Source organism: Streptomyces sulphureus DSM 40104 (genome assembly GCF_000381025.1).
GTDB lineage: Bacteria > Actinomycetota > Actinomycetes > Streptomycetales > Streptomycetaceae > Streptomyces > Streptomyces sulphureus.
On sequence record NZ_KB905830.1, the window covers coordinates 1 to 57,092 of the forward strand.

Consider the following 57,092-nt stretch of genomic DNA (forward strand, 5'->3'; position numbering starts at 1 on the left):
CTGCAAAAACCCCAACACCTCCGCACCCGAACGCGAATCCAAATTCCCCGTCGGCTCATCCCCGAAAATAATCTCCGGCCGCGACGCCAACGCCCGCGCCACCGCCACCCGCTGCTGCTGCCCACCCGAAAGCTGCCCCGGACGATGACGCAACCGATCCCCCAACCCCACCGTCGCTACCACCTGCTCCACCCACGCCCGATCAGGCTTCCGCCCCGCAATATCCATCGGCAACGTGATGTTCTCCCACGCCGACAACGTCGGCAGCAGATTGAACGCCTGAAAAACAAACCCCACCCGATCCCGACGCAACCGCGTCAACCACTTCTCCCGCAACCCCGTAATCTCCGTCTCACCGAGGTGAATCCGCCCCTCGGTGACGCTGTCGAGGCCCGCGAGGCAGTGCATCAACGTCGACTTCCCGGAGCCGGAAGGCCCCATGATCGCGGTGAACTCCCCCCGGACGATGTCGACATCGACGTGGTCGAGGGCGAGGACGCTCGTCTCGCCCGACCCGTACGCCTTGACCACCTGGCGCGCGGACGCCGCCACTTTCTCGGCGCCCCCGTGGCCCGTCACGGCAGTAGTCATTCCAGTTCTCTCCTCGGTTCGACAGAAAGCCCGGGACTCCCGCCCCGAGACCGCGCCTCGGCGCCCACCGCGACCCGGTCCCGGTACGCCCCCGACAGCTCTTCGATGCTGCTGCACCCCCGGCCTCGGCCGCGATGGTGCGCGTCCGTGTATCCGACCGGGGGCAGGCCCCACCACACGTGTGCGGCCCGCCCCACAGAAGCTACGGGCCCTCGACGCCCCCGGCGTCCTGCCGCGGCACGAGACGCGTCCCCGGGGACGTCGGGGGAAGCGGGCCGCCGCGGCGGTGCCCGAACGCAGCGAGGGCCGGACGCGCCGACGCGCATCCGGCCCTCGAGGGGGAGTTACCGGGTCAATCGCCCCTGCGTACCGTCTGCTGGGCGGGGATGGAGACGGACTGCGCGGGGACCTTCTCGCGGTCGGGCTCCTGCTCCCCGGGAAGTGGCGAGGTCTCGTCCTTGGGGGGGACCTCGGCGGTACGGCCCGTAAGGGTCGACAGACTCGACCGGACGTGCGCCATGTGCTGGCGCATCTCGTCGGACTGCTCCTGGTGTTCGCGCAGGATCCGCTCCGTCTCGCGCTCGACGCCTTCCTCCCGCAGCCGCGCCTGCGCCAACAACTCCTCGGCCTGCGCCTGCGCGTCCTCGACCCGGTGCCTCGCCGCCTCCTCGGCCTCGGCGTGCGCCCGCTTGGCGTCGGCGAGGAGGTGCTCGGCCCGCTCGTCCAACTCGCTCACCCTGGCGTCGACTTCGGCCTTCTCGCGGGCGAGGTCGTGGTCGGCCGACTCCGACTCGGCCGTGTGCTCGCGCTCCTGCTCCGCGAGCAGCTCGGAGCAGCGCCGCGCCGCCTCGCGCAGGGCCTCGGCGGCCTCGCCCCGCACCGACTCGGCCTCGGCCTCGGCCTCGGCCACCCTCCGCTCGCCCTCGGCCTCGGCCTCCTCCAGGCGCTGCTGCGCGGCGCGCTCCGCCTCCGCTCTGATGCGTTCCGCCTCGACGCGGGCCGCCTCCCCCACCGAGCGGGCCTCCTCCTCGGCCTCCTCGGCGGTGCGCGCGGCGCCGGACTCCGCGGCGGAGCGCACCTCCTCGGCCTCCGTCTCGGCGAGGCCCAACAGGTCCTGGGCGCGGGCTCCGAGGGTGGCGTAGGTCTGCGGCGGCAGCGAGGCGACGACGCCCTGGAGCCGCTCGGCCTCGGCCTCGGCCTCCTCGGCCTCCGCTTCGAGCGCGTCCGCGCGGCGGTGCGCGGCCTCGCGCTCCTCGGTCAGGTCGGCGACCCGGCCGTCGACTTCCTCGGGCCGGTACCCGCGGCGGACCACGACAAAGCCGTGCGGCGACGACGCACTCATAGCGAGCCCCTATCTCAATTCTCCAACGCAACGAGCAGCACAGGGCCGCGAGCCCCTAGGCGGACCCGCGACCCCCGCAAGACCCCCTCGGCGAAGCGGCCATACCGCCATACTCCACCCGCAGCCGTACCCCAGGATGCGCTACTTCACGTGCCGAGCAGTAATCGGCACAACCCGTCGCAACCGACCCGAAACCCCACACGCCCCAGTGACCCCGCGGACCGTGCCGACCCCGACCACGCGGCGGTGAGCGGGGGTTCGGAACCGCGCACGCCGCCGCACAGGCCCCTGGAACCGTCAGCCAAGACCACGGCGATGCCACTCGTGTGAGGGAATCGACACAAAGTCCGCCACGAACTACCCCCTCTCGGACGGGCAACGGGACCCCACCGGCGCCGAACGAGACCGCACACCGGAAAGCGACAACGCACGCCGAACAGCCGAGCGCCACACCGCCGACACCGCAACTACCCCGCGCCACACGAGAGTTCAGCACCCGCGGAACGTACGACTCAGAACAGCCCGTCCCACATCTGCTCCAGCAGCACCGACCACCAGTTCTCGGGCGAGGCGAGCGCCGCCGCGTCGAAAGCGGCCAACTGGAGCTGGAAGTCGACCGTCCAGCGGCCGGCCTGCTCCTGGGTGAGCCCGTAGCGGAGCCGCCACATCCGGCCGAGCAGGGCGAGCGAGCGCACGAACTCCGGCAGCCCCGTGTTGACGAACTGCGGCTGCGCCGGCTGCCCACCGGGCCCCGCCTCCAGCGGCACGGCGACGATATTGGCCGTGCCGTACTGCACGCACAACTGACGGCCGAAGTCGGTCCCCATCACCAGGTAGGAGCCCGCGTCGGACGACGGCTGCACGCCGCGCTCCTGGGCCAGCTCCGCGAGCGTCGGCACCGGGCGGCCGGGCTGCGCCTGCCCCCAGAAGAAGGGCCCCATCTCGATGGGGATGCCCGCCCACACCAGGGTCTGCGCCACCACGTCGGGCACACCCTGCCGGGAGACGGCACGCTGGTCGAAACGGAAGACGCCCTGCGGCCCGAACGCCTGGAGGAGCTCCTGGCCGATGCCGTCGGGCGGCAGCGGCGGCGCCGGCTGCACCTGCGGCGGAAGCGGGACGCGGTGCGGAGCCGGGCGCGCGGGGCCGTCGGCCACCTGGTGCAACTCCCCCTGGTGCGCGAGAAGTTGACGCATGCCGTCCTGCCGCGACGCATGGTCGCGGCCGTACGCGGCGGTATGGCTCACCCGCACCTGCGGCCACGTCTCGCGCACCATACGGGCGCAGTAGCCGCCCGGCAGCTCGCACGACTCCAGCTCGGTGTGGAGCTCCACCACCTGCTGCGGCGGGACGTTCATGCCGTGGAGCTCGTGGAGGAGCTGCCACTCGGGGTGCGGGGTGCCGGGCGCCGACCGCCGGATGAGCTGCTGCTCCGAGCCGTCGGCCGCGCGGTAGCGGAGCACCGCCATGTAACCGGGGCCGACCGTCGGTTGGCCGGACGGCTGCTGGGGATAGCCGTACGCGGGAGCCGGGCCGCCCGGCGCGGGCGCACCCGGAGCCGGCGGCGGGGTACCCGAAACCGGAGCCGGGGGCGGGGTGCCGGGGGCCGGCGGCGGCGGGCCGGGCGCGTTGGGCGGAGGACCCGGGGCCGCAGGGGTCGAGGGCTGACCGCCGGCGAGCATCGTCGAAGCCTGGTGGACGTCGCCTCCCGAGGAACCCGCGCCCGGAGCCCCGGGCGTCCCCGGCGGCGGCGGGATCGGGGCGCCGCCCTGCGAGCTGTCCGAGAGGACCGTCGCCGCGTGGTGCACACCGCCGCCCTGCGAGTCCGAACCGGAGGCTGAGCCCCCGCCCTCCGCGCCCGCCTGCGCGACGTCGTCGGAGGAGACGAGCTGCGTCGGCACATAACCGGCGCCTGGACGCGCACCCGGAGTACCGGGCGCGCCCGGAGGCGGCGGCACCGTGGGACCGCCGCGCGAGGACCGCGACGAGACCGGACCGCCGGGCGCCCGGCTGGTGTCGGCGTCGGCGATGTCGCCGGCGCCCGACGAGCCCGCGTCCGGGGGCGGCGGCACCTGCAGGGCCGCGCCCTCGGACAGGACCGTCGCCGCGTGGTGGAGCCCCGCCGAACCGCCTTGCGACGGCGAGGAGTCGGCCTCCTCGACGGGCGGACCCGCCGCCACCCCCGGCAACGAGCTGCCCTCCGGCATCAGTTCGGTGCGCGCCTCGGAATGCGATCCCGACGAGGCGCTCTCCTCCTCGTCGTCGCCGGAGAGCGGCGGCGCGAAGACGGTCGCGGGCGGCTGCTGCGCAACTCCGCCCGAGCCGCTGGTGTCCGCCGCGTCCCACGGACTCGGAGCCGAATCGGACGCAGCCGGGGCCGAGGGCTCCGCCGCCGGCTCCTCGGCCGAGCGGCGGTCGGGGATGCCCAACTGGTCGGCCGCCTGCTGGAGCCACTCGGGCGGCGTCAACAGGAACGACGTCGCCTCCAGGTCCAGCCGCTCCGGGGCGGGCGCAGGAGCGGGCGCCGGTGAACCGCCGTACTCCTCCTCGAAGTTGCGCACGACCTCGTCGACGGGGAGGCCGGGCCAGAGCGTCGCGTCACCGCTGTCCTTCGCGATCACCAGCCGCGGGCCCGCCGCCTCCGGCGAGTCGGGGCCCGCCCAGGCGACGAAGCCGAGCGCGAACTCCCGCACCTGCGCCTCGCGCCGCTGGTCCGACGGCACTTCCGCGCCGTTGATCCAGCGCTCGGCGCGCTCCTGTGCCTGCGCCAAGGTCACCATCGCGCCCTCACCTCTCCACCTCGACGGCGAGCGCGAAGCCGCCGTCGACCATCAGGTTCGCCACCGTCTCCAACTCCGGCGGATTCCCGGCGAGCCTCCGGAGGAACTCGTCGAAGTCGGCGCCGCAGGGCCGGAGCAGCCGCTCCACGCGCTCCTGTACGGAGAGGCCGTCCGCGTCCCCCGCGTCGTCGTACGCGCAGAACCAGACGGAACCCACCGCCTCGCCCCTCACCTTCACCGCGAGCAACCCGCCCTGGACGAAGGCGACGCCGAGGTAGTCCTTGGTGAGGTGGTCGCGCAGACACTTGTTGACGTAGACGAGGTCGTCGACGGAGGCACGATCGCTCTCCGCACGCAGCGTGAAGAACGGCTGATCGAAGAGGAGACCCAACTCGGCGTCGAGCGCCACCCCGCGCGGCGCGCAGCCGCCGGCCGCCTTGAGGAACGAGCGGTACGCCTCGGGAAGCCGATACCCCAACCGCTCCTCCGCCTCCCGCACCCGCGCCTCGGGAACGGCCACCTCGCGCGGCGCCTCGAAGTGCACGGGCTTGGTCTCCTGGAGCGGGCGCGTGCCCGTCTTCGCATGGTCGACGGCCGCCGTGGCGAGGCCGCCGTGGTGCCGCAGCAACGCCTTCACCTCGACGGGCACCAACTCCATCCGGCGGCCACCGGCGACGTGGTGCCACGTCCAGCCGTGCGGCGTCGCCACGGGCGGCAGGCTCCCCCACAGCTCGTGACCCGAAGCGTGGAGCGCGGCGTTGGCCGACACGTAGTCCGTGAGGCGGAGTTCGTCGCCCCCGAAGCCCTCGGGAGGCTCCGCGATCTCGGCGGCTGCACGCGCGTACCCGGAGAAGTCCGGGAAGCCGTAGCGGTCGACCGGCACCCCGGCGGTATGGCGGGCCGCCCTGACCGGGTCAGGGAAGTTCACCACTTGCCCGGCGTACGCACGGTTCGGTGGCGCGGCATGCTGCCCGAGCCGACCTGTCGTCATCGCGCTGGCCCCCTGCTGCGTCTGGCTGGTACGGGACAGCCTATGCGGTACGGCGACACGCAGTCACCGGGCCCGGGGGGCCGGAGGCGGGGCCCCGGACCGTGCGCGTCCCCACGAAGCAAGCCGCGTACGACCGTTGACCAACCCACCACCGCACGACCGACGCGCACGCCGACCGCATCACCCCTTCTCCGCCGCCTCCAACTTCCGGTGCTGCTCCCTCACCACCGCCCCCTCCATCGGCTTCGCCTTCCCACCCTCCAACGCCATCGACGCGAACGTCGCCGTGCTCCCCGCAGTGCGCACCACCGTGACCGACATCGCAGACCCCGCCTTGCTCGACTTCGGACGCATCGTGAACTGCACCGCGTCCACGCCGACATCGGCCGAGTCGCCCGCCTCGATCGTCACCTGCTCCTCCTTGGCGCCGCCCTGGCTCCCGACGAAGCCGTCGCACTTCCCGACCGCCGTACGCAGACCGCCGAAGGTCTTCGCCGCACCGTCCTGCTCCTCGTACGAGGAGAGAACCACCTGCTGGAACGCGCCACCCGTACCCACCCCGCTCTCGGCCAGCGCGGCACTCGCGTACGCGGCACGCGCATGCGCCGGCTCGGGGCTGAACAGATCGACGATCGGCTGGCACTCCCTGCGGTTCACCTGCACGGCATCGGTATCGAGCGGGCCGCCGTCCTTCTGATACCGCACCCGGTAGTCGCCCGCCTCCCCGCTCTTCAGCAGCGCCGACTTCAACTCCTTGCCGGTGAGCGGCTTCCCGGACGCCTCACCGCCGCCGGACCTCCCGTCGTCACCGCCCTCTTGCGAGGACCCGCCGGAGGACGACCCCGACCCGTCGTCGTCCCCGCTCGAACAGGCAGCGAGGGGAAGCGCAACGGCCGGCACGAGCACGGCCACGACCGCCGCACGCCTCAGAGTGGTGGTGCGCATCTGCTGAACTCCCGTCTTCCGAGGGGCCGCGCGCAGGCGAAGAAGAACGCCTCAGCCCTGGCCGGTCCACCCCGTCGGTCCTTCCGGCCCACGATGTTGACCTGCCCACGCCCGTCCCACCACCCCCGCACCGGCCCCGAGCGGAAAACCGTCACAGAACCGCGACAAGCCGGGTCACCACCCCGCACGAAGCCGCACACGGCATACTTGGCGCCGGTCCCCGAACGCGGGGGACGCACGGGAGGAACGCACCACCATGCACACCGCACCACCACCGCAGACCAACGAGGCCGAGCACACCCCGCCCCACCCCGCCCCACAGGACCAGGCGGACGCACCCGCGCTCCGCCACCGCCGCGACGCCCTCCTCCCCGCCGTCGCCGCCGCGCTCCACGTCGACGGAACCACCCTCACCTGCACCGGCGCCAAGGGCGACCAACCGCCCCCGCTCCACCCGCTCGTCAGCCGGTTCCTCGACGAACTCGCCCCCGCACAGCGCACCCGCCACACCGGCCGCTGCGCCGAATCCGTCCTCCTCTCCCGCTTCCTCCACGCGACCGAGGAGGCACGCGAGGCAAAACGCACCCGCCGCAGCGGACGCAAGCCACGCCAGACGAAGCCGCTCAGCCACGGCGAAGCCCGCAAGGCCCTGCGCCGCGCCCGCCTCACCACCCGCCGCATCCGCGAGGACGGCGACCCCCTCCACGGCAGCTACGCGCCACCCTGCCGCTCCTGCACCGCCCTCCTCGGCCACTTCGGCATCGCCGTCGTCGCCCCCGAAACCGGCACCGGAGCCGACGCACCGACGGAGCCCGCACCGTGACCCCCGCAGCGGAACGCTTCCCCGCACCCGTCGCCGCCGCGCTCGCCGACTCCGGTTGGCAGCCCGGACGTTGGGAGATCCGCCACGCCGAGGAGTGGGCCGACACCCTCCGCGCCCACACCTCGCCCGGCGGCCACCGGCACGCCGTCCTCCCCGCCGCCGTCGAAGTCTGGGCGGAATTCGGCCCGTTGCACATCGCGCCGACCACGCAGGGCCGCGACCTCGCCCCCACCGCCGTCACCGTCGACCCGCTGCCCTGCCTCCACGCCGCACGCACCCTCAGCGACCTCGGCCGCGCACTCGGAACCGAGGTCTGCCCCGTCGGCACCGAGACGGAAGGGGAGGCGCTGCTCGTCGTCGACGTCGCAGGCCACACCTACGGCGTGGACGCCTCGGGCGACTGGTACCTCGGCCCCCGCTTCGACGACGCCCTCACCGCACTCCTCCTCGGCCACCGCCCCGCCCGCCTCACCGCCACCCTCTGACCCCGGCCGCCCCGCCACAGCTCCGGCCAACGGCCGCTAGCCTGCGAGGAGTCGTCCGTAGTCGAACCCCGGGAGCCGGCATGCTCACCCCGCGCCGCGCCGACCTGCCGACCGTCCGCTGCGACCTCTGCCCCGACCACCCCCTCCTCCCCACCCACGAAGAACGCCACAACCACCAGCTCTGCGCCCGCTGCCAACAGCGCCTCCTCGCCGTCCCGCACCCCGAGGACCACCTGTGCGCGCCCTGCCGCCGCGAGTGCCCCGACTGCCACGCGCCCACCCCCGAAGGCGCCGCATGCCGCACCTGCCGCGGACGCTGCCGCACCTGCCGCGCCCCGCTCCCCCCGCGCCCCGCACCCGCCGACGAACTCGTCACCGTCGCACCCGAGGGCCGGAGCGACCGCCGCAAGTGGGCCAAGACCTACTTCCCCCGCTCCTCGACCCGCGAGCAGTGCGACGCCTGCCGCGCACCCCGAGACGCAGCCCGCACCGTCCTCGCCGCCCTCCCCGAACCGCTCCTCCGCGCCTGCGGCGGCGCCCTGCCGCCCGCCGCGCTCGACGTCCTCCACGCCGAACTGCGCACCCGCACCCCCGCAGAACTGATCAACCGCATCGGCCGCCGCTGGTGGACGAGTTGGGCGCACCGCCCGCTCCGCACCGAAGAACCCGGCGAAGAACGCCGCCCCGACACCGTCCTCACCTGGCTCCTCGCCCCCACCCCCTGCAACGGCCGCTGCGAGGACGGCTGGCACCGCGCCGACCCGAGCAGGCCGGACGAGGACGACCGCCCCTGTCCCGTCTGCCGCGGCGGCCGCCTCCTACGCGCGACGCCCGAACACCACGACGAGGAACACGACGAGCCCTCCGAGGGCGACCCGCGCAAGGTCGCCGACCGCCCCCTCTCCGAAGCGCTCGCCGACGCACCCCCCTTCCGCGAGTGCGAAGGCCGCGACGGCGCCTGCGGCCTCCCCGTCGCCGACCCCTACCCCTACTGCCCCGCCTGCCTGGGTTGGCCGCGCTGCTCCTGCGGACGCCGCTTCGACCCGGAGCGCGCCGACGGCTGCCGCGCATGCAGCCGGGGGTGAAAACCACGCCCGCCGCGGCCCGCCGACGAGCGGGCGCCGCTCAGCGCCCGTGCGGAATGATCGCCGACACCCGGAAGCCCCCCGCATCCGTCGGCCCGGAGACGAAGCCACCCCCGAGCGCCACCACGCGCTCCTTCATCCCCACGAGCCCGTTGCCGCCGCTCGGCAGCCCCGCATCCGCCGCCCCCTCCGCCGGCGCCGGGTCGTTCTCCACCTGAAGAGCCACCTCGTCCTCGCGGTGCGCAAGCCGCACCCGCGTCTGCGCACCCGCCGCGTGCTTGTGCACGTTGGTGAGCGCCTCCTGCACGACACGGAACGCCGTCTGCTCCACGGCAGCCGGATAGACCCGCGCCTCCCCCTCGATCGACAGCTCCACCGCGATCCCGGCCGCCCGCGACTGCCCGACGAGTGCGTCCAACTCGGCGAGCAACGGCACCGTTCCGGCGTCCGCCACGTCGCGCACCGCCGTCGCCGCGCCACCCGCGCCGACGTCCGCGACGGCCTGCACCGGCACCGGGACGTCCTCGCACGACGCCTCCGCCGCGCCCGGCCCCCTCGCCGTCGCCACGAACTCCGCGAGCCGCGAGGGCACTTCCGCCTTCTCCTCGACCGCCTCTCCCGAGCGCAGCACGCCGAGCATGGTCCGCAACTCGTCGAGGGCCTGCCGCCCCATGTCACCGACGAGCGCCGCGTTCTTCGCCGCCTTCTCCGGGTCCTTCAGCGCCACCGCCTTGAGCGCCGCCGCGTGCACCACCATGAGGCTCACACGGTGCGCCACGACGTCGTGCATCTCCCGCGCGATCCGCGTCCGCTCCTCGCTCCGCGCCCACTCGGCGCGCTCCTCCGCACGGTCGGCGAGGAGCGACAACTCCCGCTCCAGACCGTCCGCGCGCTCCCGCAGCGAGACGACGAGCCGCCGACGGGCGCCGACGTAGAGGCCGAGGAGAAGCGGCGGCGCCGTCACGCCGACCGACATCAGCACGGCGACGAGCGGCATGAACCAGGCGTCCGGATTGAAGTCGGCCTCCCGGCCGATGGAGCGGTCCATCTGGATCAGCGTGATCAGCAGCGTCCCCGCCGCACCCATCCCCGCGAGCAGCGCGATGATCCGCCGCGGGACGGCGGACGCAGCGAGCGTGTAGAGGCCGACGACGCCGAGCACGAAGCCGGTCTGCGCCGGCAGCACCGCGATCCCCACCAGCACCACGACGATCGGCCACCGCCTGCGCACCAGCAGCACCGCCCCCGCGAGCGCCCCCAACGCCACGGAGAGGGCGACGGGCACCCCCGTCTCGCGCGCGAAACCGACGCCGCGCACCGCACTCTCCAGCGCGGAGGCGACCGCGAGGAGCACGTCGAGCGCGGCGCTGCGCGGTCGTTGCCACCAGTACGTCCACCGCCACCACGGCGGTCCCCTGCGCTCCTGCTCCCCGGGCCCTGCGCGGACGCGGCTCTCCCCCGACTCGGTCATAGCGCCCAGCGTACGACCGCCGGTCACGCCTTCCCCCGGAGAGCCCAGGAACGTCCCGTTCCGCACGCCTCTATCCCAGGACAGCCGACTTCGGGCACGGAACAGCGCGATCCCACCCGAACCGCTGAAGCGGGCCGGTGAGCGCACCCCCGGCGCGACGACGCTGGACCCATGACGTCACCCACCGAACCCGCCTCCGCGCGCGACGACACCGGCGGCCTGCGCACGGGGGCCACCACCTACGAGCACCTGCGCGCCGAGGCCGTCCGCCTGCGCCGCGCCGGGCTGAGCCGCCGCCGCATCCGCGACGAACTAGGCGTACACAACAACGACCTCCTCAACCGCCTCCTCACCGGCGAGCCCCCTCCCGAGTGGACCCGCCGCCCGCGCGCCAAGGACGAACTCCGCGCCCGCGCACGCCGATTGCGCACCGAGGGCTGGACGTACGACCGCATCCAACTCGAACTCGGCGTCTCGAAGAGCTCCATATCCCTGTGGGTCCGCGACCTGCCCCGCCCCGCCCCGTCCCGCACCCCGTCGGAACAGGCACACCTCGCCTCCCGGAAGCGCTGGGAGTTCGAGTCGGCCCGCCGCGAGGAGGAGCGCCGCCGCACCACACGGGAGGCGACCGCCGAGATCGGCGAGTTGACCGACCGGGAGCTCTTCCTCGTCGGGGTGGGGCTGTACTGGGCCGAGGGGTCGAAGAGCAAACCGTACGCACGGAGGGAGAAGGTCACCTTCGTCAACAGCGACCCCGAGATGATCAGTCTGTATCTCTCCTGGCTGCACCTGCTCGGTGTGCCCCAAAGGCATCTCCGGTTCTGCGTCATGATCCACGAGTCCGCCGACGTGGCAGCGGCCGAGGACTACTGGGCCGAACTCGTGGGCGCGGACCGCTCCGCCTTCCACAAGACGTCCCTCAAGAAGCACAACCCGAAGACGGTGCGCCGGAACACCGCGGAGGGGTACCGGGGCTGCCTGGTGATCAAAGTGCTCCAGGGAGCTGATCTGTACCGTCGCATCGAGGGCTGGTGGTGGGGCATAGTATGGGGTGCCCGAGGCGCCGAGAAGGCAAATCGGACATAGGGGCAATCCCGGGTCGACTAAGGGCAAGTCCACAGGTTTTGGTCCTGTTGATGAGGGTTCGAATCCTTCCCCGGGAGCTCATGCGCACTACTGAACGGGCCGGCGTCTACGACGCCGGCCCGTCGCGCGTCCGTCCCCCACTCCCCGCGCCACTCGCATCCGCTCCCCGACCCCCCGGTATCCTGCGGCATGTCATCCCACCCGAAGCCGAAGGGCACCCCCGTGAGCGCCAATCGCCCGGCAGCCGTCGTCGTTCTCGCAGCGGGTGAGGGCACCCGCATGAAGTCGGCCACCCCCAAGGTCCTGCACTCCCTGTGCGGCACGTCCCTCGTCGGCCACGTGGTCGGCGCCTCCCGCAGCCTCGATCCGGGCCACCTCGTCGTGGTCGTCGGCCACGCGCGCGAGCAAGTCGCCGCGCACCTCGCCGAGATCGACGAGCAGGCCCACACGGCGGTCCAGGAGCAGCAGAACGGCACGGGGCACGCGGTGCGGGTCGCGCTGGAGGAGCTGGCGCAGCACGGCGTCCTCGTCGAGGGCACGACGATCGTGACGTGCGGAGACACCCCGCTGCTCACCGGCGCGACGCTGCGGCACCTCTCCGAGGTGCACGAGTCCGAGGGCAACGCGGTCACCGTGCTCAGCGCCGAGGTCCCCGACGCAACCGGGTACGGCCGCCTCGTACGCGCCGCGGACGGCGCGGTGTTGGAGATCGTCGAGCACAAGGACGCGACGGCCGGGCAGCGGGCGATCCGCGAGATCAACTCCGGTGTCTTCGCTTTCGACGGCCGCCTCCTCGCCGACGCGCTCGGCAAGGTGCGCCGCGACAACAGCCAGGGCGAGGAGTACCTGACCGACGTCCTCGGCATCCTGCGGGAGGCGGGGCACCGCGTGGGCGCCGCCGTCGCGGCCGACCACAGGGAGATCGCCGGCATCAACAACCGCGTGCAGTTGGCGCAGGCCCGCCGGACGCTCAACGAGCGCCTTCTGGAGGAGGCGATGCTCGCCGGCGTCACCGTCGTCGACCCGGCGACGACGTGGATGGACACCGCGGTGACGTACGAGCCGGACGCGGTCGTGCAGCCGGGGACGCAGCTCGAGGGCGCCACCCATCTCGGCGCCGGCAGCGAGGTCGGCCCGCACGCGCGGCTGACCGACACCGTCGTCGGCGCCGGAGCGCGGGTGGACAACACCGTGGCCGAGGGGGCGGAGATCGGGGCGGGCGCGAAGGTCGGTCCGTACACCTACCTGCGGCCGGGGACGAAGCTCTCGGCCGAGGTGAAGGCGGGAAGCTTCGTCGAGATGAAGAATGCGGAGCTCGGCGAGGGGACGAAGGTGCCGCACCTCTCCTACGTCGGCGACGCGGTGATCGGCGAGCAGACCAACATCGGTGCCGCGAGCGTCTTCGTCAACTACGACGGTGTGGACAAGCACCGGACGACGATCGGCTCGCACTGCAGGACCGGTGCGGACAACATGTTTGTGGCACCTGTCACGGTCGGGGACGGTGCCTACACGGCCGCCGGTTCCGTCGTGACCAAGGACGTGCCGCCGGGCTCGCTCGCCGTCGCCCGCGGTCAGCAGCGCAACATCGCTGGTTGGGTGGCCAGGAAGCGTCCGGGGAGCGCCGCGGCGCGCGCCGCGGAGGCGGCTGCGGACGGTTCGGGCAGGACGTCGGGCGAGGGGGGCTCGGAGTCCTGACCGGGTGCTCGGCCGCTCGGGGCCGGGCGTACGGTTGGAGGGCCCACGCGATGCATGAGCAGCCTGGAGCGGACCAGGGCATACGCACGGTGCGTGCGGGTAGACGCAGGCACCGGGCGCGCTGTGTGCACTGTTCCCGGTCGATGTCCGGTTGACGTCCGTGAGCGAGGTAGGCGAGGCGACCCGTCCTCCGCCTGATTGGGCGCGCGTAGCCGGTGAGCCGCCACGAGGTGCGGCAGCGCGCGTACGCAGGTACTCAGGTACGCAGTACGCAGGGAACAAGGAGACACTTCGTGACCGGGTTCAAAACGACCGGCGAGAAGAAGCTGATGCTCTTCTCCGGCCGCGCTCACCCTGAGCTGGCGGAGGAAGTAGCGGAGCAGTTGGGCATCGGCGTGGTCCCGACCAAAGCTTTCGACTTCGCGAACGGCGAGATCTACATCCGCTTCCAGGAGTCGGCCAGGGGCGCCGACTGCTTTCTGATGCAGAGCCACACGGCGCCGATCAACAAGTGGATCATGGAGCAGTTGATCATGATCGACGCGTTGAAGCGGGCGTCGGCGCGGTCGATCACCGTGATCGTCCCCTTCTACGGGTACGCGCGGCAGGACAAGAAGCACCGCGGCCGCGAGCCGATCTCGGCGCGGCTCATGGCGGACCTCTTCCGCAAGGCGGGCGCCGACCGCATCCTCACCGTGGACCTCCACACCGATCAGATCCAGGGCTTCTTCGACGGTCCGGTCGACCACCTCTTCGCGCTGCCGCTCCTCGCCGACTACGTCGCGAGCAAGGTCGGCGGCGACAAGCTGACGGTCGTCTCCCCCGACGCGGGCCGGGTGCGGGTCGCCGACCGCTGGGCCGACCGCCTCGGGGCGCCGCTCGCCATCGTCCACAAGCGCCGCGATCCGGACGTCGCCAACAAGGTCACCGTGCACGAGGTGGTCGGTAACGTGAAGGGCCGCGTCTGTGTCCTCGTCGACGACATGATCGACACCGGCGGTACGATCTGCGCCGCTGCCGAGGCGCTCTTCGCCAACGGCGCGGAGGACGTCATCGTCACCGCCACGCACGGCGTCCTCTCGGGTCCGGCGGCCGACCGGCTGAAGAACTCGAAGGTGAGCGAGTTCGTCTTCACCAACACCCTGCCGACGCCTGGGGAGTTGGACCTCGACAAGATCACCGTGCTCTCGATGGCGCCGACGATCGCACGCGCGGTCCGCGAGGTCTTCGAGGACGGCTCGGTGACCAGCCTCTTCGAGGAGCAGGCGTAGCGGACGCCGGCGTGATCGATTTTTCGGCGGCCTCCTTCTCCGAGTAGACTCCCCTCGTCGCTCGGCGAGGGAGGCCGTGCCGCGTTCCGGGGCAGCCCGGAGGCCGGCTCATCCGTTATCGACGCGCGCTCTTCGTAGCAGGTCTGTCGTGGACGGACCGAGTGACGCCCGCGGGGTCGCCCGGCCCGGCGGAGCGGCGCCCCGGCGCCATCACACCGACGACTGCGAGGAGCGCAGCATGGCCGACGTCACACTGACCGCCACCGTCCGCAACGAGTTCGGCAAGGGCGCGGCCCGTCGCCTGCGCCGCGAGGAGAAGGTCCCCGCGGTGCTCTACGGCCACGGCGCGGACCCGGTCCACGTCGCCATCCCGAGCTACGACATGATGATGGCGCTGAAGAACTCCAACGTTCTGATCGACTTGGACATCGAGGGCAAGAGCGTCCTCTGCATCCCGAAGGCCGTGCAGCGCGAGGCGATCCGTGCGTTCCTCATCCACGTCGACCTGCTCACCGTGAAGCGCGGCGAGAAGGTCAACGTCGACGTGCCGCTGCACATCGAGGGCGAACTCGGCCCGGGCCAGCACATCCTGGAGCACGTCTACAACACGCTCCCGATCGAGGCCGAGGCGACGCAGATCCCCGAGACGATCACCGTCTCCGTCGAGGGCCTCGTTGCGGGTGACTCGATCGAGGCGAAGGACATCACGCTGCCGAAGGGCGTCTCCCTGACGATCGAGGGCGACGAGACGGTCCTCTCCGTCCTCGCGGCGCAGGCCGAGGAGCCGGCTCCGGAGTCCGCGGAGGGCGAGGGCTCGGTCGCCGAGTAACTCCCTTTCGCCCAGCGGCCGGTCCCCTCGCCGGGGCCGGCCGCGCGGGTGCGGTACCGCCGCGCCCTGGCCGTACCGCCCGCGACCCGAGGACCCCGTATGCCGCCGACTCCGAGCAGCGCCCCCGACAACGCGCCCTGGCTGGTCGTCGGCCTCGGCAACCCGGGCCCCGGGTATGCGGGCAACCGGCACAACGTCGGCTTTATGATCGCCGATCTGCTCGGGGAGCGGATCGGCGGCAGGTTCCGTACGCACAAGGCGCGCGCGCACGTGTTGGAGGGGCGGCTCGGGGCGCCCGGCTCCGGACCGCGGGTGGTGCTGGCGAAGCCGATGTCGTACATGAACCTCTCGGGCGGCCCGGTCACCGCGCTGCGCGACTTCTACAAGCTGCCGCTCGACCGCATCGTCGCGCTCCACGACGAGCTGGACATCGACTACGGCACACTCCGCCTCAAGCGCGGCGGCGGCGACAACGGCCACAACGGACTGAAGTCGCTCACCAAGTCCCTCGGCCCCGACTACTACCGCGTCCGCTTCGGTATCGGCCGCCCGCCCGGCCGGATGCAGGTCGCCGATTACGTGCTGAAGGACTTCTCCGGGGCCGAGCGCAAGGAGCTGGGCTACCACGTGGACCGCGCGGCCGACGCCGTCGAGTCCCTGGTCACGGCGGGGCTTGAGCGGACACAGAGCACATTCCACGGTTGAACGGATAGACCTCGCACCGCAGTTGACCGGTGGCGGGTTTCTCGCCAGTATCCGCCTCATGCGCTCCGGTGCCCCCTACAAACGCAGCCGTAGGCGCCGTCTCGGTGAGAACGTCTACGGCATGCTGCTGCTCGCCAAGACGCTGCTGATGGTGCTCGTCGCCACGGTGCTGCTGGTGGCGGGCGTCTGGGCGTCCTGGGGCAACGCCTACCCGGCGCTGGCGGGCGAGGAGCGCGGCACCGTCCGCGTCACCGGCTGCGGCGACGACGCGTGCACGGGCCGCTTCTCCGCCGACACCGGCTCGGCGCCCGTCAAGGTGACGCTGGGGCAAGCCGTCTCGGGCTCGCCCGGCGAGACGCTCGACGCGGCGCTCCGCCCGGGCGAGCGGCATGCGGTGCGCGCGGACGCCGGCGGAATCCTGTACTCCTGGGCGCCGTTGGGCGGTGCGCTGTTGCTGGCGTCGATCGTGGTCGTCGGCGGGCTGCGGATGCGGCGGCTCGGTGTCGGGCTGGGGCTGCTGGGCGCTGCGCTGCTCGCCGGTGCGTGGGCGCTGCTGACGTTCTAGCGCCGTGCGGGCCCGGCGGCTGCCGGGCCCGCACGGGTGCGGCGGGGTCAGCCGGTGTTGCGCAGGCCCGCGGCGACGCCGTTGACGGTGAGCAGCAGTGCGCGCCCGAGCGTCTCGTCGGGTTCCTCCTCGCGCTCGGCCGCCTGCCGCTGGCGGTGGAGGAGGGAGACCTGGAGGTAGGAGATCGGGTCGAGGTAGGCGTCGCGGATGCGGAGTGTCTGCTTCAACACCGGGTTGGCGGCGAGGAGTTCGTTCTCTCCTGTTATGCGCAGCACTTCTTCGACGGTGCGCCGGTGCTCCTCGGTGATCGTGGTGAAGACGTGCCGCAGTTCGGGCGGGACGAGGGTGTCGACGTAGTGGCCGGCGATCCGCAGGTCGGTCTTGGCGAGCGTCATCTCCACGTTGGAGAGGAAGTTCTGGAAGAAGTGCCAGTGGGCGTACGCCTCTTCGAGGATGCTGTCGAGGCCGGCCTCGCGCGCGGCCTTGAGCCCGCTGCCGACGCCGTACCAGCCGGGGACGATCTGCCGGGACTGCGTCCAGCCGAAGACCCAGGGGATCGCCCGGAGCCCGTCGAGTCCGGCGCCGCTGTCGGGGCGGCGGGAGGGGCGGGAGCCGAGGTGGAGTTCGGCGAGTTGGTCGACGGGGGTGGAGGCGAAGAAGTACGCGGGGAGGTCGGGGTCTTCGACGAGTCGGCGGTAGGCGGCGTGTGCCGCGTCGGAGACGGTGTCCATCGCGGCGTCCCAGCGGGCGAGCGCCTCGTCCGACTGGCGGGGTGCCGTGTGGAGCGCGGACGCCTGGAGCGTTGCGGAGACGGTGAGTTCGAGGTTTTCACGGGCGAGCGCGGGGACGAGGTACTTGTCCGAGATGACTTCGCCCTGCTCGGTGACCTTGATCTCGCCTTCGAGGGTGCCCCAGGGCTGCGCGAGGATCGCATCGTGCGTGGGCCCGCCGCCTCGGCCGACGGTGCCGCCGCGGCCGTGGAAGAGCCGGAGGCGGACTCCGTGGCGGTGTGCGACGTCGCGGAGGCGGCGTTGGGCGCGGTGGATCTCCCACTGGCTGGTGGTGATGCCGCCGAACTTCGAGGAGTCGCTGTAGCCGAGCATCACCTCCTGGAGGTCGCCGCGGAGGGAGACGAGGCGGCGGTAGCTGGGGTCGGAGAGCATCGCGTCGAGGAGTTCGTCGGCGATCCGCAGCTCGTCCGTGGTCTCCAGCAGCGGGACGATGCCGATCTTCGCCCAGCCGGAGTGGAGGTCGATGAGTCCGGCCTCGCGGGCGAGGACGGCGACGGCGAAGACGTCGTCGGCGCCCTGGCACATGGAGATGATGTACGACTCGATCACCTCGGGCCCGAAGGTCTCCAGCGCCTTGCGCACGGTCTCGAAGACGCCGAGCGTCTTGGCGCCGGCCGCGTCGAGCGGTGCCGGGCTCGGGGAGAGGGGGCGGCGGGAGCGGAGTTCCCTGGTGAGGAGGCGCTGCCGGTAGTCGCGGGGCATGTCGGCGTACCGCCAGGACTCCTCGCCGAGGCGGTCGAAGAGCTGGCCGAGCGCGTGGTGGTGTGCGTCGGCGTGCTCGCGGACGTCCATGGTGGCGAGGTGGAGTCCGAACGCGGCGGTGGTGCGCAGGGCGCGCTCCAACCGTCCGTCGGCGACGAGGCCGCCGCGGTGGCGGCGGAGGGAGTCCTGGATGAGGGCGAGGTCTTCGAGGAGGCCGCCGGTGCCGAGGTAGTCGCGTCCGGGGGCGTGGGGCGTGCCCTCGGCGAGGCGTTCGCGGGTGTTGAGGAGCTTCTGCCGGATGCAGGTGACCTTGAGGCGGTAGGGCTCCTCGGCGTTGAGCCGCTTGTAGCGGGGGCTGATCTCGGGGAGGCGGACGAGGTCCTCCTCGAGGGAGGCGAGGAGTTCGTCGGTGGCGCCGCTGTTGCGTACGGAGTTGGAGAGGGCGCCGCGGAGCTCGTCGATGTGCGCGAGCGCGTCGGTGATGCCGTGCTCGTGCTGGAGGAGGAGGACGTCCCAGGTGACCTGCGGGGTGACGTTGGGGTTGCCGTCGCGGTCGCCGCCGATCCAGGTGCCGAAGGTGAGGGGGCGGGTGCCGGGGGGCAGCGGGGCGCCGGCGCGGTCGAGTTCGGCGGCGAGGTCCTCCAGGACGTCGCCTACGGCGCCGCTGTGGAGCTCGTCGAGGTAGTAGATGGCGTTGCGGGACTCGTCGGCCGGTTCGGGCCTGGCGACGCGGAGTTCGTCGGTCTGCCAGACGAGGTCGACGTTCTCGGCGAGGCGCAGGTCGGTGCGGCGGCGCTCGCTCGGGTCGGTGTTCTCCAGCAGCTCGGCGATGCGGCGGAGCTTGGTGAGGACGGAGCGGCGGGCCGCCTCGGTGGGGTGCGCGGTGAAGACGGGGCGTACCTGGAGGTTGGCCGCGGTCTCGGCGAGGTGCTCCGGGTCGGCGTCCTTGAGGCGGTCGGCGGTGCGGGCGAGTTGGCCGCCGACGGCTGCGCGGTGGGCGCGGAGTTCGCGTCCGCGGTGGACCTGTTCGGTGACGTTGGCGAGGTGGAAGTAGGTGGAGAAGGCGCGGACGAGCTTCGTCGCCGTCTCCAGGTCGGTTTCGCCGAGGAGGGCGGCTGCGGCCTCGCCGTCGCTGCGCGTCAAGGCGCGTACGCGCTCCACCAGATCGAGTAGTTCGCCGCCTTCCTGGCGGACGAGCGTCTCGCCGAGGAGGTCGCCGAGGCGGCGGATGTCGGCGCGGAGTTCGGCGCCGGCTTCGGCGGGGGCGGCCGGCTCTTCCGTGCGGGCCAGGTCGGCGGGTGGCTGGTTGCTGTCGGCACTGCTCACAGGTGCGGCTCCTTGCAGCGTTGCTTCTGGCAGGTGCCGGACCGCGCTGTCCGACGCCTCCACAGAATAGGCCGCCGGCGCTCGGCGCAACGGGCGCGTCCGGTGCGTCCCACTTCGCGGACGCCTCTCCGCGTCCGGCCCGGCGCACCACCTTCGGGCCCTCGTCTTCCGCGGGGAAGGGCTGCCATACTTACGACGCCGTAGGTTACGGAACCGTAGCCAATCGCCCAGCTTCCACGAGGGACGTTCATGACCAGTAGCCCCGACGTACTCGATTCGCCCGAGAAAGCACCCGAACCGACCACCGAGGAGACCGGCACCCTCGGCGGCGAACAGCGGCGGTCGATGGAGCAGGTGGCGCTGCTCCTCTTCATCACGTTGCCGTTCGTGGCGCTGGTGGCCGCGGTCCCGCTGCTGTGGGGCTGGGGCGTGAGCTGGCTCGACCTCGGCCTGCTCGTCGGCATGTACTTCCTGGGCTGCCACGGCATCACCATCGGCTTCCACCGCCACTTCACCCACGGCGCGTTCAAGGCGAAGCGCCCGCTGAAGATCGCGTTGGCGATCATGGGGTCGATGGCGGTGGAGGGCCCGCTGGTGCGCTGGGTCGCCGACCACCGCAAGCACCACAAGTACTCGGACGCGGACGGCGATCCGCACTCCCCGTGGCGGTACGGCGAGACGATCCCCGCGCTGCTCAAGGGCTTGTGGTGGGCGCACATCGGCTGGATGTTCAACGAGGAGCAGACCCCGCAGCACAAGTACGCGCCCGACCTCGTCAGGGACCCCGGGATGCGCCGCATCTCGCGGCAGTTCGTGCTGTGGACGACGGTCTCCCTGCTGATCCCGCCGCTCGTCGGCGGCCTCGCGACCTGGTCGTGGCAGGGCGCGTTGACGGCGTTCTTCTGGGGCTCGCTGGTCCGCGTCGCGCTGCTCCACCACGTCACGTGGTCGATCAACTCGATCTGCCACGCCGTCGGCAAGCGCCCCTTCCGCTCCCGTGACAGGTCGGGGAACGTCTGGTGGCTGGCGGTCCTCTCGTGCGGCGAGTCCTGGCACAACCTCCACCACGCCGACCCGACGTGTGCGCGGCACGGTGTCGAGCGCGGCCAACTCGACTCCAGCGCCCGGTTGATCCGCTGGTTCGAGCTCGCCGGCTGGGCGTACGACGTCCGCTGGCCCCGCAAGAACCGCATCGACTCGCGCCGGCAGGAGGAGACCGGCTCCCGCCGGGGGAAGGAGCCGGCGCAGGCGGCATGATGGTGACTGTGCCGACCGACACGCCTTCCCCCACGGGCGGGGACACAGCAGCAGACGCCGAGGGGGACGAGGTGTCCCCCGCCGAGACGGGCGAGGCGGGGTTCCGCGACGGGCCCCGTCCCCGCAAGCAGAAGAAGCGGGCCCGCCGCAGGATGACGGGCAAGGAGCGTCGCGAGCAGCTCCTCGACATCGGGCGCACCCTCTTCGCCGAGCGCGGCTTCGAGGGGACGTCGGTGGAGGAGATCGCGCACAAGGCGGGCGTCTCCAAGCCGGTCGTCTACGAGCACTTCGGCGGCAAGGAGGGGCTCTACGCGGTCGTCGTCGACCGGGAGATGCGGCGGCTGCTCGGCATGGTGACCGGCGCGCTCACCGGAGGCCACCCCCGTGAGCTGCTGGAGCAGGCGGCCTTCGCGCTGCTCGACTACATCGACCACTACACCGACGGGTTCCGCATCCTCGTGCGGGACTCGCCCGTGGCGCAGTCGACGGGCACCTTCGCCTCGCTGATCAGCGACATCGCGACGCAGGTCGAGGACATCCTCGGCCGTGAGTTCAAGTCGCGCGGCTTCGATCCGAAGCTCTCGCCGCTCTACGCCCAGGCGCTCGTCGGCATGGTCGCGCTGACGGGCCAGTGGTGGCTCAACGTCCGCAAGCCGAAGAAGTCCGAGGTCGCCGCGCATCTCGTCAACCTCGCCTGGCACGGCCTTGAGAGCCTGGAGCAGAAGCCGCGGCTGATAGGCCACAGACGGAGCTGAACTCCCGCGGCGCGACGGCCCGTTCCGGACCACACGAAGGTGTGACACGTCCCGGGACGGGCCTTCGCCGTCCGCGCCGACCTACGATGATGTCCTCGACCGTACCCGGGAGGCCCGCGATGTCCGCAGCACCCGTCGAGTTCCCGCCCGACGACGGCACCTCCGAGCGCCCGCCCTCGCTCACCGAGGCCGCCGACGCCATCGCCGAGGCACACCCCGGGTACCGCGCCGAGATCGTCGGAGGCATCCTCACCGCGACACCGCCCCCGGACGTCCCCCATTCCAGGGTCCTGAGCCGGCTCATGCGGCCCTTCTTCGCCGCTGGACTCGACGACGAGGGAGGTGAGACCGAGGTGCATCAGGGCATCGGCGTCTGGCTGCCCGGGGAGCCCACGGACTACGCCATCCCTGACCTCGCCGTGGTGGACTCCGACATCGACGAGCACGTCGCCGCACGCAACTGCGCCGACCCGGGGGTGTTTCGCCTCGTCCTGGAAGTGACCTCCGAGAACCACAACAACGACCTGCGGCTCAAGGCACTGGCCTACGCACGCGCCGGCATCCCCGTCCACGCGATCGTCAACCGCAGGCACGGCCGCCTCCACATCCTCACCGAACCGGCCGACGGCGAGTACCAGAGCCACCGCCTCCACGCCCCCGGAGAGCAGGCCGTACTCCCCGAGTCCATCGGCGCAAAGGTCTCCCTCGACGTCGCGCAGATCCTCGACGCCGGGAAGAACAAGCGGAGTTGAGGGCTAGGCGGCCTTCCGGAGGTACGTCGTGAACTCCGCCCAGGCAGCGTCCGGCACAACCAACACCCTGGACTGCGCTCCCCACTTGCTGTCCCGCACCGGCACACACCCACGGGACCCGAGGGCCGCCTCGACGCATTCGCCGCCGGCGGCGTTGCTGTAGCTGCTTCTGTGCCACATGGAGCAAGGACGGTCGCGGACGCTTCTCACAGCCGGAATCTCTCCATCGTTCGCCGAATCAACGCGGCGGACTCCGTCAAAGAGAGGGAGTTCGCGCGCAACACATCGTAGATAAGTCGGCGTCCCCGCACCTCTCCCTCTTCCTCATAGAGGCGTCCGACTTCGACGCCCTCCTCCCACGCCAGATGTCGACCGGACGGCAGTTCCAGCAGTGTCAGCGAACCTCCGAGCAGGTAGTGCCCACCCATCGAGAATGGCGCCACCTGAATGTTGACGCGCTCATGAGCCGAGTAGGCGAGAAGACAGGCCAGTTGTTCGGCCATCACCGCAGCTCCCCCTACCGGCCGGCTAATCACTGCCTCATCCAGTACCACCCAGAGCCGCGGTACGTCCGTGCCGCGCATCCGCTGCTGACGTGCGAGTCGAGCCGCGACGCGTTCCTCCACCACCTCGTCGTTCGCCTCGGCTGCCGTGCGAAAGATCGCCCGCGCGTACGCCTCCGTCTGTAGTACGCCGGGTACGAGTTGGACGGCGGAGTGCGCGACCCCCACCGCTTCCCGTTCGAAATCCATGTACCGCCGGTACTGGTCCGGGTGGGCCTCGCGGCGGGCGAGGTCGTAGAGGCGGACGAAGTGGCCGTCCGTGCCGAACGCGGCGTCGAGTTGGGAGGAGAGGCCGGGCGGGGGCATGATCTCGGCCGTCTCGATCCGCGCGAGGGTGCTCTTGCCCGCACTGACGACGCCGGAGAGCTGGGCGAGGGAGAGGCCGGCCTCCTCTCGGCAGCGGCGGAGTTCGGCGCCGTAGAAGTGGCGGGCCGAGCGGAAGGGGGTGAGTGGCTGCGGCTGGAACCTCATGAATGCTCGTCTCGTCCCGGATGCGAGCTGGGACGGGCGGTGCCGTCCCAGGGGCGACGCCGGGACGGGAGCGTTCGCTTGGGTGGGTTGACCGCCACCGAACCGGCGGGAAAAACCTAGCCAACGAGAGGGACGCTATGCACGGTAATGCTGAAATCGCCCCTGTTTATTCGCCGTTGACCTTCGCGCGGCCGGAGTCGGCCCGTTGAGCGCCCCGAACCGCTCGACCATGCGGTTGCTGCCGTGGACCCGTGAGGACGGAGCACCCTGCTACGTCGTCGGGGACGGGGACGGTGCGGTCTCACGGATGGCGGACGAGGTGGAGGCCGTGCAGTTGGCCATGAGCGCCCAACTCGTGGAGCACGCCGAGCACTTGCTGGCAGATCCCGAGGCCGGGCGGGAGGAGGCGCGGTATCTCGCAGGATGCCTGTGCAGCGCCCTCACCGACGTGCTCCGCGTCGCGGAGGCGCGAGGCGGCAGGCTCGGCGACTGCCGGGAGTGAAACGGACAGGGCCGGCAGCCCGTCACCGCTTCACCGCGACGACGAAGATCCGCCGGAACGGGTACGGCGTCCCGTACGGGCGGGCGGGGTACGCCTCGCGGAGCGCTGCCGCGTACTCGTCGAGGAAGGCGTCTCGGGCCCCGGGGTCGTCGGCGAGGAGGTCGAGAACGGGGCGGAGGGTGGTGCCCTCGACCCAGTCGAGGACGGGGTCCTCGCCGTGGAGGAGCTGCTGGTACGTCGTCTCCCAGGCGTCGACGGTGCAGCCGAGGCGGGTGAGGGCGTCGAGGTAGCCGCCGGGGTCGAGGACGGGGGTTTCGGTGTCCTCGCCCAACCTGCCTTTCCAGCGAGGGGAGTTGCGCAGTCGGGACAGGAGCGTGTGGCTCGGTGCGCCGAAGTTGCCGGGGACCTGGAAGGCGAGGACGCCGCCGGTCGGCAGCGGGTCGAGCCAGGAGGCGAAGGCGGCGGCATGGCCGGGGACCCAGTGGAGGGCAGCGTTGGAGAAGAGGAGGTCGAACGGCTCGGCGGGGTGCCACCTGGAAAGGTCGGCGCGCGCGAAGTCGAGGGTGCCGCCGCCATGGGTGCGGCCGGCGTGGGTGCGTGCGGCGGCGAGCATCTCGGGGGAGCTGTCGTAGCCGGTGACGTGGGCGCGGGGCCAGCGTGCGACGAGCGGCGCCGTCGGGCCGCCGGGTCCGCAGCCGAGGTCGGCGATCCGCGGATGCGGGGCCCCGGGGAGGTCGGGGACCCTGGCGAGAAGGTCGTGGACGGGACGGAGGCGGTGGTCGGTGTGGCGGAGGTACTGCCGGGGGTCCCAGCGAGGGCCTGCGTCCGAGGGGGCTTCCATGGGGGCAGCATGCGAGCCAAAGTGTCTCGACGTCAAGAGACTTCACGTCGACACAACAACTAGACTGCTCCCATGAAGGACGAGGTCGACCGTTTGGTGGCAGCCTGGCGCCGGGAGCGCCCGGACCTCGACGTGGAACCGCTCGAGGTACTCAGCCGCGTCAGCAGGCTCGCACGCCACCTGGACCGTGCACGCCGCACGGCCTTCACCGAGCACGGGCTGGAGCCGTGGGAGTTCGACGTGCTCACCGCGCTGCGGCGGGCCGGCGCCCCCTACCAGCTCTCGCCCGGACAGCTTCTCACCCAGACCCTCGTCACCTCCGGGACGATGACCAACCGCATCGACCGCCTCGCCAAAAAGGGCCTCGTCGAGCGCCTCCCCGACCCGTCGGACCGCCGTGGCGTCCTCGTGCGGCTCACCGTCGAGGGACGCGACCGCGGGGACAGCGCGCTCGCCGGGCTCCTCGCCCAGGAGCGGGCGATCCTCGTCGAGCTCAGCACCGAGCAGCGCAGGCAACTCGGCAACCTCCTGCGGGAGTTGACGGCCCCCTTCGACAACACCCCGCCGCCGGGCGCCGTCTGACCACCGCCACCTGCTCGAACACAGACCCGCGCGCCCCGCGGTGGTACCGGCCTTCCGCCGGCCTCTAACATCCGTCCATGCACGCACGGTTCGCAGGACGCACGGTCATCGTCACCGGGGGCGGCGCAGGGATCGGTGCCGCCACCGCACACCGCCTCGCCGACGAGGGCGCAGCCGTCGTCCTCCTCGACACCGACGAGGAGCACGGCCGCCGCACCGCGCGGCAGATGACGGCGTCCGGGGCCCGCGCCGCCTTCGTCCTCGGCGACGTCACCGACGAGCCCGCGTGGACACGGGCCGTCGCCACCGCGCGCTCCGGCTTCGGCCCCGTCGACGGCCTCGTCTCCAACGCCGGCGACATGCGCCCGGGCGACGCCGGCTCCCTCTCGCTCGGCGACTGGGAGGCCCAGCTCGGCACCAACCTCACCGGCGCCTTCCTCGGCCTCCGGGCCTGCCTCGACGACCTGCGCGAGCGCCGCGGCGCCGTGGTGCTCACCTCGTCGGTGCAGGCGCACGTCGGCCTCCCAGGGCGGCCCGCGTACGCGGCGAGCAAGGCGGGGCTCACCGGGCTCGGGCGTCAACTCGCCGTGGAGTACGGGCCGTCGGTGCGCGTCAACACGGTGCTTCCGGGGCCCGTCGGCACGGGCGCCTGGGAGGGCTCGACGGAGGCCGAGCGGCGGAACACCGCGGATGCGACGGTCGCCGGTAGGTTCGGCAGGCCGGAAGAGGTCGCGGCCGCCATCGCGTTCCTCCTCTCCGACGACGCGTCGTTCATCACCGGCACGAGCCTGCCCGTCGACGGCGGGTGGAGCGTGTACAAGCGGTCGAGCTGAGCTGCACGGGCAAGTTCCGTGCCGACGACAGGAGTTGGGACGCACACGAGTGCGCCTCGTCGGCGTCCCGTTGAGGGGCGGTCGTCCGTCTCGCCCGCAGGACTTCCCCAATCGAACTGCAACGCAGGCCACTTGGGCGAAAGGCCGCGACATCCCGACCCACGGCCCGCACGCGACGGACCCCGCCGTCCGGCACTCCTGGACGGGTCCTCGCGCGTCCGGCCGTGCAGAGGACCCGGTCGCGGCCGAGGTGCGGGCTGGAAGCCCGGCGTGCCCGGCCGCATGGCAGTGGCCGCCCAGCGCTCCGTCTTCAGCCCCGCGCGCAGCCGCTCACCCCGTCCGCCCGTACCAAGTCCCCCGCCGCACACGGCGGTTCAGCCCCCGCCCTCATCCGGCGGCGCTCGGCTCCAGTTCCGCGGGGCCCACGCCCGCGCGCCGGGCCAGGGCGACGGCGGCGAGGGTCGAGTGGACGCCGAGCTTGCCGAGGACGTTCTGCATGTGGGTGCGGACGGTGTGCGGGGAGAGGTAGAGGCGTTCGGCGACGGCCTTGCGGCCGAGGCCCGCGACCATGCACCGCAGCACCTCCCGCTCGCGCGGCGTCAGCGACTCCACCAACTGCTCGCTCTCGGTACGGTGTTTGCGGGAGGCGGTGAGCTCCTTGAGGACGCCGGTGAGAAGCGCGGGCGGGAGGTGCGTCTCGTCCTTGAGGACCCCGCGGATCACCTGGAGCAGGCGGCTGAGGGAGCAGTCCTTCGCCACCCATCCGCCGGCGCCCGCCTGGAGCGCCGCCGCGGCGTGCCGCGGATCGTCCCGCTCGGCGAGGACGACCGTACGCAGCCGGGGATGGTCGCCGCGCACACGCGCCACGAGCGGGATACCGCCACCGGCGGGCTGCTCCCCCGGCGCACGCTGCGGCGGCGGAGCCGGCTCGACGGACGGTGCGCTCGCCTGCGCCGGTGCGCCGGCGAGCGGCGCAACGGCGGCCTGGCGGCCTCCCCGCGCCGCCGCGGCCGTCAACTGGCGGCTCTTCAGGCGCCGTTGGTGCGGCTGACGCTGCGGGTGCGGCGGGTGTCCCGGAGTCGGCGGGTGGGGTGTCTGGTGCACCACCCCTGCGGCGGCCTCGCCCGCGGGGTGGCCGTCTAACGGTGGAGCCAGCGGCGCCGCGAGGTCGGCGTCGACGAGCATGACGTCGAAGCCGCGGCCCTCCGTGGCCGCGCGCTCCAACTGGCGCAGCGCGGCGGGGCCGCTGCCGGCCGCCGAGACTTCGACGTCCTGCTCCGCCGCGAGCGCGGCGCCCAACGACTCGGCGAAGATACGGTGGTCGTCGACCACCAGGACACGGATACGTTGCATCGCCACCCCCAGGCAGTGCGGGTACGGCGCCCGATGCACGGAGCGCGCATCCCACGGCCGCCGCCGTGTCTGCTGGCTACCCCGGCACCGGGCGTCGTACCCGGCTGTCTCGCCCCCTGATCGACGTCGGCCCCCACCGACGCCGTCTACCAGTCTCAGCGTACGGATGCCCGCACCCGACGGAAGGCGATTGGCACAACTCCTTTGCCGGCGCGGCCGATCGGAGCGGTCCGCAGGGCGCCGGCGCAACGCCCTCCGTCCCGCACCCGGAACGCACAACGGCCCGGTGCGCTGGGGCGACTCCCGCCGCACCGGGCTCTGCGCCTACGGGGTGAGCCGGCGTGCGCCCGCGCTCGGTACCGCCTCGAAGACCTCCGGTTCGGCGTAACCCGCCTCGGCGAACGCCAGCACCAGCGCCTCGCGGACGTCGTCCACGAGTACCTCGTCGAGGAGGACGATCGCCGAGCCGCCGAAGCCCCCGCCGGTCATCCGCGCACCGAGCGCGCCCCGGTCGACGGCGACCTCGACGACGAGGTCCAACTCCGGGCAGGAGACGGCGAAGTCGTCCCGCAGCGACCGGTGCCCGGCGGTGAGCACGGGCCCGACCGCCCGCGTCTCCCCCGCGTCGAGGAGTGCGATCACCTGCCGGACCCGGTCGTTCTCGGTGACGACGTGGTGCACGTACCGGCGGACGACGGGGTCCTCGATGCGGCCCAGCGCCTCGTCGAGCCCGTCGAGCGGCACGTCGCGGAGCGCGCGGACGCCGAGCGCCGCGGCTCCCGCCTCGCAGCCGCGGCGGCGCTCGGCGTAGGCACCGTCGCCGAGTTCGTGTGTGACCCGGGTGTCGACGACGAGGAGCCGCAGCCCTTCCAGAGCGAGGTCGAAGGGGACCTGGCGGCGCTGGAGGTCGCGGGTGTCGAGGTAGAGGGCGTGGCCCTCGGTGCAGCAGGCGGCGGCCATCTGGTCGAGGATGCCGCTGGGCACGCCGACGAACTCGTTCTCCGCACGACGGCACACCTCGGCGAGGCTCGGGCGGTCGAGGCCGAGCCCGTAGAGGTCGTCGAGCGCGAGCCCCGTGGAGACCTCCAGGGCCGCCGAGGACGAGAGCCCCGCGCCGGTCGGCACCGTGGACTCGAAGTGCAGGTCCGCACCGCCGACTCGGTGCCCGGCGGTCCGCAGCGACCACGCGACGCCCGCCGGGTACGCCGCCCAGCCGCCGGCGAACCCCTCGGCGACGGGGGCGAGTCCGTCGAGCGTCAACTCGACGACGCCGCCCGGCTGGTCGGAGGAGTGCACCCGCAGCACCCCGTCGTCCCGCCGCGCCGCCTCCACACGGCACAGGTGCGGCAGCGCGAGGGGCATGACGAACCCCTCGTTGTAGTCGGTGTGTTCGCCGATCAGGTTGACGCGTCCGGGAGCTCCCCAGGCGCCCTCCGGCTCGCGCTCGTAGATCTCGCGGAACCGGAAGGCCCCGCCCGCCGTGGTGGCGCTCATCGTGCCGCCTCCGTCCGCTGCGCGAACTGCCAGGCGTCGCCGACGATTTCGACGAGGTCGGCCCGGCGCGGCGTCCAGCCGAGCACGCTCCGCGCCCGGTCGGCCGAGGCGACGAGGACGGCCGGGTCCCCCGCCCGCCGCGGTGCCGGAGTCACCGGCACCTCGCGCCCCGTCACCTGGCGTACGGTCTCGATCACCTCGCGGACGGAGAAGCCGTTGCCGTTGCCGAGGTTGCAGACGAGGTGGCCGCCGGGGGCGACCGCGTCGAGCGCGCGCAGGTGGGCCTCGGCGAGGTCGGTGACGTGGATGTAGTCGCGGACGCAGGTGCCGTCGGGCGTCGGGTAGTCGTCGCCGAAGACGGAGACGCTCTCCCTGCGGCCCTGCGCGGCCTGGAGGACGAGCGGGATCAGGTGCGACTCGGGGTCGTGCCGCTCGCCGTACGCGCGGCCGTCGGGCGCGACGTGGGCACCGGCGACGTTGAAGTAGCGCAGCGACGCGGCGGCGAGGCCGTGCGCCGCGCACTCGCCCGTGAGCATGTGGTCGACGGCGAGCTTGGTGGCGCCGTAGGGGTTGGTCGGCTGCGTCGGGTCGGTCTCGGTGACGGGGGAGCGCTCCGGCTCGCCGTAGACCGCGGCCGTCGAGGAGAAGACGAGGCGCCGCACGCCGGCCTCCCGCATCGCCGCGAGCAGCTTCACCGTGCCGCTGAGGTTGTTCCGCCAGTACTTCTCGGGGCGTTGGACGGACTCGCCGACCTGCGAGTGCGCAGCGAAGTGCAGCACCGCGTCGTAGCTGCCGTCGACCCACTCGGCCGCCTGCTGGATACGCCCCTCGACGAACTCGGCGCCCTCGGGGACCGCTTCGCGGAACCCGGTGCTGAGGTCGTCGAGGACGGTGACCTCGTGCCCCTCCTCCAGCAGCCGCGCAGCGACGACGCTGCCCACGTACCCGGCGCCGCCGGTCACCAGGTACCTGCCGGGACTCCGCTCGCCCGCCTGGGATCTCGTCGTACTCAACTAGCTTGCCACCTCTCGCAGTCGCCGAGCCGCGGCCTCCGGCGGCACGTCGTTGACGAACACGTTCATACCGGACTCGGACCCGGCGAGGAACTTCAGCTTTCCCTCACTCCGCCGGATGGTGAAGAGTTCCAGGTGGAGCGCGAACTCCTCCCGCCCGAACGCCTCCCCCGAGTGCGTCGTGCGCCCGATGCGGGGCGCCTGGTGCCAGCCGGAGATGTACGGGGTGGGCGGTTCGCCGTCGCCGAAGATCCGGTCGAAGCGGCGGAGCAGTTCGAGGTAGACGGAGGGGAACTCCTCGCGTGCCTCCTCGCCGAGCGCCGGCAGGTCGGGCACGCGCGGCTTGGGGTAGAGGTGGACCTCGTAGGGCCAGTGCGCCGCGTGCGGTACGAACGCCACCCAGTGCTCGGCGTCGATCACCACCCGGTCGCCGAGGGCGAGTTCGCTTGCGACGACCTCGTCGAAGAGGTTGCTGCCGCCGGTGCGCGAGCTGAACTTCCGGGCGGCCGCGAGCATGCGGGCCGTGCGCGGGGTGGTGAAGGGGTAGGCGTAGATCTGGCCGTGGGGGTGACCGAGCGTCACACCGATCTCCGGGCCGCGGTTCTCGAAGCAGAAGACCTGCTCGACGCCGGGGAGTCGGGAGAGTTCGGCGGTCCGGTCGGTCCAGGCGTCCAGGACGAGGCGGGCGCGCTCCTCGCTGAGGTCGGCGAAGGACGCGTAGTGGTCGGAGGTGAAGCAGACGACCTCGCAGCGTCCCGCGCCGGGGCGGTGGGCGAGGAGGCCGAGCGGTCCGTCCTCCGTCTCGGGGCCAGGGCGGCCGGCGAAGGAGGGGAAGCGGTTCTCGAACACGGCGACGTCGTAGTCGTGTTCGGGGATCTCGCTCGGGCGGCCCTCGCTGCTCGGGCAGAGCGGGCACTGGTCGGCCGGCGGGTGGTAGGTGCGCGCGTTGCGGTGCGCGGTGATGCCCACCCACTCCTCGAGGAGTGGGTCGTAGCGGATCTGCGGTTCGGGCTCCACCCGGGGGAGGTCGCGTCGGTCGACGGCGTCGCGTGACGCGTCCTCGTGGTCGGCGCCGTCGTAGTAGATGATCTGCCGGCCGTCGGCAAGGTGGCGTTGGGTCTTCTTCACCGTGCGGGCTCCTCGCTCGTTGACCCCAAACAGAATCGCACACATTGCCTCGCCAGCTCACACGAAGGTCAGTGCCGCGTGGTCCCTAGCCTACAAAAGACTCATTCCGGACAATCGATGCGGCGTTGGCTCCGGTAGCATCACGATCCAACAAAACCATGCAACAGAAGACTTCAGAAAGGGAAGTTCAGCAGGTACTTTCGCGTCCGTTCCGATCGCGCAATGAAGCGAGTAACCCCATGCACTTCCTGGCCGAAGAGCTTCGGCTCCCCACCAACGGACTCGATTACACACTTCTCGGCATCTACTTCGTCGTGGTGCTCGGGATCGGCTTCGCTGCCCGGCGAAGTGTCAAGACGAGTCTCGACTTCTTCCTCTCCGGGAGGTCGCTCCCCGCCTGGATCACCGGCCTCGCCTTCGTCGCCGCCAACCTGGGCGCCACCGAGATCCTCGGCATGGCGGCCAACGGCGCCCAGTACGGCGTCTACACGGTGCACTGGTACTGGATCGGCGCGATCCCGGCGATGGTCTTCCTCGGCCTCGTGATGATGCCGTTCTACTACGGGTCCAAGGTGCGCTCGGTCCCGGAGTTCCTGCTCCACCGGTTCGGCCCCTCCTCGCACCTGCTGAGCTCGATCATCTTCGCGGTCTCCGCCGTGCTGATCGCGGGCGTCAACCTCTACGCGCTCGCCATCGTGCTGGAGGCGCTGCTCGGTTGGCCGCAGTGGGTGGCGATCGTCGTCGCCGGGTTCTTCGTCCTCGCCTACATCACGCTCGGCGGGCTCTCCTCGGCGATCTACACCGAGGTGCTCCAGTTCTTCGTCATCCTCGCGGCGCTGATCCCGCTCACCGTCCTCGGGCTCAAGCGCGTCGGCGGCTGGGACGGCCTCTCCGACTCGCTCACCTCCTCGCACGGCGGCTCGTTCATGACCGCGTGGGAAGGGACGGGGATCGGGACCGACAACCCGCTGGGCGCCAACTGGCTGACGATCGTGCTCGGTCTCGGCTTCGTGATGAGCTTCGGCTACTGGACCACCAACTTCGCCGAGGTGCAGCGCGCGCTCTCCGCGAAGAACCTTTCCGCGGCGAAGCGGACCCCGCTCATCGCCGCCTTCCCGAAGATCCTGATCCCGGCCGTCGTCGTCATCCCGGGGCTCATCGCGCTCGTCATGGAGCCCGCGCTCGGCAAGCCCGGCAGCGGCCTCGACTACAACCACGCCATCCCGGTGCTCATGCGGGACCTGCTCCCCAACGGCGTCCTGGGGATCGCCGTCACCGGGCTGCTCGCCGCGTTCATGGCGGGCATGGCGGCGAACATCTCCTCGTTCAACACCGTCTTCACCAACGACATCTACGCTGCCTACCTGAAGAAGGGGCGCCCGGACGAGCACTACGTGTTCACCGCGCGCGTGGTCACCGTCGTCGGCGTGCTGATCGGGATGGGCACGGCGTTCATCGCCTCCACCTTCAGCAACATCATGAACTACCTCCAGACGCTCTTCTCCTTCTTCAACGTCCCGCTCTTCGTCGTCTTCATCGTCGGGATGTTCTGGAAGCGGACGACGCCGGCGGCCGGCTTCTGGGGGCTGCTCTCCGGGACCGTCGCAGCGATGATCAACTACTTCTGGTTCTACCAGGCCGGGTTGATCGACATCCCGACCGAACAGGGCGCCAACTTCGTCTCGTCGATCGTGGCGTTCGTCGTCGGCGGCATCGTGATGCTGATCGTCACGCTCGTCACCAAACCGAAGCCGGCGGCCCAACTCCAGGGCCTCGTCTACGGAACCGTCTCGCCCGGGCTCCAGGAGCCGCCGGCCGAAGGGGACGACGCCTGGTACCGGAAGCCGGCGCTCCTAGGCTGGGGCGCGATCATCCTCGCAGCCGTCTGCTACATCCCGTTCTCCCTCTGACGCCGCAAGGACGCTGAACACCCATGAGCGAGCAGCACAACCGCCCCGACGACGAGAACCCGCCGGCCGCCGAGGAGATGGCCCGCGAGGTCGACGAGCTGGAGCGCCGCTCCAACACCGCGGCCCGCCTCTTCGACGTGCGGCGGATCATCGGCGGCCTCTTCGTCGTCTACGGGGTCATCGTGACCATCGCCGGAATCCTCGCCACCGAAGAGGACCTGAAGAAGGCGCAGGACGTCAACATCAACCTCTGGACGGGGCTCGCGATGCTGGCACTCGGCATCTTCTTCCTCGTCTGGCTGCGGGTCAGCCCCACCGTCCCGCCGCCCCCGGCCGAGGAGCTCGTCCGCGAACAGGGGATCGACCCGCACGACGGCGGCCCCGACAGCGGCCGCACCGACGGCGGGGAGTCACCGGGCACCCGCGACTGACGCAGCCGTGCGCGGCCGTCCGCACCGGCGGGCGGCCGCGCACGGCTCAGCCGGCGTCGGGCGGGGCGGACCCCGAAGCGCGCTCGAGGAGCCCCGTCCGCGCGGCGAGCGCCGCCGCCTCCAGCCGCGAGCCCACGCCCAACTTCATGAGTACACGCTGCACATGGGTGCGTGCCGTGCTCGGCGCTATCCCCATGCCGGCCGCGATCAGCCGCGTGTCCTCCCCCTCCGCGACCCGGACCAGCACTTCCACCTCACGGGGCGTCAGCATCTTGAGGAGGCGGGCACCCTCGTCGTCGGGCTCGGCGACCGGGTTGAGGAGCTCGGCGAAGGACTGCTGGAGCAACTGCGGGGCCACGGCCGCCTCCCCGGTGCGCGCCTTCACCATGGCGCGCTCGACGCCCTCGATGCGCTCGTCGTGCCGGACGTAACCGGAGGCGCCCGCGGCGAAAGCGGCAGCTATGCCCCGCGGGTTGGGAACGGGACCGAGGACCACGACGGCGATCTGCGGCTTCTCCCTCTTGATCCGCACCACCGGATCGAACGTGCCGGGCTCGGCGGGGGTGGCCGTGCCGAGCAGGCACACCTCCGGAGCCCGGCTGATCACCAGCTCCGCCGCCCCGGCACCCGGCGCCGCCGCGGCCAGCACACGATGGCCTCTCAGCTTCAGCGCCGAGGCGAGGGCCTCGGCGAGCAGGCGGTGGTCGTCGACCACCATGAGCCGCACGCTCATGAGCTTCCCCCCACACGTCAGGAGAGGCCGACACCCCCCAGGCCCAGCCCCTCTCCTGCCCCCGGAAGCTACACGCTCGCTGCCCGATCCGCGCCCCGTACGAGACGAAATCCCCCTCGAACAGGCCGCGCTGAGCGGGTAGTTACGCCGCCGGCCCGCCGCAGCGGGTGCGACGGGCCGGAGGTGGAAGGGGTACGGGTCAGTCGGCGGCGAAGCCGACGGCGAGCTTGCGCTTGTCCCTGTCGTAGTCGCGCCGCTCCGAGATCAGCTTCTCCAGCAGGAAGAGGCGGTTGTTCTCGTAGAGGATCGGTGTGCGCGCCGAGTAGGGGGCGATGGAGATGGCCTGCTCGCCCTTGCCGACGTCGGAGACCGGCATCTTGAGCTGCACCGTCTCCTTGCCCTGCGCGGCGTCGAGCTTCACGATCTCGCCGCCGACCGAGTACGCGGGGAGCTTGTACGCGATGACGTCGTCGCCCTCCGTCTTGATCGGTACGATCGTGCGCTTCTCGCCGGCCGGTGCCTTCCACTTGGCCTTGCCCGTGGCCCAGTCGAAGGCCATCACCTCGTTGGTGCGGCCGGTGTCGCTGGAGCCGGCGTGCTCCGTGGTCGAGAGGTAGAAGGCGTCCTTGCCGACCGCCATCGTGTGGCAGGAGTTGACCTCGGTCGAGCACGGCTTGTTGTAGCGCTTGCCGATGGTGACCTTCGCCTTGAGCTTCCCGTTGTCGTCGACCGTCATGACGTCGGTCGGCAGCGAGGTCCCCGCGCCGACGACGAGCGTCAGCGGCTTCGACGACGCGATCCGCGCCGTTTGGACGCCCTTGGGCGCCTTGAACTTCATCGTCGCCTTGCCGGTCTTCGGGTCGAGCTTCTGCACCGTGATCTGCGAGGAGGAGAAGCTGCCGCACTCGACGACGACGGCGAGCTCCTCACCGCCCACATAGCCGGTGTCCCGGCAGTTGCTCGGCTTGCCCGACCACAGCTCGTTCCCCGAGGAGATCGAGTACGCAACGGAGCCGCCGATCCACGCGGCGGCGACGGTGTCGCCGCTTATCGCGACGTTCTCGGCGCTCGTCGTCGTCGAGCCCGGCAGGTCCTTGTCCCAGACGAGCTTGCCCGCGTGGAGGTCGATCACCACCATGCGCGTGCACTTGGCGCTGCTGGAGACGGTCTCCTGGACGATCGCGGCGACCTTGCCGTCGGACGTCTTCTCGTTCGACGCCGCGCAGACGCCGCCCTTGAGGTCGATCCGCCACTTCTCCTCGCCGCCGGGCAGGCTGAAGCCGATCAGCTCGTTGACGGAGCTCTTCGCGAAGACCTTGTCCGTGGCCCAGCCGCCGACCACCGAGGTGACCGTCTTCACCTTGGGTGCGTCGAGGCTGACGATCTCCTTCGCGTTGACGTTCGCCTTTTTGTCGCCCTCGGCCGAGGCGCCCTGCGACGAGCTCTTGTCGTCACCCTTCGACTCGTCCGAGCCGTCGTCGTCCCTCGTCACGAAGAAGACGGCGACTCCGGCGATCAGGACGACCGCGACGGCGGAGGCGATGATGGCGATCAACTTGCTGTTGCCACCGCCGCCAGGCTTGCCTCCCGGAGGCGGCGTCGGGTAGCCGAGGGCTCCGGGCGGGGTCTGCTGCGGGTAGCCGTAACCGCCCTGCGGGTAGCCGTAACCGCCGGGCGGCGGGGTCTGTTGCGGGTAGTTGTAGCCGGCGGGCGGCGGGGTCTGCTGCGGGTAGCCGTAGCCGGCGGGCGGCGGGGTCTGCTGCGGGTAGCCGTAGCCGCCCGGGGGCGGCTGGTGCGGGGCGCCGAAACCGCTTGCGGTCGGCGGGGCTTGGGGGCCGCCGGGCGGTGCCTGGGGCGGCGGTCCCGGAGGGGGTGTCGGGGCGCCGGCGGGCGGCGGTGCCTGGGGCGGTCGGGGCGGCTGGTTGGAGGACGGCTCCTCGGAGTCCGGGCCCTGCGGGGCGCCGAACCCCCCGGAGGGCGGCTGGTTGGGCGGTGGGGGCGGCTGCGACATGGCAATCCCTCGTGAACATGCTGGCCGAATGCCCGGCCCCTCTCACCCCCGTGTGGACACCCCCGCACGTACAACCCCCGTACGAAAAGCGCCCTGGGCCGAGCGAATCGGACACACAGCCGGCCAGTGGTCGACTTCTGAGCGGACATTCTTTCTACCACCGGATGCCCGAAAGCCAAGGGGCGGTTCCCACCGGGGCGAAGGGGACAGGCGCCGCTCGGCCGGGAGTTCGGCTTCGCCAGTCCCCAACTGCCCGTATTCGGCGCTCACTTCACGGGCAACGACACCATCCCCTCCCGACCGGGCGGCGCCTCGAAGCCCACGGCGAGGGTGGACTTGGGATGGTCCGGGTCGTCGTCCCCCAGCGTCGTCTCCTGGAGGAAGAGCCGGCCGTCGGCGAAGACGAGCGGCACGTTCTCGCCGGTGCTGTAGATCTCCGCGGACGGCTCGCCCTCCGGTGCCGGCGTCCTCAACAGGCGCCGCTGGCCGCCGTTCTCGGGATCGACGAGGAGCACCTCGGCGCCCGTCCCCCAGCCCGGGCTCCGGTAGGCGAGGACGCCGCCGCCGACCCTGGCGAAGGGGGTGAGCAGGCCGCGGCCGTTCGCCGAGGACTTCCACACCGCGCGACCCGTCCTGCGGTCGAAGGCCATCACCTCGTTGGTCGGGGGGTCCTTCGGGCCCGCGCCGTTGTGCTCCTGGGTGGCGAGGTAGATCCGGTCCTCGTCCACGGCCATCGAGTAGCACGAGTCCACTTCGCCGCCGCAGGGCCGCCGGTACCGCGAACTCAGCGGAATCCGCGATTCCACCTCGCCGTTGCCGCCCACCGTCAGCACGTCGGAGACGAACTCCTCGCCCGCGCCCACCACGAGCGTCAGCGGGTCGGCCGAGGCGATGCGCACGGTGCGGACGTTCTTCGGCACCTCGAACTCCCAGAACGGCTCCCCCGTACGCGGCTCCACGCGCTTCACGTACGACTTCATCTTCGGCGGATTGCCGCACTCGACGACCGCCGTCAGCCCCTCGCCGCCCACGAATCCGCGGTCGCGGCACCACGTCTCGTCCCTGTGCCACAGCCGCTTGCCCGTGGCGACGTCGAACCCGGCCGAGTGACCCGTCCACGCGGCACCGACCGTACGTCCGCCGAGGGCGACGCTCGCGTAGCTCCCGGGGCCGCCCGGGAGCTTCCACCGCCACACGACCGTGCCGGTCGTGAGGTCGAGCAGCGCGACGGAGGTGCACTCGGCGTCGTGGTCCTCCCCGGCGCGGACCACGACGGCCACTCTGTGGTCCGCCGTCTGCCCGCTGGAGGCGGCGCAGACGCCGCCGCCGAGGTCGATCGTCCACCGCGTCTTCCCGTCCGGGAGGCCGACGCCGCGGACTCCGTCGAGGGTGGTCTTGGCGAAGACCTCACCCGTCGCCCAGCCGCCCGGGACCGTTGTCGGCGCGTCCGCGCCGGGGGCCTCCAGGTCGAGGATCTGCCGCGCCTCGCCCTTCCGCGGCTCGTGGAACCCGTCGGGCCCGCCCCGCCGGTCGTCGGACGTCACGACGAGCACACCGAGGAGCACGACGAGCGCCACCACCACCGAAGCGGCGACCAGGACGACGACGTGGGCGGGCCTCGTCCCCTTACCGTGCGGCGGCGAGGCCACCGGACCCGTGCCGCCCCCGGGGTACGCCGTCCCTCGCAGCCGTGCCACTACCCTTTCCCCCTCCCGCGCGCGGACCGGGTAACCGTACCTGCGCAACTCGCCTGAGGAGATGGGGGTGTTGGGGCTCACGGGCGCCGGAGGCACGCCTCGGGAGCGGGCGCTCCGTCGCCCGGGGAAGCGGAGAGCTGCTTCCGGGCGGGCTGACTGCGCTGCCCCTCGCCGGGCACGGAGGGCGGCCTGCGCAGGAGGACGTGCTGTCGCGTGGCCGGTCGTACACGACGGACGAGCGCGAGCGCCCCCCGAAGCAGCCAGCAGGCGCTCCTCACCGCAGCCGCTTCGAGCCGAGCACGCGGACCGCCGGCGCGCGGGCACGGCGCAGGGCACCGCCTCGCCGAACTCCCCGTCTGCGGCGCCCCGTCGGGCCGGCTGCTACCCCTCCTCGCCCAGCTCCAGCCACCGCGTCTCCAACTCCTCGCGGCGGGCGGAGAGTTCGCGAAGACGTGCGTCGAGGTCCGCTACGCGGGCGAAGTCCGTCGCGTGGGTGGCCATCTCCGTGTGGAGGGTGGACTCCTCGTCGCCGATCTTGTCCAACTGGCGCTCGATGCGCTGCATCTCCTTCTGCGCGGTGCGGGAGATGCCGGGGGACTTCGCCGGCTTCGGCTCGGGCTGCTTGGCGGCGGCGGGCGCCGAGTTGGCTGCCGCGGCCTCCTGGGCCGCGCGGCGCTCCAGATACTCGTCGACGCCGCCGGGGAGCATCCGCAACGTGCCGTCGCCGAGGAGGGCGAGGACGCGGGAGGTGGTGCGCTCGATGAAGTACCGGTCGTGGGAGACGACGATCAGCGAGCCGGGCCAGCCGTCGAGGACGTCCTCGAGCTGGGTGAGGGTCTCGATGTCGAGGTCGTTGGTCGGCTCGTCGAGGAAGAGGACGTTGGGCTCGTCCATGAGCAGGCGCAGCACCTGGAGGCGGCGGCGCTCCCCGCCGGAGAGGTCGCCCACCGGCGTCCACTGCTTGTCCCGTCCGAAGCCGAAGCGCTCGCAGAGCTGCGAGGCGGTCATCTCGCGGCCCTTGCCGAGGTCGACGCGGGAGCGCACCTGCTCGACCGCTTCCAACACCCGCAGGCCGCCGTCGAGTTCGGTGACCTCCTGGGAGAGGTAGGCGAGCTTCACCGTCCTGCCGACCTTCACCCGCCCGCCGACGAGCAGCGGCGAGGGGACCTCGCCGCCGGTCTGCGCCGTCTCCGCGAGCGCCCGCAGCAGCGTCGTCTTGCCGGCGCCGTTGACGCCGACGAGGCCGATCCGGTCGCCGGGGCCGAGCTGCCACGTGAGGTGCTTGAGCAGCACCTTCGGCCCGGCCTGGAGGGTGGCGTCCTCCAGGTCGAAGACGGTCTTGCCGAGGCGGGAGTTGGCGAACCGCATCAGCTCCGCGTCGTCGCGCGGCGGCGGCTCGTTGGCGATGAGCGCGTTGGCGGCCTCGATGCGGAAGCGCGGCTTGCTCGTGCGCGCGGGGGCGCCGCGGCGGAGCCAGGCGAGCTCCTTGCGCATGAGGTTCTGCCGCTTCGACTCCTCCTGGGCCGCGATCCGCTCGCGCTCTGCGCGCGCGAAGACGTAGTCGGAGTAGCCGCCCTCGTACTCGTGGACGGCGCCGCGCTGCACGTCCCACATGCGGGTGGCGACCTGGTCGAGGAACCAGCGGTCGTGGGTGACGCAGACGAGCGAGGAGCGGCGGGCACGCAGGTGGCGGGCGAGCCAGGCGATGCCCTCGACGTCGAGGTGGTTGGTGGGCTCGTCGAGGACGACGAGGTCCTGTTCGGCGATGAGGAGTTGGGCGAGGGCGATACGGCGGCGCTCGCCTCCGGAGAGGGGGCCGATCACCGTGTCGAGGCCGCGGGGGAAGCCGGGGAGGTCGAGCCCGCCGAAGAGCCCGGTGAGGACGTCGCGGATCTTGGCGTCGCCGGCCCACTCGTGGTCGGCGAGGTCGCCGACGACCTCGTGGCGGACGGTCGCCTCCGGGTCGAGCGAGTCGTGCTGCGTCAGGACGCCGAGGCGCAGGCCGCCGTTGTGCGTGACGCGGCCGCTGTCGGCCGTCTCCAGCTTGCTGAGGATCTGCACCAGCGTCGTCTTGCCGTCGCCGTTCCGCCCGACGACGCCGATCCGGTCGCCCTCGCTGACGCCGAGCGAGACGCCGTCAAGCAGGGTACGGGTGCCGTACACCTTGCTGACGGTTTCCAGATTGACGAGGTTGACAGCCATTGCACTCCATCGGCAGCGGATCGCGGGTCGGACGGCCAGCCTTCCAGCGTAGTAGTCCGGAACGACCGGCGGGGACGCCGACCGCCGCGCTGTGAGCACGCACCGTCGCGTGACCGCGGCGGTGCGTGACCGTCAACTGCCGTGGAGCATCAGCGCTATGCCGCCGACCATCGCCGCCGAGGCTGCTATTCGCGGGGCGCCGAACCGCTCCTTGAAGAAGACCGCGCCCATCGCGGCGCCCGCGATGATCGAGGATTCCCGGAGCGCGGCGACGGGGGCGAGCGGCGCCCGGGTCTGCGCCCAGAGCACGAGCCCGTACGCGACGACGGAGAGTCCGCCCCCGAGCAGCCCGCGCGCCGCGACGGGCCGTAGCTGCCCCCAGAGCCGCCCCCGGCGCACGGCGAGCGCGTACGCGGGGATGGCGAGCCCCTCCAGCAGCATCAGCCAGCCGATGTACCCGAGCGCGCTGCCCGAGGCGCGGACGCCGACGCCGTCGACGACCGTGTACGAGGCGATCGCCAAGCCCGTGCCGACGGCGGCCGTCAGCGCGGGCCAGTCGGGTCGCGCGGCCCGTATCCCCCAGAGCGCGAGGGCGAGCAGCGAAGCGGTCGCCAGCAGGACGCCGCCCAACTGCCAGGCGTCGGGCAGCTCGTGGACGAAGACGGCGGCGAGCACCGTCACGACGAGCGGCGCCGTTCCGCGCGCGACGGGGTAGACCTGCCCGAAGTCGCCGAGTCCGAACGACCGCATGAGCAGCACCTGGTAGAGGACGTGGAGCACGGCGGAGGCGAGGAGCGGAGGCCACGCGCCGGCCGCCGGCACGGGCGCCACGGCGACGAGGACCGCGCCGCAGACGGCGCCGCCCGCACCGACGAGCGTGAAGGCGACGAGCTGGTCCCTGATCGCGTGGGCCATCGCCGACCACGAGGCGTGCGCGAGCGCCGCCGTGAGAACGGCGGCGACGACGAGCGGCGTCACGCGGACTGCTCGGTCGGCCGAGCCTCCCCCGCGGCGTGCGCCCCCTCGCGGACGTCGGCGAGCCGGCCGCCCGCGTACTCGACGAGAGCACGGGGGGCGAGGGGGAAGACCGTGTGCGGGGTGCCTGCAGCGGCCCATACCGTCCCGTGGTCGAGGAGCCCGCGGTCGGCGAGGACGCGCATCGCGGTGGCGTGGCCGAAGGGCGGCACGCCGCCGATGGCGAAGCCGGTGGCGCGGCGGACCGTTTCGGCCGAGGCGCGGCCGACGCTCTCGCTGCCCAACTCCGCCCGCACCAGCTCGACATCGACGCGCCCGGCGCCGCCCATCAGGACCAGCACGGGGTCGCCGTCGGCCTCGAAGACGAGGGACTTGACGATCTGGTCGAGGGCGCAGCCGATGGCCTCCGCGGCCTCTGTGGCCGTGCGGGTGGCCGCGGGGAAGCCGCGGACCTCCACGTCCGCGAGTCCGAGCTGCTCCAGCGCCGCGGTGAACCTGGGGTGGGCGGTGGTGGGTTGCGTCATGCAGGCGACCGTACCCCTGCGCGCCCCGGGCCCGCGACGCGCCTTCCCGCCGGGTACGGCAGCGGCGCCGCACCCCGGGCCAACTCCCGGGGTACGGCGCCGTGTTGGCACCTGTCGGCTCAGCCTGCGGACTCCAGGACCTTCCGGACGACGGGTCCCGCGTTGTCGCCGCCGTGCCCGGAGGCCGGTACGACAGCGGCGGCGGCGAGGTCGCCGCGGAAGGCGGTGAACCAGGCGTTGGGCTTCTTCTGGCCGTCGACCTCGGCCGAGCCCGTCTTGCCTCCGATGTCGCCGCCGAGTCCGGAGAGGGCCTCCGCTGCGGTGCCGCTCGTCGCGGTGAGCTTCATCAGCGAGCGGATGTCCTTCGCCGTCTGGGGCTTCATCGTGGTGGAGGCCTTGGCGAGGGTGCGGTTGTCGAGGGAGGGGTCGACGAGCACGGGCTGCTTGAAGTTGCCGCTCTCGACCGTCGCCGCGACGGAGGCCATCGTCAGCGGGTTCATCCGCACGGCGCCCTGGCCGATGAGCGACGCCGCCATCTGCGCGTCGGCCTGCACGGGGACGCTGCCGTCGAAGGTGCCGGTGCCGACCTTCCAGTCGAGGCCGAGGCCGAAGACGTCCTTCGCCGTCTTGGTGAGGTCGTCGTTCTTGAGCTTCTTGGCCTGGGTGATGAAGGCGGTGTTGCAGGAGCGGGCGAAGCTCTGCGCGAAGGTGCCGCCGTCGATCTTGAACTTGTCGAGGTTCTGGAACTTGAAGCCGCCGTGCTTGGCGTACTTGGGGCACGGGTGCGGCTTGCCCGGAGCCGTGATCCCCTTCTCCAGCAGCATCGTCGCGGTGACCACCTTCATGGTGGAGCCGGGCGCGAGCGAGCCGCGGACCGACGAGTTGAAGCCCTCCGCCGGGGAGTCGGCTGCGGCGAGGATTTCGCCCGTGCTCGGCTGCACGGCGACGACGGACGCCTTCGGCTTGCCCTTGACGGCGGCCTCGGCCGCGCTCTGGGCGCCGAGGTCGATCGTGGTCTTCAGCGTGCCCGGGGTGCCCTTGCTGAGGACGGCGAGCGGGCGGCCCTTGTTGTCGCCCTGGGAGCTCTTCTTCGCGTCGACGATGCGCGTTTCGACGCCAGGGGTGCCGTCGGTCTTGTCGCCGTAGCGCTGGCGGAGGTCGTCGAGGATGTTGCCGAGCGTGGGGTGCTGCTGCTTGGTGATCGGCTTGCCGTTGCGGTCGACGGCCTTGATCGGCGGTGCGCCCGAGGCGTCGGTGCGCAGCTCCTGGCCCTTCTTCAGCTTCGGGTGGAGCACCGAGGGCTTCCACGCCACGACGGCCTCGCCCGTCTCGGTGTTGCGGACGACCTCCAGCTCCGACTCGTAGTTGAGGCTGGAGCGCTGGTTCTTGTAGGCGAGTTGGGCCGTGACGCGGAAGGGGACCTTCGCGCCCTGCGCGGTGCGCGGTGTGACCGCGACGCTGCTGTAGCGGGCCTTCGAGGTGAGCTGGGAGAGCGCCTTGCCCGCCGCCGAAGCGTCGTCGGTGCGCTGTGCGGCCTTGTTGAGGCGGCCGTTCGACCAGTCGCCGAGGAACGCCTTGGCGGTGTCCCGCACTTCGGCGACGCTCGGCGGTCCCGTCTCGACCGACTCGGGCGCCTTGCCGTCCTCCGAGCTGACCTTGCCCTGGGTCTCGGTGGTCTCCTCGCCGTCGCCCCCGACCAAGGCGTAGACACCGAAGCCGGTCAGCCCGACGACCGCGGCGGCGACACCGCCGATCACGGCCATTTTCTGACTGTCACGCATCTGACTCTCTGCCCCTCCACCCCGCCTCAGCCGACGTGACCGAGGACTGTGCGAGGCACCTTAGAACACGACGGTGACAACTCGTGTCCCGGTATGCCCCATCAGCCCCGTATCCGGGAGATGCGGAGAGCGGGATTCACCGATTTCAGCGGTTCGGACCGGAGTTCGGAACCACAAAAGGCTCCGCTCCGACACTCCCACGGGAGACGTACTGCCGACCGCCCGCGGTTCCCACACACAGCGGTCGATTGCACCGATTGAGGCGGCAACTCCCGTGTACCCGCCATCGATTGGGCGAGACCCGATTCTAGATGTCGCCTTTGACCTTCTTCATGGTCAAGTTGGATTCGACGCGCAAAATGCCGGGGAGACCGGTGAGCTTGTTGATGACGAAGGCTTCGTAGGCGGCGTGGTCTTCGACAGCCACGCGCAGCACGTACTCGGGGCGGCCGAACATCCGCCGGCACTCGACGACTTCGTCGTAAGAAGCCAGCGCCTCTTCCAGGCTCAGGATGCTGTCCTTGTCGGTGGAGTAGACCTCGATGTCGACCAGGACATCCAGTCCACGACCTTCCGCCTCGGGATCGACGACGGCGCGGTAGCCGGTGATGACGCCTTCGTCCTCCAACCTCTTGAGACGCCGCAGGCAGGGCGGTGGTGTCAGACCGACGCGCTTGGCCAGCTCGACGTTGCTCAACCGGCCGTCCTGACGCAGGTGGAACAAAATTTCTCGGTCGACCTCATCCAGTCTCTTCCTGTTACTCACACAGGCATCGTACTGCCATTATCAGCAACCAAATAAGGCGGCATTCGTCCTATCGTTTCCCGCATGGAAACGCCCACGGCTGTCCCGGGCAGCCCTCCCCGGTCTGCCTCCGCACCGCCCCGCACACGGACCGAGGTCCTGGCCGCCCTCAAGGACTCCGCGTCCGTGGGGCTGGGCCTGATGCCGATGGGCCTGGCCTTCGGCCTCCTGGTCACCCACACCGGACTGCCGTGGTGGTCGGCCCCGATGTTCTCCGCCGTCCTGTACACCGGCGCCTTCGAGTTCCTCCTCGTGCCCCTGGTCGCCACGGGCGCCCCGCTGGTGACGGTCGGCCTGACGGCCTTGCTGGTGAACGGCCGGCACGCCTTCTATGCGCTCTCCTTCCCCCTGCACCGGGTACACGGACGCCTCGCGAAGGTCTACAGCACGTTCGCACTGAGCGACGAGGCGTACGCGATGACCACGGGCAGCCGGGCCGACTCCTGGACCAGCGCGCGCATCGTCTCCCTCCAGGCGTTCATGCACTTCTACTGCGTCGGCGGCGCGGCCACGGGCGCCCTGCTGGGCTCCCTGCTCCCCGCCGGCGTCACCGGGCTGGAATTCGCCATGTCCGCACTACTGGTCGTGCTGGCGCTGGACGCCGTCCGGGACCGGCGCGAGGATCTGCCGACACCGCTGTCGGCGCTCCTCGCCGCACTGATCGCCCGTCTGGTCTTCCCCGATCAGATGCTGTTGGGCGCCTTCGTCCTGTTCACCGCCGCGCTCCTCGCCCGCCACCTGGCCGGACGCACGAGGCACCGTCATGTCTGAGGCGCCCTACCTGCTCGCCGTGGCCACCGTCTCGGCTGCCGTCACGTGGGCTCTGCGCGCCCTCCCCTTCACCGCCCTGACCCCGCTGCGAGCCAACAGGACACTCCAGTACCTCAACACCCGGATGCCGGCCGGCGTCATGGTCATCCTGGCTCTCTACACGCTGCGCGACCTGCCCCTCACCCACCTGCGCGCGGCCGCGCCCCTGGCTGCTCTCGCGGTGACCGTCGGGCTGCACCTGTGGCGCCGCAACGCGCTGCTCAGCGTCTTCGCCGGCACCGCCGTCAACGTGGCCCTGACGAGCATCGTGTTCGCCGCTTGACGTGCCACAGGGCCCGCGCCCGCGACTGCCGGGACATCCAGGGGAGTTGCGCCTACCACCGGTTCAGATCCACGTACTCAGCCACATCCGGTGCCGCCACTCCTCCATCGGCAGCGCCTCGCCCGTGAAGATCGGCCAGAACGCGACGAAGTTCCACAGGATCAGCAGACCCACCACTCCGACGGCCACCACCCCGGCCGTACGCCGTCGATCGTCCACCCCCGGCGGCCCCGCGAGCGCACCCGCCGCCATCGCCAACCCCAGGCAGAGGAAGGGCAGGAAGACCACCGCGTAGAAGAGGAAGATCGTCCGCTCCTGGTAGAAGAACCACGGCAGGTACCCCGCCACCACGCCGCACAGGATCGCGCCGCCGCGCCAGTCCCGCCGGAAGAGCCAGCGGTAGGCGACGTAGAGGAGGGCGAGGCACGCCGCCCACCACAGGACCGGCGTCCCCAGCGCGAGGACCTCGCGGGCGCAGCCCTCGGCCGCGTCGGCGGGGCAGCCGTCCTTGCCCGCCTTCGGGGACTCGTAGAAGTACGAGACGGGGCGCCCGAGGACGAGCCAACTCCACGGGTTGGACTGGTAGGTGTGCTCCGAGGTCAGGTTGACGTGGAACTGGTAGACCTCGTTCTCGTAGTGCCACAGGCTGCGCAGCGGCCCCGGCAGCCACGCCCACGGACCGCCCGCGCCCTGCTCCGCCGCCCAGTCGCGGAAGTAGCCGCCGCGCGTGGCGAACCATCCGCTCCAGGACGCGACATAGGTGCCGAGCGCGACGACGGGCAGCGAGACGAACGCGGGCAGCGCGTCCTTGGTGAGCATCGCCCGGAACGGACGCGCGGCCCCCGCCGTGCGCCGCGAGCCGACGTCCCACAGGACGGTGAGGATGCCGAAGGCGGCCAGCACGTAGAGGCCGTTCCACTTGGTGGCGAAGGCGAGCCCGAGGCAGAGCCCGGCCGCCAACCGCCAGGGCCGCAGGCCGAGTCGGAGACGCGCCGCCGTGCCGTGGTCGAGGAGCGCCGTGCCGCCGTCGTCGCGTGGGAGGCCGTCGGCGAGGCGGGATCTGCTGCGGTCGCGGTCGACGAGGAGGCAGCCGAACGCCGCGAGCACCCAGAACATCACCACCAGGTCGAGGAGGGCCGTACGGCTCATCACGAAGTGGAGCCCGTCGACGGCCATCAGGGCGCCGGCGAGGCAGCCGAGCGCGGTGGAGCGGAAGAGCCGGCGGCCGATCCGGCAGAGCATCAGCACCGACAGGGTGCCGAGGAGCGCGACCATGAACCGCCAGCCGAACGGGTTGAGCCCGAAGGCCCATTCGCCGAGCGCGATCACCCATTTCCCCACCGGCGGGTGGACGACGTAGGAGCCCTCGTCGGAGAGCGGGATGTGCTGATCGTCGGCGAGGATCTGCTCGTTGGCCTTGTCGGGCCAGGTGCCCTCGTACCCCTGCTGGAGCAGGGACCAGGCGTCCTTCGCGTAGTACGTCTCGTCGAATATCACCGCGTGCGGCGACCCGAGGTTCCAGAACCGCAGCACCCCGGCGACGAGGGCGGCGAGCAGCGGGCCGCCCCACGCCGACCAGCGGGCGAGACGGAGCGCGACGAGGGGCGGGAGACCGAGCGCCCGGCCGAGCGCGCCGTCCGGTTTCGGGAACGGCGGCACCAGGCGGCGGACGACGCCGGTGCGTGCACGGGGGGCGTAGCCGAAGCGGCGCAACCGCGCCGTCCAGGCCGGCCGGGCGTCCTCGGGCTGCTCCTCGCGGTCCACGTCCGCCACCGTGTCACTGGTCGTCACGCGGGCCATCGTAAGGAAGCATCCCGGCGGGCCGCTGTGCGTCCCCTTCGACGAGTCGGCGGCGCCGCACGAGCGGCCCCACTCCGGCGCCGTCGGCGGCCGGGGCTGCTGCGAGGATGGGCGGGTGACTGGAACGCTCGTACTCGCCGGCGCGCCGATCGGCGACCCGGCCGACGCCCCGCCCCGGCTCGCCGACGAACTCGCGGCGGCCGACGTCGTCGCCGCCGAGGACACCCGGCGGCTGCGGCGGCTCGCGCAGGCGCTCGACGTGCAGCCGGGCGGGCGGCTCGTCTCCTACTTCGAGGGCAACGAGGCCGCGCGGACACCGGAGTTGGCGGACGAGTTGGAGGGCGGGGCGCGGGTCCTCGTCGTCACCGACGCGGGGATGCCTTCCGTCTCCGATCCGGGGTACCGGCTCGTCGCCGCTGCCGTGGAGCGGGGGGTGCGGGTCACGGCGGTGCCTGGGCCCTCGGCCGTGCTCACGGCGCTCGCCGTCTCCGGGCTGCCGGTCGACCGGTTCTGCTTCGAGGGGTTCCTCCCCCGCAAGCGCGGGGAGCGGCTCGGCCGGCTGCGGGAGGCGGCGGAAGAGCGCCGCACGCTCGTCTACTTCGAGGCGCCGCACCGGCTCGACGCGACCCTCGACGCGATGGTCGAGGTCTTCGGAGGGGAACGGCAGGCCGCCGTCTGCCGCGAGCTGACCAAGACGTACGAGGAGGTACGGCGGGGCCCGCTGCGGGAGTTGGCGGCGTGGGCGGCCGAGGGGGTGCGCGGGGAGATCACGGTCGTGGTCGGGGGCGCGGCGCCGCCGGACCCGGGCGACCTCGACGCGGCGGAGCTGGTCCGCCGCGTCGCGGCGCGGGAGGCGGCGGGCGAGCGCCGCAAGGAGGCGATCGGCGCGGTGGCGAAGGCCGCAGGGGTGCCGAAGCGGGCGGTCTTCGACGCGGTGGTGGCGAGCAAGCACGCCGAGGAGTGAGCGCACGCCGGCTCGTGCGGGAGGCGACAGCGTAGGACGACCGCGGAAAGAGGGGCGTGACCCACGCGGCGTCGCGCCCCGGGACGGCCGTGCGGAAGGCGGGTGGACGCTTTCCGGTAAAGAGCGGCCCTGCGACGGTAAACGGGCGCACCCGGATGCCGCCTTCCCGTACACGGCGGAACAAAATCTCCGCCAACGACTGCGTACCCGCACTGCGTTGCGCGTCCGCCAGGCGTCCACTGGCCGGAGAGCGCATTGCGCAGAGAGGAGCCGAACATGGATGGCGTGTACGGCAACAAGGGTGAAGCAGGGCGGTCCCCGGCGCGTGAGGACGGGCACGAGGCGTACTCCTTCGCCTGTATGAGGTGCGGCCACGGCTGGGAGCAGGAGTACGAGATCCACCACTACGCGCACGCGGACGGCACCCCGTACGTCGTCTACTACACGAACGGTGTGCGGGTGCCGTCCCCGCTCACGCGGCCCACGTGCGACAACTGCGACGGGCACCTGGTGCGCATCATGCGCTCCGGACGCGTCTCCGGCGCAGCGAGCCACCTGCACCGCTGACGGCGCCGAGCAACCGACCTCGGGTGGCGCCCGCCCTCCCCGCCGCCCGAGCGACCGCGGCAATTCCCAGCCAACTCCTTTGCCGTTTCACGGAATCGGCGGCCTCGCCGGAATTCACGCGCACCGCAGCGGCTCTCCAACCCGGCGGAATACCAAGGCGCATGAAGAGACGCTCACGGAGAAAGCACGGGAGGAAACCCCGGAACTCCGCCTTTCCGCCGAGCAATCGAGCCCGGGTTGCCGGCGCCCCCTCGCCCCGAGGGCCGCCGGGCGACGTCCTATCCTCGCTGGTATGTCGAAGACCCCGAGGTCGGAGCAGCCCGCGCCCCCGCTCCCCGAACCGCTCGGCACCCCGGTGGCCGACTCGCACACGCACCTCGACATGCAGCAGCCCGAGGTGGCCGAGTCGGTGCGGGCCGCCGCCGAGGTGGGGGTGCGCACGCTGATCCAGGTCGGGTGCGATGTGGAACGCTCCCGGTGGTCGGCACGGACCGCCGCCGAGTGGCCCGACGTGTGGGCCGCCGTCGCGCTCCACCCCAACGAGGCGCCGCGCCTCCACGGCAGCGCCGGCGCCGAGGGGCCGGCCGGCTCCCCCGCCGAACTCGACGCCGCGCTCGCGGAGATCGAGAAGCTCGCTGCGCTCCCCCAGGTACTCGCCGTCGGGGAGACGGGGCTCGACTACTTCCGCACCGGCGAGGAGGGCGTCGCGGCGCAGCAGTACTCGTTCCGCGAGCACATCGCCATGGCGAAGCGGCTCGACCGCGCGCTCGTCATCCACGACAGGGACGCGCACGACGACGTCGTCCGCATCCTCCGCGAGGAGGGCGCCCCCGCGCGGACGGTCTTCCACTGCTTCTCCGGGGACGCCGCCCTGGCGGACATCTGCGCCTCCCACGGCTGGTTCATGTCGTTCGCCGGCAACGTCACCTTCAAGAACGCACACGGGCTCCGCGAGGCCCTCGCCGCGGCCCCGCCCGAGCTGGTGCTCGTGGAGACGGACGCCCCCTTCCTCACCCCGAGCCCGTACCGCGGACGGCCGAACGCGCCGTATCTCGTTCCGGTCACGTTGCGGGCGATGGCCGAGACGAAGGGAATGGCGGCCGAGACGCTCGCGGCGCACGTCGGAGCCAACACGGCGCGCGCCTTCGGCTACTGAGCCCCTCCCGCACCGCACGGCCGGACGGCGGAACCGCCGCGACACCACGGACTTGCGTCGCTTGGGCAAGCGCTCCCCGCTCCATTACGTTCCCGGCGCAGTCGAGCCGCCGAGCGCTTGGAGTGGTCGCGTGAGCCAGCCGCATGAGAACCATCGAGTCCCCAGCGACGATCGCGGCGACGCGACCTCGCCCACCGCAACCCCCCGAGCCCCGGAGCTGCCACGGCAACCCGGGGCCGAGCCGTCTCCGGACGGCCGCGGACGGAGACGCTCGCGTGCCGCGCGCACGCTCTCCGCGCTGCGGCAGCTCTCGCAGCGACCGGCCCCCGCCGACGGCGAGCAGCCCCCGCCCGGCGACACCGACATCCCCATGCCCACCCCGCGGACGACGCAGGACCCGGCCCCGTCCTCCACGCCCGGCACCGAGACGGACGAGCCCCCCGGCCGACGCCCGTCGCGCTTCCCCACGTTGGCCCTGCGGCGCTGGCTGCCGCAGGCGCTCGCGCTCGCCTGCCTCGCCGGCGGTGCGGGCACGCTGCTCGTCCACGACAAGGACGTGACGCTCACCGTCGACGGGGAGCCGCGGACGCTCCACACCTTCGCCTCCGACGTCGAGGAGCTCCTCGACGAGGAGGGCCTGCGCATCGGCAGCCACGACATCGTCGCGCCCTCCCGGCACCAGAAGCTCTCCGACGGCGACGAGGTGGCGGTGCGCTACGGCCGGCCGATGCAGCTCACCCTCGACGGGCGGCAGCGCCGCGTGTGGACGACGGCCGAGACCGTCAGCGCGGCGCTCGGCCAACTCGGCGTGCGGGCCGAGGGCGCCGACGTCTCCGCCTCACGGAGCGCGCGGATCGCACGGCAGGGCATGGCGCTCGACGTGTGGACGGCCCGCCGGGTCACCTTCCGCGCCGACGGCGAGGACCACGTCGTGCGGACCACCTCGCGGACCGTCCGGGAGGCGCTGAAGGAGGCGGGTCTCACGCTGAAGCAGCAGGACCGGCTCTCCACCTCGCCGCGCGCCTTCCCCGGCGACGGCGAAGTGATCGAGGTGACGAGGGACCGCGTCGTCGAGCGCGCCCGGGAGGAGCGCATTCCGTTCCGCACCGTGCGGCGCGAGGACTCCTCGCTGCTGCGCGGCCGGGAGGTCGTCGAGCGCTCGGGCCGCTCGGGGGTACGCCGGGTCACCTACGAGCAGCGGATCGTCGACGGTGAGCCGAGGGAGGAGCGGAAGCTCGGCAGCGAGGTGGTGCGCAAGGCACGCAAGCGCCTTGTGCGCGTGGGGACGCGGGAGCCGCGTCCGGTCGCCTCGCCCGCGCCCCGCGCCGCCGCGTCCGGCGGCAAGAAGCGGAGCACGGGGGCGCCGAGTGGCGGTGGCGGCGGTGGCGGCCAGAACTGGGACGCGCTGGCGCACTGCGAGTCGAGCGGCAACCCCAACGCCGTTGACGCGTCCGGCAATTACGGCGGCCTGTACCAGTTCGACACCCGCACCTGGCACAGCGTCGGGGGCAGCGGGCGCCCGCAGGACGCGTCGGCCGCCGAGCAGACCGCGCGCGCGAAGAAGCTCTACGCGTCACGGGGGGCGAACCCCTGGCCGGTCTGCGGCCGTAAGCTGTCCAGGTGAGCGACTCCCCCGGCACCTCCGCACCCGAGACGGCGGGCGGTTCGCTGCTCGGCCCCGCCGACGTCCGCGAACTCGCCGCCGCTCTCGGGGTGCGCCCGACGAAGCAGCGCGGTCAGAACTTCGTCATCGACGCCAACACGGTCCGCCGTATCGTGCGCACCGCGGGGGTCTCGGGCGACGACACGGTGCTCGAAGTCGGCCCGGGGCTCGGCTCGTTGACGCTGGGGCTGCTGGAGTCGGCGCGGGCGGTCACCGCCGTGGAGATCGACGAGGTCCTCGCCGCCGCGCTCCCGTCGACCGTCGAGGCGCGGGTGCCGCACCTCGCCGACGGGTTCCGGATCGTCCGGGAGGACGCGCTCCGCGTCACCTCCCTCCCGGGCCCCGAGCCGACGGCGCTCGTCGCCAACCTCCCCTACAACGTGGCGGTTCCCGTCCTGCTCCACCTGCTCGCGCGGTTCCCTAGCCTGCGGAGCGGCCTCGTGATGGTGCAGGCCGAGGTCGCAGAACGGCTCGCGGCCGCGCCCGGCTCCCGTACGTACGGGGTGCCGTCGGTGAAGGCCGCGTGGTATTGCGACGTGAGGCGCGCGGGGGCGATCGGCCGGAGCGTCTTCTGGCCTGCGCCCAACGTCGACTCGGGGCTCGTCGCGCTGGAGCGCCGCAGCCCGCCCGCCGTCGATGTCGCACGGGACGACGTCTTCGCGGTCGTGGACGCGGCGTTCGCGCAGCGGCGCAAGACGCTCCGGGCCGCGCTCGCCGGGTGGGCCGGCTCGGGCGCCGCGGCGGAGCGGGTGCTCGACGCCGCCGGGGTGGCGCCGACGGCGCGGGGCGAGTCGCTGACGGTCGAGGAGTTCGCCGCCGTCGCGGCGGCAGGCAAGAAGGCTGCCGAGGAGGGCGCCGCGTGAAGCGCACGGTGACGGTTCGGGTTCCGGCGAAGGTCAACGTCGGCTTGTCGGTGGGGGCTCCGCGCGCGGACGGCTTCCATCCGCTCGCCAACGTCTTCCTCGCCGTCGGGCTCTACGACGCGGTCTCGGCGACGCCGGCCGACTCGCTGGAGCTCACCGCGTCGGGGCAGGGCGCCGAACTGGTCCCGCTCGACGAGCGGAACCTGGCGGCGCGCGCCGCACGCCTCCTCGCGGAGGCGCACGGACGCGACCCCGCCGTCCGACTCCACCTCGCCAAGGACATCCCCGTGGCGGGCGGCATGGCCGGCGGGAGCGCGGACGCCGCGGGTGCGCTGGTGGCGTGCGACACGCTGTGGGGGACCAACGCCTCGCAGGACGAACTTCTCGAAATCTGCGCCGAGTTGGGCTCGGACGTGCCGTTCAGCCTCGTCGGCGGCGCGGCCCTGGGGCGCGGCAGGGGCGAGCTGCTGACGCCGCTGCCCGTCGGGGGCGAGCTGCACTGGGTCTTCGCCGTCGCCGACGGCGGCCTCTCCACGCCCGACGTCTACCGCGAGTGCGATCGACTGCGGGAGGCGGCCGGGCAGTCGGAGGTCGCGGAGCCGGAGGCGCCTGCCGCGCTCCTCGCCGGGCTCCACTCCGGCGACCCGGTCGAGCTCGCGCCCGAACTCGTCAACGACCTCCAGCCGGCCGCCCTCTCGCTCCGCCCTTCGCTCGCCGAGACGCTCGACGTCGGGACCGGCGCGGGCGCCCTCGCCGGGCTCGTCTCCGGCTCGGGGCCGACCTGCGCGTTCCTCGCGCGGGACGCCGAGTCGGCCGCGCACGTCGCGAAGTCCCTTGCCGCGTCGGGCAGTTGCCTCACGGCGCGGGTCGCGGCAGGCCCCGTGCCGGGCGCGGTCGTCGTCTGAGGGACGGGGCCCGTCACGGGCACTCGCGCACCGCACGCACCAGCGCCTGCGCACGCGGGTCGCTGGTGACGGACTTGCGCATGCCGTTGGTGGTGTAGGCGAAGGCCGTGCCGGACTCCGGGTCGGCGAAGGCGAGCGAGCCGCCGCGCCCCGGGTGGCCGAAGGAGCCCGCCGAGAGCATGGGGCTCGCGGGCCCGTGGAGCATGTAGCCGAGGCCGAAGCGGGTGGTGACGACGAGGACGCGGTCGGGTCCGTACGACTCCTGGGAGCGCGCCTGGGTGAGCGTCGCGGGGGTGAAGAGCCGTGGCGCGTCGGGGAGTCGGCCGAGGAGCGCGGAGTAGAAGCGGGCGAGGGAGCGGGCGGTGCCGAAGCCGCCGGCCGCCGGGTGGCCCGCGGCGCGGTACTCCGGTGCGTTCTCGTCGGGCGGCGGCGTGATGGCGGAGAACGCGCGGTTGGTGAGCGACTCCGGATCGCCGTACGCCTCGGCGAGGGAGCGCTTGGGGCGAATCCTCAGGCCGCCGCCCCGAGCCGACTCGGGCGCGGGGACCGGCGCGAGGCGGGCGGCGCGGTGGCGGGCGGCGTCGGGGAGGCCCAACCACAGGTCGAGGCCGAGCGGTTCGGCAATCTCGCGCGCGAGGAACCGCGCCGCGGTGCGCCCGGTGGCGCGCCTGATCACCTCGGCGAGGAGCCAGCCGTAGGTGTGCGGGTGGTAGCCGTGGGCGGTGCCCGGCTGCCATGCGGGGGTCTGCCGGGCGAGTGCCGCGGGCGCGGTCGTGCCGTCGCTCGCCTGCTCGGGGGTGAGCGGGGTGTCGAGCGCGGGGAGGCCCGCCCGGTGGGAGAGGAGGTGCCGCACGAGGACGCGTTCCTTGCCTGCGGCCTTGAACTCGGGCCAGTAGTGGCCCACGGGTGCGTCGAGGTCCAGTTGGCCGCGCTGGTGGAGCAGGTGGGGCACGGCAGCGGTGAGGCCCTTGGTCGCGGAGCGCAGCATGACGACGGTGTCCTCGGCCCACTCGGGCGCCGTGTCCGGGTGCTCGGGATCGGTGGTGCCGGCCCACAGGTCGACGACGGGACGCCCGTCGCGGTGGACGGCGACGGCGGCGCCCGTCTCCCCGCGCTCGGTGAAGTTGCGTACGAACGCGTCGCGTACCGGCTCGTACCCCTCCGCCACCGTGCCTCGGACGTCTGCCCCTGCCACGCTTCCTACGCTCCTGCCCAGTTTTCTTGCGTCCCGTGCTCTCGCCGGCGGCGCCAGAACCGTCGGCCTCGCCGTGCTCAACCGCCGGGCCCCTTCGTCTCTTCCCGCACGGTGCCGAGCGCGGCGCACGGGTGGCGGCTCAGCCGGCGGGCGCGGTCACGGAGCGGGGGTCGAAGCCGAAGGGAAGCTCCAGCCGGTGCGCACGCATCAGCTCCGCGTCGCCGAGCAGGTCCTGGGTACCGCCGTCGGCCACGATAACCCCGCCGCTGAGGACCACCGAACGCGGGCAGAGCTCCAGTGCGTAGGGCAGGTCGTGGGTGACCATCAGCACCGTGGGCCGCCGGGCGCGGCCGTCCGCGTCGGGTACGCGCAACGTGCGGAGGATCGCGGCGAGTTCGCTCCGCGCCGCGGGGTCGAGGTTGGAGGAGGGCTCGTCGAGGACGAGGATCTCCGGGTGGCTCGCGAGGACGGTGGCGACCGCGACCCGGCGACGCTGCCCGAAGGAGAGGTGGTGCGGCGCGCGGTCGGCGTGCGCCTCCATGCCGACTTGGCGAAGCGCCTTCGCCACACGGGATGCCAGCTCCTCCCCTCGCAGCCCGGCGCAGGACGGGCCGAAGGCGACGTCCTCGCGGACCGTGGGCATGAAGAGCTGGTCGTCCGGGTCCTGGAAGACGAGGCCGACGCGGCGCCGCACCTCCTTGAGGTGCTCCCCCGTGACGGGCAGCCCGGCGACGCTGACCGTCCCCGCGCCCGGCGCGAGCAGCCCGTTGAGGTGGTGGACGAGGGTGGTCTTGCCTGCGCCGTTCGGGCCGAGCAGCGCGACGCGGCTGCCCCGCTCGACGGTGAGGTCGACGCCGAAGAGCGCCTGGTGGCCGTCGGGGTAGGCGTAGGCCAGGCCGGAGACTTCCAGGGAGATCTCGCGGTCGGGCGGTGGGTCGGTCACAGTGTCCATCCTCCGAGGCAGACGAGGAGTGCGAGGAGCGGGAGGCAGGCCGCGGTCGCCCACTCGGCGCGGGTGGCGGCCTCCTCTTCGGAGCGCGGCATCGTGCCGGTCCATCCGCGGCTGAGCATGGCGAGGTGGACGCGCTCGCCCCGCTCGTAGCAGCGGATGAAGAGGGCGCCCGCGGTCTTCGCGAGCACGCCCCAGTGGCGGGGGCCGCGCGCGTCGAAGCCGCGGGAGAGGCGGGCGAGCCGCATGCGGTGGAGCTCGCCAGCGAGGACGTCCGCGTACCTGAGCATGAAGGAGGCGATCTGCACGAGCAGCGGCGGCAGGCGGAGGCGCTCCAAGCCCCGCAGCAGGGAGCGCAGTTGCGTGGTGGAGGCGAGGAGCACGGAGGCCGCGACGCCGAGCGTGCCCTTGGCGAGGATGTTCCAGGCGCCCCACAGCCCCTCGACGGAGAGGCCGAGCATGTCGGTGCGCGGCCCCTCGGCGACGAAGGGCAGCAGCACAGCGAAGGCGACGAACGGCACCTCGATCAGCATCCGCTTGAGCACGTGCCCGGGCCGGACGCGTCCGGCGGCGGCGACGCAGGCGAGGAGCAGCGCGTACGCCGCGAAGGCGGGGAACGCCTCCCGCGGGGTGGCGACGACGAGCACCACGAAGCAGCAGACGGCCGCGATCTTGCACTGGGGCGGCAGCCGGTGCACCGGCGAACCGACCGGGAGGTAGAGGGTGTCGGCGGGGGCCGCGCCCATCGGTCAGCTCCGCTCGTCGGCCGCGCGGCCCGCCGCCCTGCTGCGGCGTACGGCAAGAAAGGCGCCGGTGCCGACGGCGAGGGTCGCACCGACGCCGACGACCCCCGCGAGGCCGCCCGAGAGGCGGGCGCCGGCGATGCCGGTGACCGCGTAGTCGGCGAGCGGCGAGCCTTCGGTGGCGTGCGCCTTCTCCTGCGCGTCGATGCCGTTGTCGGCTGCGACCTTCTCCAGACCGTCCGGCTCGGCCGAGGCGTAGAAGCTCACCCCGCCGCCGAGGACGAGCGCGAGGAGCAGCCCCGCGGCCCACAGGCGGCGGACGGGCTTGCGGGGCGCGGCGGCTTCGTCCGGTGCGGGTGAAGTGCGCAGCTCCAGCGGGGAGTCGAGCCGCTGCGCCGCGTGGACGAGGTCGGGGCGCACGGCGAGGACGGCGCCGACGGTGGCGGCGGTGATGGCGGCCTCGCCGAGGCCGATGAGCACGTGCACGCCCGTCATGGCGGCGAAGACTCTGCCGAGGGGGACGTCGGCGGTACCGCCGAGCGCGTAGATGCCGGTGAAGGCGACGGCGGCGGCCGGCACCGAGACCAGCGCGGCGGCGAAGGCGCCGCCGGTGACCGAAGCGCGGCCGCGCGGCAGCACCCGCTGGAGGAGGTGGAAGACGGCGTACGCGACGACGACGGTGACGACCGCCATCGTGAGGATGTTGACGCCGAGCGCGGTGAGCCCGCCGTCGGCGAAGAGGAACGCCTGGAGGAGAAGGACCACGGTGACGCAGAGCACGCCGGTGTACGGCCCGACGAGCACCGCGGCGAGCGCACCGCCGAGCAGGTGGCCGCTGGTGCCCGCCGCCACGGGGAAGTTGAGCATCTGGACGGCGAAGAGGAACGCGGCGACGAGGCCGGCGAGCGGTGCCGTCCGGTCGGCCCCCGGTGCCTGCTGCCGGCCGTGCCCGAGCTCGCGGCGGGCGCCGCGGAGCGACACGGCGACGGCCGCCGCGGCGACAGCCCCGGCGGCCAGGGAGACGGGTGCGTCGATGAAACCGTCGGGGACGTGCACGGCTGCCCTCCACTCTGTGGTGCTCGACTGGGCTGCTGC

52 protein-coding genes and 1 tRNA gene are annotated in these 57,092 nt (G+C 72.5%); 26 read left to right on the plus strand and 27 right to left on the minus strand.

Annotated elements, in window-relative coordinates:
• The 5 genes from F603_RS0129945 to F603_RS0129965 all read right to left on the minus strand — a co-directional run.
• On the minus strand, positions 1–591 hold a 591-nt coding region (locus F603_RS0129945; protein WP_019549613.1), incomplete at its 3' end, for an ABC transporter ATP-binding protein.
• Between the two features lie 352 nt (positions 592–943).
• Positions 944–1,933, minus strand: a complete 990-nt coding sequence (locus F603_RS0129950) for a coiled-coil domain-containing protein (RefSeq protein WP_019549614.1) — start codon at positions 1,931–1,933, stop codon at positions 944–946.
• A gap of 512 nt (positions 1,934–2,445) precedes the next feature.
• Positions 2,446–4,713, minus strand: a complete 2,268-nt coding sequence (locus tag F603_RS0129955; protein ID WP_019549615.1) for an SUKH-4 family immunity protein — start codon at positions 4,711–4,713, stop codon at positions 2,446–2,448.
• A 7-nt stretch (positions 4,714–4,720) separates the two neighbouring features.
• Positions 4,721–5,704, minus strand: coding sequence for an SMI1/KNR4 family protein (locus F603_RS0129960; RefSeq protein ID WP_026328851.1), 984 nt, complete (start codon positions 5,702–5,704; stop codon positions 4,721–4,723).
• Between the two features lie 180 nt (positions 5,705–5,884).
• On the minus strand, positions 5,885–6,649 hold the full coding sequence (locus F603_RS0129965; RefSeq protein WP_019549617.1) for a hypothetical protein: 765 nt from the start codon (positions 6,647–6,649) through the stop codon (positions 5,885–5,887).
• Between the two features lie 256 nt (positions 6,650–6,905).
• Here F603_RS0129965 and F603_RS0129970 point away from each other — a divergent pair, with 256 nt between their 5' ends.
• From F603_RS0129970 to F603_RS0129980, 3 genes are all read left to right on the plus strand, one after another.
• Entirely contained in the window at positions 6,906–7,472 is a 567-nt protein-coding gene (locus F603_RS0129970) for a YwqJ-related putative deaminase (protein ID WP_019549618.1), read from the plus strand.
• Positions 7,469–7,957, plus strand: a complete 489-nt coding sequence (locus F603_RS0129975) for an SUKH-3 domain-containing protein (RefSeq protein WP_019549619.1) — start codon at positions 7,469–7,471, stop codon at positions 7,955–7,957. The genes F603_RS0129970 and F603_RS0129975 overlap by 4 nt, the downstream gene beginning before the upstream one ends.
• An 80-nt stretch (positions 7,958–8,037) precedes the next feature.
• Positions 8,038–9,042: a hypothetical protein gene (locus F603_RS0129980; protein ID WP_026328852.1), complete on the plus strand. Its 1,005-nt coding sequence runs from the start codon at positions 8,038–8,040 to the stop codon at positions 9,040–9,042.
• 40 nt (positions 9,043–9,082) lie between these two features.
• Here F603_RS0129980 and F603_RS0129985 read toward each other — a convergent pair whose 3' ends face one another.
• A complete protein-coding gene (locus tag F603_RS0129985; RefSeq protein WP_019549620.1) occupies positions 9,083–10,513 on the minus strand; it encodes a sensor histidine kinase in 1,431 nt (476 codons plus the stop codon).
• A gap of 171 nt (positions 10,514–10,684) precedes the next feature.
• On the opposite strand from F603_RS0129985, the gene F603_RS0129990 reads away from it, so the two are divergent.
• The 7 genes from F603_RS0129990 to F603_RS0130020 all read left to right on the plus strand — a co-directional run bounded on the left by F603_RS0129990 (position 10,685) and on the right by F603_RS0130020 (position 16,667).
• Positions 10,685–11,599: a hypothetical protein gene (locus F603_RS0129990; RefSeq protein ID WP_019549621.1), complete on the plus strand. Its 915-nt coding sequence runs from the start codon at positions 10,685–10,687 to the stop codon at positions 11,597–11,599.
• A 6-nt stretch (positions 11,600–11,605) separates the two neighbouring features.
• Positions 11,606–11,676 (plus strand) — tRNA-Gln (locus tag F603_RS0129995).
• A gap of 145 nt (positions 11,677–11,821) precedes the next feature.
• A complete protein-coding gene (glmU, locus tag F603_RS0130000) occupies positions 11,822–13,297 on the plus strand; it encodes a bifunctional UDP-N-acetylglucosamine diphosphorylase/glucosamine-1-phosphate N-acetyltransferase GlmU (protein WP_019549622.1) in 1,476 nt (491 codons plus the stop codon).
• 293 nt (positions 13,298–13,590) lie between these two features.
• Positions 13,591–14,568, plus strand: a complete 978-nt coding sequence (locus tag F603_RS0130005; protein ID WP_019549623.1) for a ribose-phosphate diphosphokinase — start codon at positions 13,591–13,593, stop codon at positions 14,566–14,568.
• Between the two features lie 238 nt (positions 14,569–14,806).
• Positions 14,807–15,397 (plus strand): 50S ribosomal protein L25/general stress protein Ctc, encoded by a 591-nt coding sequence (locus F603_RS0130010; RefSeq protein WP_019549624.1) that lies wholly within the window; start codon positions 14,807–14,809, stop codon positions 15,395–15,397.
• Positions 15,398–15,496: 99 nt separating this feature from the next.
• Complete coding sequence (pth, locus tag F603_RS0130015) at positions 15,497–16,102, plus strand: aminoacyl-tRNA hydrolase (RefSeq protein WP_019549625.1); 606 nt, start codon at positions 15,497–15,499, stop codon at positions 16,100–16,102.
• Positions 16,103–16,160: 58 nt separating this feature from the next.
• Entirely contained in the window at positions 16,161–16,667 is a 507-nt protein-coding gene (locus F603_RS0130020) for a hypothetical protein (protein ID WP_019549626.1), read from the plus strand.
• Positions 16,668–16,714: 47 nt separating this feature from the next.
• On the opposite strand, the gene ppc is transcribed toward F603_RS0130020, so the two are convergent.
• Positions 16,715–19,486 carry a phosphoenolpyruvate carboxylase gene (gene ppc, locus F603_RS0130025; protein WP_019549627.1) on the minus strand — a complete coding sequence of 924 codons (2,772 nt, stop codon included), beginning with the start codon at positions 19,484–19,486 and terminating at the stop codon, positions 16,715–16,717.
• 249 nt (positions 19,487–19,735) lie between these two features.
• On the opposite strand from ppc, the gene F603_RS0130030 reads away from it, so the two are divergent.
• From F603_RS0130030 to F603_RS0130040, 3 genes are all read left to right on the plus strand, one after another.
• Positions 19,736–20,743, plus strand: coding sequence for an acyl-CoA desaturase (locus tag F603_RS0130030; protein ID WP_019549628.1), 1,008 nt, complete (start codon positions 19,736–19,738; stop codon positions 20,741–20,743).
• Entirely contained in the window at positions 20,740–21,498 is a 759-nt protein-coding gene (locus F603_RS0130035) for a TetR/AcrR family transcriptional regulator (RefSeq protein WP_245600943.1), read from the plus strand. Before F603_RS0130030 ends, F603_RS0130035 begins: the two co-directional genes overlap by 4 nt.
• A 119-nt stretch (positions 21,499–21,617) precedes the next feature.
• Entirely contained in the window at positions 21,618–22,250 is a 633-nt protein-coding gene (locus F603_RS0130040; RefSeq protein WP_019549630.1) for a Uma2 family endonuclease, read from the plus strand.
• Positions 22,251–22,253: 3 nt separating this feature from the next.
• On the opposite strand, the gene F603_RS0130045 is transcribed toward F603_RS0130040, so the two are convergent.
• Together F603_RS0130045 and F603_RS0130050 are read right to left on the minus strand one after the other, a co-directional pair.
• The gene (locus F603_RS0130045) at positions 22,254–22,430 is read right to left on the minus strand and encodes a DUF397 domain-containing protein (RefSeq protein WP_078503794.1); all 177 of its coding nucleotides are present in this window, start codon (positions 22,428–22,430) and stop codon (positions 22,254–22,256) included.
• Positions 22,431–22,456: 26 nt separating this feature from the next.
• Positions 22,457–23,284, minus strand: a complete 828-nt coding sequence (locus F603_RS0130050; protein WP_019549632.1) for a helix-turn-helix domain-containing protein — start codon at positions 23,282–23,284, stop codon at positions 22,457–22,459.
• 205 nt (positions 23,285–23,489) lie between these two features.
• Between F603_RS0130050 and F603_RS0130055 the strand changes: the two genes are divergently transcribed.
• Complete coding sequence (locus F603_RS0130055; RefSeq protein ID WP_019549633.1) at positions 23,490–23,786, plus strand: hypothetical protein; 297 nt, start codon at positions 23,490–23,492, stop codon at positions 23,784–23,786.
• 22 nt (positions 23,787–23,808) lie between these two features.
• On the opposite strand, the gene F603_RS0130060 is transcribed toward F603_RS0130055, so the two are convergent.
• The gene (locus F603_RS0130060; protein WP_019549634.1) at positions 23,809–24,627 is read right to left on the minus strand and encodes a trans-aconitate 2-methyltransferase; all 819 of its coding nucleotides are present in this window, start codon (positions 24,625–24,627) and stop codon (positions 23,809–23,811) included.
• 72 nt (positions 24,628–24,699) lie between these two features.
• Between F603_RS0130060 and F603_RS0130065 the strand changes: the two genes are divergently transcribed.
• Positions 24,700–25,209 (plus strand): MarR family winged helix-turn-helix transcriptional regulator, encoded by a 510-nt coding sequence (locus F603_RS0130065; RefSeq protein WP_016908969.1) that lies wholly within the window; start codon positions 24,700–24,702, stop codon positions 25,207–25,209.
• Positions 25,210–25,286: 77 nt separating this feature from the next.
• Positions 25,287–26,042 (plus strand): SDR family NAD(P)-dependent oxidoreductase, encoded by a 756-nt coding sequence (locus F603_RS0130070; protein WP_019549635.1) that lies wholly within the window; start codon positions 25,287–25,289, stop codon positions 26,040–26,042.
• 387 nt (positions 26,043–26,429) lie between these two features.
• On the opposite strand, the gene F603_RS0130075 is transcribed toward F603_RS0130070, so the two are convergent.
• From F603_RS0130075 to galT, 4 genes are all read right to left on the minus strand, one after another.
• A complete protein-coding gene (locus F603_RS0130075; RefSeq protein WP_019549636.1) occupies positions 26,430–27,395 on the minus strand; it encodes a response regulator transcription factor in 966 nt (321 codons plus the stop codon).
• A gap of 324 nt (positions 27,396–27,719) precedes the next feature.
• Positions 27,720–28,889 (minus strand): galactokinase, encoded by a 1,170-nt coding sequence (galK, locus tag F603_RS0130080; protein ID WP_019549637.1) that lies wholly within the window; start codon positions 28,887–28,889, stop codon positions 27,720–27,722.
• The gene (gene galE / locus F603_RS0130085; protein ID WP_019549638.1) at positions 28,886–29,851 is read right to left on the minus strand and encodes a UDP-glucose 4-epimerase GalE; all 966 of its coding nucleotides are present in this window, start codon (positions 29,849–29,851) and stop codon (positions 28,886–28,888) included. The genes galK and galE overlap by 4 nt, the downstream gene beginning before the upstream one ends.
• A 51-nt stretch (positions 29,852–29,902) precedes the next feature.
• The gene (gene galT / locus F603_RS0130090; protein ID WP_019549639.1) at positions 29,903–31,030 is read right to left on the minus strand and encodes a galactose-1-phosphate uridylyltransferase; all 1,128 of its coding nucleotides are present in this window, start codon (positions 31,028–31,030) and stop codon (positions 29,903–29,905) included.
• A 239-nt stretch (positions 31,031–31,269) separates the two neighbouring features.
• On the opposite strand from galT, the gene F603_RS0130095 reads away from it, so the two are divergent.
• Both F603_RS0130095 and F603_RS0130100 read left to right on the plus strand, forming a co-directional pair.
• Positions 31,270–32,940: a sodium:solute symporter family protein gene (locus tag F603_RS0130095; RefSeq protein WP_019549640.1), complete on the plus strand. Its 1,671-nt coding sequence runs from the start codon at positions 31,270–31,272 to the stop codon at positions 32,938–32,940.
• Positions 32,941–32,963: 23 nt separating this feature from the next.
• Positions 32,964–33,371 carry a DMT family transporter gene (locus tag F603_RS0130100; protein ID WP_019549641.1) on the plus strand — a complete coding sequence of 136 codons (408 nt, stop codon included), beginning with the start codon at positions 32,964–32,966 and terminating at the stop codon, positions 33,369–33,371.
• 46 nt (positions 33,372–33,417) lie between these two features.
• Here F603_RS0130100 and F603_RS0130105 read toward each other — a convergent pair whose 3' ends face one another.
• From F603_RS0130105 to F603_RS0130140, 8 genes are all read right to left on the minus strand, one after another.
• Entirely contained in the window at positions 33,418–34,104 is a 687-nt protein-coding gene (locus tag F603_RS0130105) for a response regulator transcription factor (protein WP_019549642.1), read from the minus strand.
• Positions 34,105–34,303: 199 nt separating this feature from the next.
• Positions 34,304–36,115, minus strand: coding sequence for an outer membrane protein assembly factor BamB family protein (locus tag F603_RS0130110; protein WP_019549643.1), 1,812 nt, complete (start codon positions 36,113–36,115; stop codon positions 34,304–34,306).
• A gap of 266 nt (positions 36,116–36,381) precedes the next feature.
• Positions 36,382–37,812, minus strand: a complete 1,431-nt coding sequence (locus tag F603_RS0130115; RefSeq protein WP_019549644.1) for an outer membrane protein assembly factor BamB family protein — start codon at positions 37,810–37,812, stop codon at positions 36,382–36,384.
• Between the two features lie 381 nt (positions 37,813–38,193).
• Positions 38,194–40,014: an ABC-F family ATP-binding cassette domain-containing protein gene (locus F603_RS0130120; RefSeq protein ID WP_019549645.1), complete on the minus strand. Its 1,821-nt coding sequence runs from the start codon at positions 40,012–40,014 to the stop codon at positions 38,194–38,196.
• 132 nt (positions 40,015–40,146) lie between these two features.
• Entirely contained in the window at positions 40,147–40,992 is an 846-nt protein-coding gene (locus F603_RS0130125) for a DMT family transporter (protein WP_019549646.1), read from the minus strand.
• On the minus strand, positions 40,989–41,513 hold the full coding sequence (locus F603_RS0130130) for a YbaK/EbsC family protein (protein ID WP_019549647.1): 525 nt from the start codon (positions 41,511–41,513) through the stop codon (positions 40,989–40,991). The genes F603_RS0130125 and F603_RS0130130 overlap by 4 nt, the downstream gene beginning before the upstream one ends.
• A 119-nt stretch (positions 41,514–41,632) precedes the next feature.
• Complete coding sequence (locus tag F603_RS0130135; protein ID WP_026328854.1) at positions 41,633–43,294, minus strand: penicillin-binding transpeptidase domain-containing protein; 1,662 nt, start codon at positions 43,292–43,294, stop codon at positions 41,633–41,635.
• Between the two features lie 307 nt (positions 43,295–43,601).
• The gene (locus F603_RS0130140) at positions 43,602–44,018 is read right to left on the minus strand and encodes an Lrp/AsnC family transcriptional regulator (RefSeq protein ID WP_019549649.1); all 417 of its coding nucleotides are present in this window, start codon (positions 44,016–44,018) and stop codon (positions 43,602–43,604) included.
• A 207-nt stretch (positions 44,019–44,225) separates the two neighbouring features.
• Here F603_RS0130140 and F603_RS0130145 point away from each other — a divergent pair, with 207 nt between their 5' ends.
• Entirely contained in the window at positions 44,226–44,870 is a 645-nt protein-coding gene (locus F603_RS0130145) for an AzlC family ABC transporter permease (RefSeq protein WP_019549650.1), read from the plus strand.
• A complete protein-coding gene (locus F603_RS0130150) occupies positions 44,863–45,192 on the plus strand; it encodes a branched-chain amino acid transporter permease (protein WP_019549651.1) in 330 nt (109 codons plus the stop codon). The genes F603_RS0130145 and F603_RS0130150 overlap by 8 nt, the downstream gene beginning before the upstream one ends.
• A 63-nt stretch (positions 45,193–45,255) precedes the next feature.
• On the opposite strand, the gene F603_RS0130155 is transcribed toward F603_RS0130150, so the two are convergent.
• Positions 45,256–46,992 (minus strand): dolichyl-phosphate-mannose--protein mannosyltransferase, encoded by a 1,737-nt coding sequence (locus F603_RS0130155; protein WP_019549652.1) that lies wholly within the window; start codon positions 46,990–46,992, stop codon positions 45,256–45,258.
• 115 nt (positions 46,993–47,107) lie between these two features.
• On the opposite strand from F603_RS0130155, the gene rsmI reads away from it, so the two are divergent.
• From rsmI to F603_RS0130185, 6 genes are all read left to right on the plus strand, one after another.
• Positions 47,108–47,956: a 16S rRNA (cytidine(1402)-2'-O)-methyltransferase gene (rsmI, locus tag F603_RS0130160; RefSeq protein ID WP_019549653.1), complete on the plus strand. Its 849-nt coding sequence runs from the start codon at positions 47,108–47,110 to the stop codon at positions 47,954–47,956.
• Positions 47,957–48,232: 276 nt separating this feature from the next.
• Positions 48,233–48,523, plus strand: a complete 291-nt coding sequence (locus tag F603_RS0130165; protein WP_019549654.1) for a hypothetical protein — start codon at positions 48,233–48,235, stop codon at positions 48,521–48,523.
• Between the two features lie 292 nt (positions 48,524–48,815).
• Complete coding sequence (locus F603_RS0130170) at positions 48,816–49,679, plus strand: TatD family hydrolase (RefSeq protein WP_019549655.1); 864 nt, start codon at positions 48,816–48,818, stop codon at positions 49,677–49,679.
• A gap of 130 nt (positions 49,680–49,809) precedes the next feature.
• Entirely contained in the window at positions 49,810–51,303 is a 1,494-nt protein-coding gene (locus F603_RS0130175) for a resuscitation-promoting factor (RefSeq protein WP_019549656.1), read from the plus strand.
• Positions 51,300–52,205 (plus strand): 16S rRNA (adenine(1518)-N(6)/adenine(1519)-N(6))-dimethyltransferase RsmA, encoded by a 906-nt coding sequence (rsmA, locus tag F603_RS0130180; protein ID WP_016908989.1) that lies wholly within the window; start codon positions 51,300–51,302, stop codon positions 52,203–52,205. The genes F603_RS0130175 and rsmA overlap by 4 nt, the downstream gene beginning before the upstream one ends.
• Positions 52,202–53,110 carry a 4-(cytidine 5'-diphospho)-2-C-methyl-D-erythritol kinase gene (locus tag F603_RS0130185; protein WP_019549657.1) on the plus strand — a complete coding sequence of 303 codons (909 nt, stop codon included), beginning with the start codon at positions 52,202–52,204 and terminating at the stop codon, positions 53,108–53,110. The genes rsmA and F603_RS0130185 overlap by 4 nt, the downstream gene beginning before the upstream one ends.
• A 13-nt stretch (positions 53,111–53,123) precedes the next feature.
• Here F603_RS0130185 and F603_RS0130190 read toward each other — a convergent pair whose 3' ends face one another.
• The 4 genes from F603_RS0130190 to F603_RS0130205 all read right to left on the minus strand — a co-directional run bounded on the left by F603_RS0130190 (position 53,124) and on the right by F603_RS0130205 (position 57,053).
• Positions 53,124–54,305, minus strand: a complete 1,182-nt coding sequence (locus F603_RS0130190; RefSeq protein ID WP_019549658.1) for a serine hydrolase domain-containing protein — start codon at positions 54,303–54,305, stop codon at positions 53,124–53,126.
• A 139-nt stretch (positions 54,306–54,444) separates the two neighbouring features.
• The gene (locus F603_RS0130195) at positions 54,445–55,257 is read right to left on the minus strand and encodes an energy-coupling factor ABC transporter ATP-binding protein (protein ID WP_078503793.1); all 813 of its coding nucleotides are present in this window, start codon (positions 55,255–55,257) and stop codon (positions 54,445–54,447) included.
• On the minus strand, positions 55,245–56,000 hold the full coding sequence (gene cbiQ, locus F603_RS0130200; protein WP_019549660.1) for a cobalt ECF transporter T component CbiQ: 756 nt from the start codon (positions 55,998–56,000) through the stop codon (positions 55,245–55,247). Before cbiQ ends, F603_RS0130195 begins: the two co-directional genes overlap by 13 nt.
• Before the next feature lie 3 nt (positions 56,001–56,003).
• Positions 56,004–57,053, minus strand: coding sequence for an energy-coupling factor ABC transporter permease (locus F603_RS0130205; protein ID WP_019549661.1), 1,050 nt, complete (start codon positions 57,051–57,053; stop codon positions 56,004–56,006).
• Between the last annotated feature and the right edge of the window lie 39 nt (positions 57,054–57,092).

Bases quoted from the DNA above. Each gene is read 5' to 3' on its own strand.
- F603_RS0130150 (WP_019549651.1), top strand. From the start codon at position 44,863: ATGTCTGAGGCGCCCTACCTGCTCGCCGTGGCCACCGTCTCGGCTGCC.
- F603_RS0130100 (WP_019549641.1), top strand. From the start codon at position 32,964: ATGAGCGAGCAGCACAACCGCCCCGACGACGAGAACCCGCCGGCCGCC.
- F603_RS0130035 (WP_245600943.1), top strand. From the start codon at position 20,740: ATGATGGTGACTGTGCCGACCGACACGCCTTCCCCCACGGGCGGGGAC.
- F603_RS0129960 (WP_026328851.1), bottom strand. From the start codon at position 5,704: ATGACGACAGGTCGGCTCGGGCAGCATGCCGCGCCACCGAACCGTGCG.
- F603_RS0130045 (WP_078503794.1), bottom strand. From the start codon at position 22,430: ATGTGGCACAGAAGCAGCTACAGCAACGCCGCCGGCGGCGAATGCGTC.
- F603_RS0129970 (WP_019549618.1), top strand. From the start codon at position 6,906: ATGCACACCGCACCACCACCGCAGACCAACGAGGCCGAGCACACCCCG.
- F603_RS0130065 (WP_016908969.1), top strand. From the start codon at position 24,700: ATGAAGGACGAGGTCGACCGTTTGGTGGCAGCCTGGCGCCGGGAGCGC.
- cbiQ (WP_019549660.1), bottom strand. From the start codon at position 56,000: ATGGGCGCGGCCCCCGCCGACACCCTCTACCTCCCGGTCGGTTCGCCG.
- F603_RS0130165 (WP_019549654.1), top strand. From the start codon at position 48,233: ATGGATGGCGTGTACGGCAACAAGGGTGAAGCAGGGCGGTCCCCGGCG.
- F603_RS0130030 (WP_019549628.1), top strand. From the start codon at position 19,736: ATGACCAGTAGCCCCGACGTACTCGATTCGCCCGAGAAAGCACCCGAA.
- F603_RS0130050 (WP_019549632.1), bottom strand. From the start codon at position 23,284: ATGAGGTTCCAGCCGCAGCCACTCACCCCCTTCCGCTCGGCCCGCCAC.
- F603_RS0130120 (WP_019549645.1), bottom strand. From the start codon at position 40,014: ATGGCTGTCAACCTCGTCAATCTGGAAACCGTCAGCAAGGTGTACGGC.
- F603_RS0129980 (WP_026328852.1), top strand. From the start codon at position 8,038: ATGCTCACCCCGCGCCGCGCCGACCTGCCGACCGTCCGCTGCGACCTC.
- F603_RS0130095 (WP_019549640.1), top strand. From the start codon at position 31,270: ATGCACTTCCTGGCCGAAGAGCTTCGGCTCCCCACCAACGGACTCGAT.
- F603_RS0130110 (WP_019549643.1), bottom strand. From the start codon at position 36,115: ATGTCGCAGCCGCCCCCACCGCCCAACCAGCCGCCCTCCGGGGGGTTC.
- F603_RS0129985 (WP_019549620.1), bottom strand. From the start codon at position 10,513: ATGACCGAGTCGGGGGAGAGCCGCGTCCGCGCAGGGCCCGGGGAGCAG.
- F603_RS0129950 (WP_019549614.1), bottom strand. From the start codon at position 1,933: ATGAGTGCGTCGTCGCCGCACGGCTTTGTCGTGGTCCGCCGCGGGTAC.
- F603_RS0130170 (WP_019549655.1), top strand. From the start codon at position 48,816: ATGTCGAAGACCCCGAGGTCGGAGCAGCCCGCGCCCCCGCTCCCCGAA.
- F603_RS0130060 (WP_019549634.1), bottom strand. From the start codon at position 24,627: ATGGAAGCCCCCTCGGACGCAGGCCCTCGCTGGGACCCCCGGCAGTAC.
- F603_RS0130105 (WP_019549642.1), bottom strand. From the start codon at position 34,104: ATGAGCGTGCGGCTCATGGTGGTCGACGACCACCGCCTGCTCGCCGAG.
- F603_RS0129955 (WP_019549615.1), bottom strand. From the start codon at position 4,713: ATGGTGACCTTGGCGCAGGCACAGGAGCGCGCCGAGCGCTGGATCAAC.
- galK (WP_019549637.1), bottom strand. From the start codon at position 28,889: ATGAGCGCCACCACGGCGGGCGGGGCCTTCCGGTTCCGCGAGATCTAC.
- F603_RS0130135 (WP_026328854.1), bottom strand. From the start codon at position 43,294: ATGCGTGACAGTCAGAAAATGGCCGTGATCGGCGGTGTCGCCGCCGCG.
- F603_RS0130070 (WP_019549635.1), top strand. From the start codon at position 25,287: ATGCACGCACGGTTCGCAGGACGCACGGTCATCGTCACCGGGGGCGGC.
- F603_RS0129990 (WP_019549621.1), top strand. From the start codon at position 10,685: ATGACGTCACCCACCGAACCCGCCTCCGCGCGCGACGACACCGGCGGC.
- F603_RS0130130 (WP_019549647.1), bottom strand. From the start codon at position 41,513: ATGACGCAACCCACCACCGCCCACCCCAGGTTCACCGCGGCGCTGGAG.
- F603_RS0130010 (WP_019549624.1), top strand. From the start codon at position 14,807: ATGGCCGACGTCACACTGACCGCCACCGTCCGCAACGAGTTCGGCAAG.
- F603_RS0130195 (WP_078503793.1), bottom strand. From the start codon at position 55,257: ATGGACACTGTGACCGACCCACCGCCCGACCGCGAGATCTCCCTGGAA.
- F603_RS0129965 (WP_019549617.1), bottom strand. From the start codon at position 6,649: ATGCGCACCACCACTCTGAGGCGTGCGGCGGTCGTGGCCGTGCTCGTG.
- F603_RS0130155 (WP_019549652.1), bottom strand. From the start codon at position 46,992: ATGGCCCGCGTGACGACCAGTGACACGGTGGCGGACGTGGACCGCGAG.
- pth (WP_019549625.1), top strand. From the start codon at position 15,497: ATGCCGCCGACTCCGAGCAGCGCCCCCGACAACGCGCCCTGGCTGGTC.
- F603_RS0130040 (WP_019549630.1), top strand. From the start codon at position 21,618: ATGTCCGCAGCACCCGTCGAGTTCCCGCCCGACGACGGCACCTCCGAG.
- F603_RS0130075 (WP_019549636.1), bottom strand. From the start codon at position 27,395: ATGCAACGTATCCGTGTCCTGGTGGTCGACGACCACCGTATCTTCGCC.
- F603_RS0130020 (WP_019549626.1), top strand. From the start codon at position 16,161: ATGCGCTCCGGTGCCCCCTACAAACGCAGCCGTAGGCGCCGTCTCGGT.